63 protein-coding genes (1 of these 63 cut by a window edge) are annotated in these 54,826 nt (G+C 53.8%); 31 read left to right on the forward strand and 32 right to left on the reverse strand.

The genetic code is table 11. The features are described from left to right. A partial coding sequence (locus AB9F29_RS05820; protein ID WP_369754930.1) for an IS30 family transposase occupies window positions 1-743 on the reverse strand: 743 nt, incomplete at its 3' end. A 369-nt stretch (window positions 744-1,112) separates the two neighbouring features. Here AB9F29_RS05820 and AB9F29_RS05825 point away from each other — a divergent pair. Then, window positions 1,113-1,574: a hypothetical protein gene (locus AB9F29_RS05825; RefSeq protein WP_369754931.1), complete on the forward strand. Its 462-nt coding sequence runs from the start codon at window positions 1,113-1,115 to the stop codon at window positions 1,572-1,574. Between the two features lie 298 nt (window positions 1,575-1,872). Here the strand turns inward: AB9F29_RS05825 and AB9F29_RS05830 are convergent, their stop codons facing one another. The 5 genes from AB9F29_RS05830 to AB9F29_RS05850 form a co-directional block, all read right to left on the reverse strand. Beyond that, window positions 1,873-3,405 carry a glutamate synthase-related protein gene (locus AB9F29_RS05830; RefSeq protein WP_369754932.1) on the reverse strand — a complete coding sequence of 511 codons (1,533 nt, stop codon included), beginning with the start codon at window positions 3,403-3,405 and terminating at the stop codon, window positions 1,873-1,875. 122 nt (window positions 3,406-3,527) lie between these two features. Then, window positions 3,528-3,995 (reverse strand): hypothetical protein, encoded by a 468-nt coding sequence (locus AB9F29_RS05835; RefSeq protein WP_369754933.1) that lies wholly within the window; start codon window positions 3,993-3,995, stop codon window positions 3,528-3,530. A 45-nt stretch (window positions 3,996-4,040) separates the two neighbouring features. After that, window positions 4,041-4,583, reverse strand: coding sequence for a luciferase family protein (locus AB9F29_RS05840; protein ID WP_369754934.1), 543 nt, complete (start codon window positions 4,581-4,583; stop codon window positions 4,041-4,043). Window positions 4,584-4,626: 43 nt separating this feature from the next. Beyond that, entirely contained in the window at window positions 4,627-5,103 is a 477-nt protein-coding gene (locus AB9F29_RS05845; protein WP_369754935.1) for a nuclear transport factor 2 family protein, read from the reverse strand. A 45-nt stretch (window positions 5,104-5,148) separates the two neighbouring features. Then, window positions 5,149-5,628 carry an ester cyclase gene (locus tag AB9F29_RS05850; RefSeq protein WP_335586906.1) on the reverse strand — a complete coding sequence of 160 codons (480 nt, stop codon included), beginning with the start codon at window positions 5,626-5,628 and terminating at the stop codon, window positions 5,149-5,151. A 127-nt stretch (window positions 5,629-5,755) separates the two neighbouring features. Here AB9F29_RS05850 and AB9F29_RS05855 point away from each other — a divergent pair, with 127 nt between their 5' ends. Beyond that, on the forward strand, window positions 5,756-6,640 hold the full coding sequence (locus tag AB9F29_RS05855; RefSeq protein ID WP_369754936.1) for a LysR family transcriptional regulator: 885 nt from the start codon (window positions 5,756-5,758) through the stop codon (window positions 6,638-6,640). A gap of 173 nt (window positions 6,641-6,813) precedes the next feature. Here the strand turns inward: AB9F29_RS05855 and AB9F29_RS05860 are convergent, their stop codons facing one another. Further along, window positions 6,814-7,710, reverse strand: coding sequence for a LysR family transcriptional regulator (locus AB9F29_RS05860; protein WP_369754937.1), 897 nt, complete (start codon window positions 7,708-7,710; stop codon window positions 6,814-6,816). 105 nt (window positions 7,711-7,815) lie between these two features. On the opposite strand from AB9F29_RS05860, the gene AB9F29_RS05865 reads away from it, so the two are divergent. The 6 genes from AB9F29_RS05865 (at window position 7,816) to AB9F29_RS05890 (ending at window position 12,521) form a co-directional block, all read left to right on the forward strand. After that, window positions 7,816-9,039: a hypothetical protein gene (locus AB9F29_RS05865; protein WP_369754938.1), complete on the forward strand. Its 1,224-nt coding sequence runs from the start codon at window positions 7,816-7,818 to the stop codon at window positions 9,037-9,039. A 20-nt stretch (window positions 9,040-9,059) separates the two neighbouring features. After that, window positions 9,060-10,124 carry an Ig-like domain-containing protein gene (locus AB9F29_RS05870; protein ID WP_369754939.1) on the forward strand — a complete coding sequence of 355 codons (1,065 nt, stop codon included), beginning with the start codon at window positions 9,060-9,062 and terminating at the stop codon, window positions 10,122-10,124. Window positions 10,125-10,202: 78 nt separating this feature from the next. After that, on the forward strand, window positions 10,203-10,559 hold the full coding sequence (locus AB9F29_RS05875) for a DoxX family protein (RefSeq protein WP_335586901.1): 357 nt from the start codon (window positions 10,203-10,205) through the stop codon (window positions 10,557-10,559). 316 nt (window positions 10,560-10,875) lie between these two features. Further along, window positions 10,876-11,508: a CDGSH iron-sulfur domain-containing protein gene (locus tag AB9F29_RS05880; RefSeq protein WP_335586900.1), complete on the forward strand. Its 633-nt coding sequence runs from the start codon at window positions 10,876-10,878 to the stop codon at window positions 11,506-11,508. Continuing rightward, on the forward strand, window positions 11,508-11,795 hold the full coding sequence (locus tag AB9F29_RS05885) for a GNAT family N-acetyltransferase (protein WP_369754940.1): 288 nt from the start codon (window positions 11,508-11,510) through the stop codon (window positions 11,793-11,795). Before AB9F29_RS05880 ends, AB9F29_RS05885 begins: the two co-directional genes overlap by 1 nt. A 282-nt stretch (window positions 11,796-12,077) precedes the next feature. Beyond that, complete coding sequence (locus tag AB9F29_RS05890) at window positions 12,078-12,521, forward strand: GFA family protein (RefSeq protein ID WP_369754941.1); 444 nt, start codon at window positions 12,078-12,080, stop codon at window positions 12,519-12,521. 204 nt (window positions 12,522-12,725) lie between these two features. Here AB9F29_RS05890 and AB9F29_RS05895 read toward each other — a convergent pair whose 3' ends face one another. After that, complete coding sequence (locus AB9F29_RS05895) at window positions 12,726-12,881, reverse strand: hypothetical protein (RefSeq protein WP_369754942.1); 156 nt, start codon at window positions 12,879-12,881, stop codon at window positions 12,726-12,728. A 72-nt stretch (window positions 12,882-12,953) separates the two neighbouring features. Further along, complete coding sequence (locus AB9F29_RS05900) at window positions 12,954-13,742, reverse strand: alpha/beta fold hydrolase (RefSeq protein ID WP_369754943.1); 789 nt, start codon at window positions 13,740-13,742, stop codon at window positions 12,954-12,956. Window positions 13,743-13,917: 175 nt separating this feature from the next. On the opposite strand from AB9F29_RS05900, the gene AB9F29_RS05905 reads away from it, so the two are divergent. Both AB9F29_RS05905 and AB9F29_RS05910 read left to right on the forward strand, forming a co-directional pair. Next, the gene (locus AB9F29_RS05905) at window positions 13,918-14,484 is read left to right on the forward strand and encodes a TetR/AcrR family transcriptional regulator (RefSeq protein ID WP_369754944.1); all 567 of its coding nucleotides are present in this window, start codon (window positions 13,918-13,920) and stop codon (window positions 14,482-14,484) included. A 183-nt stretch (window positions 14,485-14,667) separates the two neighbouring features. Continuing rightward, window positions 14,668-16,050, forward strand: coding sequence for a transposase (locus AB9F29_RS05910; protein WP_369754945.1), 1,383 nt, complete (start codon window positions 14,668-14,670; stop codon window positions 16,048-16,050). Window positions 16,051-16,278: 228 nt separating this feature from the next. Here AB9F29_RS05910 and AB9F29_RS05915 read toward each other — a convergent pair whose 3' ends face one another. The 3 genes from AB9F29_RS05915 to AB9F29_RS05925 are packed head-to-tail and all read right to left on the reverse strand — an operon-like array spanning window position 16,279 to window position 18,366. Then, entirely contained in the window at window positions 16,279-17,133 is an 855-nt protein-coding gene (locus AB9F29_RS05915) for a branched-chain amino acid aminotransferase (RefSeq protein WP_369754946.1), read from the reverse strand. A gap of 10 nt (window positions 17,134-17,143) precedes the next feature. Next, complete coding sequence (locus AB9F29_RS05920) at window positions 17,144-17,593, reverse strand: DUF2000 family protein (RefSeq protein ID WP_369754947.1); 450 nt, start codon at window positions 17,591-17,593, stop codon at window positions 17,144-17,146. Next, window positions 17,590-18,366 (reverse strand): acetoacetate decarboxylase family protein, encoded by a 777-nt coding sequence (locus AB9F29_RS05925; RefSeq protein WP_369754948.1) that lies wholly within the window; start codon window positions 18,364-18,366, stop codon window positions 17,590-17,592. Before AB9F29_RS05925 ends, AB9F29_RS05920 begins: the two co-directional genes overlap by 4 nt. 67 nt (window positions 18,367-18,433) lie before the next feature. Between AB9F29_RS05925 and AB9F29_RS05930 the strand changes: the two genes are divergently transcribed. From AB9F29_RS05930 to AB9F29_RS05940, 3 genes are all read left to right on the forward strand, one after another. Continuing rightward, window positions 18,434-18,979 carry an Lrp/AsnC family transcriptional regulator gene (locus tag AB9F29_RS05930; protein ID WP_369754949.1) on the forward strand — a complete coding sequence of 182 codons (546 nt, stop codon included), beginning with the start codon at window positions 18,434-18,436 and terminating at the stop codon, window positions 18,977-18,979. 573 nt (window positions 18,980-19,552) lie between these two features. Continuing rightward, complete coding sequence (locus AB9F29_RS05935) at window positions 19,553-19,891, forward strand: DUF952 domain-containing protein (RefSeq protein ID WP_369754950.1); 339 nt, start codon at window positions 19,553-19,555, stop codon at window positions 19,889-19,891. Continuing rightward, a complete protein-coding gene (locus tag AB9F29_RS05940; protein WP_369754951.1) occupies window positions 19,888-20,949 on the forward strand; it encodes a quinone-dependent dihydroorotate dehydrogenase in 1,062 nt (353 codons plus the stop codon). Before AB9F29_RS05935 ends, AB9F29_RS05940 begins: the two co-directional genes overlap by 4 nt. Here the strand turns inward: AB9F29_RS05940 and AB9F29_RS05945 are convergent. The 3 genes from AB9F29_RS05945 to AB9F29_RS05955 are packed head-to-tail and all read right to left on the reverse strand — an operon-like array spanning window position 20,946 to window position 23,204. After that, complete coding sequence (locus AB9F29_RS05945; RefSeq protein ID WP_369754952.1) at window positions 20,946-22,259, reverse strand: MATE family efflux transporter; 1,314 nt, start codon at window positions 22,257-22,259, stop codon at window positions 20,946-20,948. The genes AB9F29_RS05940 and AB9F29_RS05945 overlap by 4 nt on opposite strands. A gap of 1 nt (window position 22,260) precedes the next feature. Beyond that, window positions 22,261-22,770 (reverse strand): PaaI family thioesterase, encoded by a 510-nt coding sequence (locus AB9F29_RS05950; protein WP_335584948.1) that lies wholly within the window; start codon window positions 22,768-22,770, stop codon window positions 22,261-22,263. Then, window positions 22,767-23,204 (reverse strand): PaaI family thioesterase, encoded by a 438-nt coding sequence (locus AB9F29_RS05955; RefSeq protein ID WP_335584949.1) that lies wholly within the window; start codon window positions 23,202-23,204, stop codon window positions 22,767-22,769. Before AB9F29_RS05955 ends, AB9F29_RS05950 begins: the two co-directional genes overlap by 4 nt. Before the next feature lie 137 nt (window positions 23,205-23,341). Here AB9F29_RS05955 and AB9F29_RS05960 point away from each other — a divergent pair, with 137 nt between their 5' ends. From AB9F29_RS05960 to AB9F29_RS05995, 8 genes are all read left to right on the forward strand, one after another. Further along, window positions 23,342-23,701 (forward strand): MerR family DNA-binding transcriptional regulator, encoded by a 360-nt coding sequence (locus AB9F29_RS05960; RefSeq protein WP_369754953.1) that lies wholly within the window; start codon window positions 23,342-23,344, stop codon window positions 23,699-23,701. Window positions 23,702-23,871: 170 nt separating this feature from the next. Beyond that, on the forward strand, window positions 23,872-24,267 hold the full coding sequence (locus AB9F29_RS05965; RefSeq protein ID WP_039002695.1) for a MerR family DNA-binding transcriptional regulator: 396 nt from the start codon (window positions 23,872-23,874) through the stop codon (window positions 24,265-24,267). A 12-nt stretch (window positions 24,268-24,279) separates the two neighbouring features. Further along, window positions 24,280-26,058, forward strand: coding sequence for an acyl-CoA dehydrogenase C-terminal domain-containing protein (locus tag AB9F29_RS05970; protein WP_369754954.1), 1,779 nt, complete (start codon window positions 24,280-24,282; stop codon window positions 26,056-26,058). 19 nt (window positions 26,059-26,077) lie between these two features. Next, the gene (locus AB9F29_RS05975) at window positions 26,078-26,290 is read left to right on the forward strand and encodes a hypothetical protein (protein WP_039002697.1); all 213 of its coding nucleotides are present in this window, start codon (window positions 26,078-26,080) and stop codon (window positions 26,288-26,290) included. A gap of 51 nt (window positions 26,291-26,341) precedes the next feature. Further along, window positions 26,342-26,977 carry a glutathione S-transferase family protein gene (locus AB9F29_RS05980; protein ID WP_335584953.1) on the forward strand — a complete coding sequence of 212 codons (636 nt, stop codon included), beginning with the start codon at window positions 26,342-26,344 and terminating at the stop codon, window positions 26,975-26,977. A gap of 13 nt (window positions 26,978-26,990) precedes the next feature. Then, complete coding sequence (locus AB9F29_RS05985) at window positions 26,991-28,202, forward strand: acetyl-CoA C-acetyltransferase (protein WP_369754955.1); 1,212 nt, start codon at window positions 26,991-26,993, stop codon at window positions 28,200-28,202. A 39-nt stretch (window positions 28,203-28,241) separates the two neighbouring features. Then, on the forward strand, window positions 28,242-28,712 hold the full coding sequence (locus AB9F29_RS05990; protein ID WP_369754956.1) for a cupin domain-containing protein: 471 nt from the start codon (window positions 28,242-28,244) through the stop codon (window positions 28,710-28,712). A gap of 105 nt (window positions 28,713-28,817) precedes the next feature. Continuing rightward, a complete protein-coding gene (locus tag AB9F29_RS05995) occupies window positions 28,818-31,019 on the forward strand; it encodes a 3-hydroxyacyl-CoA dehydrogenase NAD-binding domain-containing protein (protein WP_369754957.1) in 2,202 nt (733 codons plus the stop codon). 76 nt (window positions 31,020-31,095) lie between these two features. On the opposite strand, the gene AB9F29_RS06000 is transcribed toward AB9F29_RS05995, so the two are convergent. Together AB9F29_RS06000 and AB9F29_RS06005 are read right to left on the reverse strand one after the other, a co-directional pair. Further along, on the reverse strand, window positions 31,096-31,752 hold the full coding sequence (locus tag AB9F29_RS06000; RefSeq protein ID WP_369754958.1) for a Hint domain-containing protein: 657 nt from the start codon (window positions 31,750-31,752) through the stop codon (window positions 31,096-31,098). Between the two features lie 169 nt (window positions 31,753-31,921). Then, window positions 31,922-32,554, reverse strand: coding sequence for a sulfotransferase family 2 domain-containing protein (locus AB9F29_RS06005; protein WP_039002702.1), 633 nt, complete (start codon window positions 32,552-32,554; stop codon window positions 31,922-31,924). A 187-nt stretch (window positions 32,555-32,741) separates the two neighbouring features. On the opposite strand from AB9F29_RS06005, the gene AB9F29_RS06010 reads away from it, so the two are divergent. After that, a complete protein-coding gene (locus AB9F29_RS06010; protein ID WP_335584959.1) occupies window positions 32,742-33,755 on the forward strand; it encodes a hypothetical protein in 1,014 nt (337 codons plus the stop codon). A gap of 14 nt (window positions 33,756-33,769) precedes the next feature. On the opposite strand, the gene AB9F29_RS06015 is transcribed toward AB9F29_RS06010, so the two are convergent. The 6 genes from AB9F29_RS06015 to cdd all read right to left on the reverse strand — a co-directional run bounded on the left by AB9F29_RS06015 (window position 33,770) and on the right by cdd (window position 39,256). After that, entirely contained in the window at window positions 33,770-34,681 is a 912-nt protein-coding gene (locus tag AB9F29_RS06015) for an SPOR domain-containing protein (RefSeq protein ID WP_369754959.1), read from the reverse strand. Window positions 34,682-34,750: 69 nt separating this feature from the next. Further along, a complete protein-coding gene (gene upp, locus AB9F29_RS06020; RefSeq protein ID WP_369754960.1) occupies window positions 34,751-35,383 on the reverse strand; it encodes a uracil phosphoribosyltransferase in 633 nt (210 codons plus the stop codon). A gap of 1 nt (window position 35,384) precedes the next feature. Beyond that, window positions 35,385-36,368 (reverse strand): adenosine deaminase, encoded by a 984-nt coding sequence (locus tag AB9F29_RS06025; protein WP_369754961.1) that lies wholly within the window; start codon window positions 36,366-36,368, stop codon window positions 35,385-35,387. Beyond that, window positions 36,365-37,558: a phosphopentomutase gene (locus tag AB9F29_RS06030; RefSeq protein WP_369754962.1), complete on the reverse strand. Its 1,194-nt coding sequence runs from the start codon at window positions 37,556-37,558 to the stop codon at window positions 36,365-36,367. The genes AB9F29_RS06025 and AB9F29_RS06030 overlap by 4 nt, the downstream gene beginning before the upstream one ends. Next, a complete protein-coding gene (locus AB9F29_RS06035; RefSeq protein ID WP_369754963.1) occupies window positions 37,559-38,863 on the reverse strand; it encodes a thymidine phosphorylase in 1,305 nt (434 codons plus the stop codon). Then, window positions 38,864-39,256, reverse strand: a complete 393-nt coding sequence (gene cdd / locus AB9F29_RS06040; RefSeq protein WP_039002709.1) for a cytidine deaminase — start codon at window positions 39,254-39,256, stop codon at window positions 38,864-38,866. 171 nt (window positions 39,257-39,427) lie between these two features. Between cdd and AB9F29_RS06045 the strand changes: the two genes are divergently transcribed. Both AB9F29_RS06045 and prpE read left to right on the forward strand, forming a co-directional pair. Continuing rightward, window positions 39,428-41,713, forward strand: coding sequence for an NADP-dependent malic enzyme (locus AB9F29_RS06045; RefSeq protein ID WP_335584964.1), 2,286 nt, complete (start codon window positions 39,428-39,430; stop codon window positions 41,711-41,713). A 108-nt stretch (window positions 41,714-41,821) separates the two neighbouring features. Further along, window positions 41,822-43,711 (forward strand): propionate-CoA ligase PrpE, encoded by a 1,890-nt coding sequence (gene prpE, locus AB9F29_RS06050; protein WP_369754964.1) that lies wholly within the window; start codon window positions 41,822-41,824, stop codon window positions 43,709-43,711. Between the two features lie 34 nt (window positions 43,712-43,745). Here prpE and AB9F29_RS06055 read toward each other — a convergent pair whose 3' ends face one another. Next, window positions 43,746-44,507: an NAD kinase gene (locus AB9F29_RS06055; protein ID WP_039002712.1), complete on the reverse strand. Its 762-nt coding sequence runs from the start codon at window positions 44,505-44,507 to the stop codon at window positions 43,746-43,748. 185 nt (window positions 44,508-44,692) lie between these two features. On the opposite strand from AB9F29_RS06055, the gene glyA reads away from it, so the two are divergent. Continuing rightward, complete coding sequence (gene glyA / locus AB9F29_RS06060; RefSeq protein WP_369754965.1) at window positions 44,693-45,988, forward strand: serine hydroxymethyltransferase; 1,296 nt, start codon at window positions 44,693-44,695, stop codon at window positions 45,986-45,988. Between the two features lie 56 nt (window positions 45,989-46,044). Here glyA and AB9F29_RS06065 read toward each other — a convergent pair whose 3' ends face one another. Then, on the reverse strand, window positions 46,045-46,416 hold the full coding sequence (locus AB9F29_RS06065; protein ID WP_369754966.1) for a hypothetical protein: 372 nt from the start codon (window positions 46,414-46,416) through the stop codon (window positions 46,045-46,047). An 85-nt stretch (window positions 46,417-46,501) separates the two neighbouring features. On the opposite strand from AB9F29_RS06065, the gene AB9F29_RS06070 reads away from it, so the two are divergent. Then, on the forward strand, window positions 46,502-47,257 hold the full coding sequence (locus AB9F29_RS06070) for an alpha/beta fold hydrolase (RefSeq protein WP_369754967.1): 756 nt from the start codon (window positions 46,502-46,504) through the stop codon (window positions 47,255-47,257). A gap of 3 nt (window positions 47,258-47,260) precedes the next feature. Here the strand turns inward: AB9F29_RS06070 and AB9F29_RS06075 are convergent, their stop codons facing one another. Both AB9F29_RS06075 and AB9F29_RS06080 read right to left on the reverse strand, forming a co-directional pair. Beyond that, window positions 47,261-47,443, reverse strand: a complete 183-nt coding sequence (locus tag AB9F29_RS06075) for a CTP synthetase (RefSeq protein ID WP_335584969.1) — start codon at window positions 47,441-47,443, stop codon at window positions 47,261-47,263. A gap of 71 nt (window positions 47,444-47,514) precedes the next feature. Next, a complete protein-coding gene (locus tag AB9F29_RS06080; protein ID WP_369754968.1) occupies window positions 47,515-48,072 on the reverse strand; it encodes a PhnA domain-containing protein in 558 nt (185 codons plus the stop codon). Window positions 48,073-48,233: 161 nt separating this feature from the next. On the opposite strand from AB9F29_RS06080, the gene AB9F29_RS06085 reads away from it, so the two are divergent. From AB9F29_RS06085 to AB9F29_RS06095, 3 genes are all read left to right on the forward strand, one after another. After that, on the forward strand, window positions 48,234-48,521 hold the full coding sequence (locus AB9F29_RS06085) for a type II toxin-antitoxin system Phd/YefM family antitoxin (RefSeq protein ID WP_369754969.1): 288 nt from the start codon (window positions 48,234-48,236) through the stop codon (window positions 48,519-48,521). 397 nt (window positions 48,522-48,918) lie between these two features. Beyond that, entirely contained in the window at window positions 48,919-49,386 is a 468-nt protein-coding gene (locus tag AB9F29_RS06090; RefSeq protein WP_369754970.1) for a hypothetical protein, read from the forward strand. Beyond that, window positions 49,376-49,606 (forward strand): hypothetical protein, encoded by a 231-nt coding sequence (locus tag AB9F29_RS06095; protein ID WP_369754971.1) that lies wholly within the window; start codon window positions 49,376-49,378, stop codon window positions 49,604-49,606. Before AB9F29_RS06090 ends, AB9F29_RS06095 begins: the two co-directional genes overlap by 11 nt. A 65-nt stretch (window positions 49,607-49,671) precedes the next feature. On the opposite strand, the gene lepA is transcribed toward AB9F29_RS06095, so the two are convergent. After that, the gene (gene lepA / locus AB9F29_RS06100; RefSeq protein ID WP_369754972.1) at window positions 49,672-51,471 is read right to left on the reverse strand and encodes a translation elongation factor 4; all 1,800 of its coding nucleotides are present in this window, start codon (window positions 51,469-51,471) and stop codon (window positions 49,672-49,674) included. A 297-nt stretch (window positions 51,472-51,768) separates the two neighbouring features. On the opposite strand from lepA, the gene AB9F29_RS06105 reads away from it, so the two are divergent. Beyond that, window positions 51,769-52,098, forward strand: coding sequence for a hypothetical protein (locus AB9F29_RS06105; RefSeq protein ID WP_369754973.1), 330 nt, complete (start codon window positions 51,769-51,771; stop codon window positions 52,096-52,098). A 55-nt stretch (window positions 52,099-52,153) separates the two neighbouring features. Here AB9F29_RS06105 and AB9F29_RS06110 read toward each other — a convergent pair whose 3' ends face one another. From AB9F29_RS06110 to meaB, 4 genes are all read right to left on the reverse strand, one after another. Further along, window positions 52,154-52,654 carry a copper chaperone PCu(A)C gene (locus AB9F29_RS06110; RefSeq protein WP_369754974.1) on the reverse strand — a complete coding sequence of 167 codons (501 nt, stop codon included), beginning with the start codon at window positions 52,652-52,654 and terminating at the stop codon, window positions 52,154-52,156. Between the two features lie 53 nt (window positions 52,655-52,707). Further along, window positions 52,708-53,172 carry a DUF2946 family protein gene (locus AB9F29_RS06115; RefSeq protein WP_369754975.1) on the reverse strand — a complete coding sequence of 155 codons (465 nt, stop codon included), beginning with the start codon at window positions 53,170-53,172 and terminating at the stop codon, window positions 52,708-52,710. Window positions 53,173-53,208: 36 nt separating this feature from the next. After that, entirely contained in the window at window positions 53,209-53,499 is a 291-nt protein-coding gene (rpmB, locus tag AB9F29_RS06120; RefSeq protein WP_039002721.1) for a 50S ribosomal protein L28, read from the reverse strand. Between the two features lie 199 nt (window positions 53,500-53,698). Further along, window positions 53,699-54,697, reverse strand: coding sequence for a methylmalonyl Co-A mutase-associated GTPase MeaB (meaB, locus tag AB9F29_RS06125; protein WP_236940015.1), 999 nt, complete (start codon window positions 54,695-54,697; stop codon window positions 53,699-53,701). Between the two features lie 116 nt (window positions 54,698-54,813). Between meaB and AB9F29_RS06130 the strand changes: the two genes are divergently transcribed. Continuing rightward, window positions 54,814-54,826, forward strand: the 5' portion of a protein-coding gene (locus tag AB9F29_RS06130; protein ID WP_369754976.1) for a DUF3108 domain-containing protein. It continues 725 nt past the right edge of the window; 13 of the gene's 738 nt are visible here — the first part of the coding sequence; its start codon is at window positions 54,814-54,816; the stop codon falls past the right edge of the window.

Consider the following 54,826-nt stretch of genomic DNA (forward strand, 5'->3'; position numbering starts at 1 on the left):
CGAGAATGACGTTCGACGAGAGTTGCAATGTAGCTATTTTTGGACCCTCCGATGAGATCGCCCTCCCAGTGGCCTGGAACAGCCCGATCCTCGACCGATGCTGGTCTTTCTGAGATTGATATGGCGTTCTTGATCTGACCAAGACCGTTGCGCTTGAGGCTGGCATGCTTAGACCGCCGAACTGTACGCTTGGCACGCAGATGCTCCAGCAGCTCCTTCTTGAGGACGCCACGTGCTTGTATGTATAGGCTTTTGTATATCGTCTCGTGTGACACTTGTCTCTGCGCCTCTCCCGGAAACGCACGTTTGAGCCAGCCCGCAATCTGCTCGGGCGACCATTTACGTCGTAGCTTTGCTGATACTGCGCGGCTCAAAGATGGATGACAAGCCAGCTTACATGTCTTGGGGCGCAAAGCGCGATCCCATGTTGCTTGGTCTGAAGCCACCGCCCGATATCCAGCAGGCCCACCATTGCGCCTAACCTCGCGGCTGATGGTCGACGGGGAGCGCCCTAATTGGTGCGCTATCATGCGTAGTGAACATTTGATGCTCAGCCCACGCGATATTTCCTCCCGCTCAAAAAGGTTCAAAGCACGGGTGCTACGCTTGCGATCTGGTGGGCGGATGCCACCCGTCGGCGAAATCACCGAAAAGACCGACGAGGAGAGCCTATCAAACACGCGCCCAATCGACCTCATGGACTCCCCACGCTGCCATCCACTGCCGACAGGCGATGCTTGCATCGCTGAGAGGGATCCCAAATCTCCGTGCGCTGCTTAGACGAATAGTAAATTCTGCGACGATACTTCATGTTCAACACTCCATCTCTTCCAAAAGATTAAAGTGTTGCGTCCACCGGTTGAAACCACCGCGGAAAACGGACTTTCGCTGCACACGCAAACTAATTTAGGCAACTTGAGGAAAGCGGACACTCGGGGCTGTGACCCAGTTTTTTTCGATTTGCAAACGCAGCGAAAGTCAGCAAGGAGCCCATAGCAACCATTACTTCTTTGCTTTTTCCTCGCATGCGAAGGCTTGCGACACGATACCCCGCTTTTCATTTGTGTATTTCTGCAAAGAATCTAAAATGAACGGAATTCAGGGAGGCCTTTGTGAAAATCCTAATCTTAGTCTCAATTCTGGCCGCAATTGGTTTTGCTGCCAATGCCGAAGAACAACGCATCGAAATCAATAACGTCTACCCGCTTTCTCAAGAGAATTTTGACCTTGGCGATCATATCTTTCACCTTACGGACAACAAGGGCGGTTTTGAAGTTATTGAAGGTCCTTTGGAAGACGGAGTCACCCGATGCGTTGGTTCAGGCTTCGGATACCAAGATGGAACCAACTCTATAACTGGGATATGCGTTTTCGGTGAGGGTGAAGACACGTTCATAATGCGTTGGAAGGCTGGAGAGAAAGGCGCGGCAAACAACTGGGAAATTGTCACTGGCACGGGGCGCTATAATGGTATGACTGGCAAGGGCATTGCCACAACGGATATTGTTTCGGCGTACCAAGCTCTGCCATTGAGGCGGACTCACATTGTTGGAGTTGTGGAAGTTCCCAACTGAAAAAACATACAATCGAAGATTGTGACGGGTCAGACTTGTTCGCAAGACCATCGGCTCATGGCCATTCTCTCCGAAATGCAGCAGTTTATTTCGGCAAAGCGAGCAGCGAACGGCGGCAAGGTCCGCATAGCCGCCGCTCGCCCTCCGATTTGACGTTGATTTCGTGTGCAAACGCAGCGAAAGTCGGCAACGAGCCCATATTGACAGATGCTGCAACGTGCTTGAATGGCGGCTTCCACGTTCAGTTGGCAACAGCGAGGCGACATTCAAGCACGTCACCTCGCATGATGGCTTATGCCTAACGCTTGATGCCACCAAATCGCACTCCGCTAAGATCGGCCATCTCTTTCTTCCATGTGGTGATGTCACGATGAGCGAAATCAGAAAGATTATTGTGTCCACAGGCGCGCGCCAAAACCTGCATTAACTCCACCGATGCACCGAAATAACGGGCGAGTTTTTTTGCGCCGATTTGCACATCCAGTCGGGCACGCAATTCGGGTTTCTGGGTCGCGACACCGACAGGGCAGTTGTTTGAATTACACATACGTGCTGCGATACAGCCGACCGCCTGCATGGCAGAGTTTGAAACTGCGACAGCATCCGCGCCCAAGGCCATGGCTTTGGCGAAATCCTCAGCCACGCGCAGGCCACCTGTGATGACCAAGGTCACTTCACGACCTGTCTTTGCATCCAGATGCGCACGGGCACGGGCCAATGCTGGGATTGTTGGCACTGAGATATGATCGCGGAAGATCAACGGTGCAGCACCTGTACCGCCGCCGCGACCATCCAGAATGATGTAGTCGGCACTGGCCTCCAGCGCGAAGTCGATGTCGTCCTCAATGTGGTTCGCCGACAGCTTGAACCCGATAGGAATGCCACCAGATCGTTCGCGAACTTCATCGGCGATACGTTTGAAATCTGCTGGCGTTTCAAGGTCTGGGAACGTTGAAGGGGATATCGCGGATTGTCCGGGTTCCAACCCACGCACTTCCGCAATCTTACCTTGCACCTTATCGCCGGGCAGATGCCCGCCCGTGCCGGTTTTGGCACCCTGACCACCTTTGAAATGAAAGGCTTGCACGCGCACGACCAGATCGAGGTCCCAGCCAAACCGTGCGGAGGCCAATTCGTAGAAGTAACGCGCATTCTCGGCTTGTTCTTCAGGCAGCATACCGCCTTCACCGGAGCAAATCCCAGTTCCTGCCATCTGAGCGCCGCGCGATAACGCGATCTTCGCCTCCTCGGACAATGCGCCATAGCTCATGTCCGAAACGAATAATGGGATGTCCAATTGCAACGGTTTGGCCGCACGCGGGCCAATCGTCACGGATGTCGCCACGGGCACGTCATCCAGCAATGGTTTGCGGGCCATCTGCGCCGGTAAAATCTGAATGTCATCCCAGTGCGGAAGGTCTTTGCGTGGAACACCCATTGCACCCATTTCACCGTGGTGGCCCAGTTTGGATAGCCCGTCTTTAGCCAAGGCGTGAATTCGGGCCACGGTTGGCTCTTCTGGCGTGGGTGTCGCAGTCGGGGTGTCAGACTTCGGCTTCGGTGACGGATCACCTGCTTTTAGGTCACCAAGGCTTGCATGGGTTCCATCGCAGAATGGACCGTTCGCTGTCGCCTTGCACTGACATAGCGCTGCGCTGCCTGTGCTATCAGCAGTAAATTTTTGAGGCGTCACATCAGTGCCTTCATGCGACCCATCGCAAAACGGTTGGCTTTTCGACAATCCGCACCGACACCAATAGTAATCCTTGCCCTTTTCCAGATCGACTTTGGCGGGATGTTTGGCGGCGATAATCGGAACGGATTGGGTCATATCTTTGTCCTTATTGATGCTTTGAATTTCATAACTTGATAGGCTGTGAAGTGCCCTTGAGATCAAGGGTACCTTGTTTTGCCTCAAGGCGGTCTATTCTGTGGCCTTGGTGGCAATAATAACTAGTTTTTTGGTTTTGAAAGTTGGAAAAACAGCCCTCGAAATCTGGGCATAAACAGCAAACCAAAGAAGACTACATCTAATACCGTCTGTACGACGGGCGCAGCATAAGGGTTTCCTCCCCCGTTGAATTGTTCAAATGCAATGGGTTCACCGATCAGCGTGAGGTTCGTTAGTGCACCAATGTGATCGACGATAGACAGCGTGAAATAGACAATTGTGAGCGTCCAAACCGTATACCCCCGCCATTTCCAAATTGCGATTGCGAGCGGCACGGCAAGGATTGCAGTAACAACGTCAAGGATCGCGGGATACATCCAACTCGGCGCATCGATGCCGTTTGCGACTCTCGTGATGAGCGGGATCGCGATGAAGCGGATTAACTGCGCGAGAATCCAGACGACGAGAGCAGTTAGGAAAATCTTGCCAGATCGACCTAAACCGATTGAAGGGTTCGTTGTCTCTTGCATGTCGTACCTCTTTGATTAGTTTTTTTGTCGCGTGTTCTGCGCAAACTATGGCGCTGGCAGCCCCGTCACATAGGTGTAGGACCCACGCACCAATTGATGTACGACGTCTAACTCGGCTTTTGTGGTGGGCGTATAGATCATGACGAAGCCCTCCCAACGGGGTCTTTGATCAGCCCAAGGGTGCGGTGTGGCCCAACCGGCGTTCACCGCGGCGCGCGCCAGTTCAGGTTCGAGTGATGCGTGCAAACTGCCGTCTGGGTGGACGTGCGCGAACTCTCGTCCGCCGACGATTGCATCAGGTTCGGCAAGGATGATATCAGTGTTCAATTGAAAGCCAACAGCGCCGGGCAAGGAAACCCGTGTTGAACCGAGTGTCACACCGGAAAGCTCTGCCACTTGTTTCAGCATCACTTCTGTTAACTCAGGGACCGCCTCCAGACCCAACTGGATATGGGGGACGCCATTGGTAGTTTCGGGGCGGGGCCCGTCACGGTTCGGGATTGACACATCCTGCGCAAAGGCAGGTGTGACGCAGGCAAAAAGGGATGCCGCAGCCAAAATGGTAAATCTTTGTGAAAATCTAATCATTCTAATTTCCTCTAATGTTTGGCCACGGCTGTGGATTTGGAAGTCACTTCGCGTGGAAGGCTTGGCTGACTGCGAAACTGTCTTCGAACCAGTTCCAAAGCACAACTTGGCCGTCACGCACTTTGGCACGTAGGGCGAAGGTAAAGTCACCAATTTCTTGGCCGGACTTCGTGGTGATCCCATTCATGTCACCAAAGATCGCGACCGTGTCGCCAGAGGCGAGAACATCGGTATTTTCCCACTTGGTGGTTTGAAAGTTTTCACTAAAGACACCGAGGAAGCCAAAGATCTCTTCTTTGCCATCCCACGGACCGATCCAAGGAAGGGTCGGATCGCCAGCGTTTAACCAAACCATGTCGTCGGCCATAAGATCGGCCATCGCACCCATGTCACCGATGCCCATTGCCCCCATAAGGGCCAAAACAGTGTCGAGGCTTGCCTGACTTTGATCATCATTTGACTGCGCTGTTGCAGCCGAGGCAAATGTTGCGCCGGTGACCGCGGCTACAGAAGCCTTCATTGCTTGTCGTCTATTCGTTTTAAGTACTCCTATTGGGTTCAATTTCTAGCGGCCAGAAAGCTGCTGCAGTGCGCCTGCCCAGTCTTCGACGTGGTATGAGCGAACGATTTTTCCGCCGGCAAGCTCATGGATGTCGATCGTCATGATATCAAAGCTGCGACCTTCACCATCGACACCAAAGAAGGGTGCAACGGGTGTACCTGTCGCGCGGCTACGCACGGTTACGAAATTACCGCTTTCATGCAGATCTTGGATGGCCCAGTTCAGGTCAGGGAGAAGCTTGGCGAAGCCACCAACTTGACCCAAGAAAGCATCGCGGCTTTTGTTTTCACCGGCATAGCCGCCAACGCTTTCCCATGTGTCAGCAGTCGCTTCAACGAAGGCAGCAGTGTGGGATTCAGAACCTGGATTGCTGAGGAGTTCATAGAAAGCCTGAACCGTATCGGCATTGTCAGCGATGGCTGACGAGGCGATTGAAGAGACGGCCAATGTCGCGACCGCAAGTAGGGATTGTGACTTTTTCATGTGAATAATTCCTCTTATGAAAAGTGAAGCCCATGAAGTTGTCGGGCGCTGTTCGAATAAGATGGACATATTTTAATTAGATCATAAGGTACGTTTATCAATTTTAACTGTTCGGATTACTTACCTAATGATTGATCGCCTCAGACAGATGGCCATCTTTGCCAAGACAATCGACCATGGCTCATTTCGCGGCGCGGCGCGTGAGCTGCATCTTTCGCCGTCGGTAGTCAGCCATCATATTTCACAATTGGAAGAACACCTTGGAGTTGCGCTGATTTATCGCTCAACCAGAAAGCTGACGCTCACAAACGAGGGTCAAAGGCTGTTGGCTGCAACACGCAACATGTTGGACGCGGTTGAAGGCGAATTGCTGGACCTTTCTGCGACAGCTGGTGAACCCAGTGGAGAGTTGCGCATCACACTGCCCTCCGTTCTCTCCTTGTCACACATTACGGATCAGATCGCCGCGTTCTCACTGGAATATCCGCGCATCACATTGACTGTAGATTTTTCAGACACACGCCGCGCGTTGATTGACGATGGGTTTGATTTGGCAATTCGAATGGGGCCGAGTTCAAAGAACTCAGCGACCTCACGTACTTTGTTTGAAGTGCGACGTGTGCTGGTTGCGTCCAAAGACTACCTCTCGACGCGTACTGTCGGTAACGACCCCATGGCGCTAACCGATTGGGAATGGCTTGCGCTTGCACCGGTTCAAAACGTTCCTTTGAGTTTTAGGAACAAGGACGGGGAGACCATGAAGATCAAGCCCACCCCACACATGTTTACAAACGATGCCCAAGCTTTGCATCGCCTCGCCCACGCCGGAGCTGGGCTGGCTATCGTACCTGAGTTCCTTGTCGCGCCCGACATTGACAACGGCACGATGGAAATAGTGCTGCCTGAATGGGAATTACGACCAATCAGTGTCTTTGCCGAATGGCCAGCAAACGCGCCAAAACATGGGCTCATTCACCTTGCTTTAAACGTATTGAGCCAAGCAAAATCCTAATCACGGCAGCTTGTGACAATTTCAGGAAATCCCCAAACCAGACATTGGTGCAATTGCAGCGAATTCACACTTAGTCCCGCATAGCCGACCTAGGTGCATTGTGCAGCGAACGGCGGGTCTGAGCCCATTTTGCCAAATGCTGCGCACTGCGCGAACGTCTGCTTTGCATATGGTCAGCGATTTTCATTCAGTACGGTACAGCCCTGTTGGAGCGCATCAATCAACACCCGCATTCGTTTGTTCAGACGCCTGTTGGCACGATAGACGACTTGGACATTGAATGTTTCGAATTCGAAGCCCGGCAAGACAGGGACAAGATCGCCATTGTGAACCGCTGTGGACACCAAGAAGTCAGGCAAGCGGGCTAAGCCCTTGCCCTTCTGCGTCGCGTCCAGCAAAAAAGGCCCGTTATTTGAATTCAGCGCAGGCTGGAATTCGACGTATCGCTTTTTCCCGTCACACAGAAACTCCCAACGGGCGCGCCGCGCGGAGCCATAATGTAGCAACGGGTGTTTGGTTAGGTCGCAGAGCTGTTGCGGCAGGCCGTTCTTGGCGGCGTAGGACGGGCTTGCAAAGAGGCCGTGACGCGTCACGGCAAGGGGATGGTTTACGTGCCCCGCCATATCTCCAGAGGTCATGCGGACGCCCAGATCATAGTTCTCGCTCTCTAGATCAACGATCCGGTCGTCGAAATCGACGGTTAGATCAATCTGCGGGTGCGCCTTCATGAAAGAGAAAAGGGTGGGCTTGAGGAACGAAAGCCCGAACTCTCTTGCGATGGAGATACTGAGTGGTCCGCTTAGGCTTTGCGCGCTGTGGACAAAATCAGCCTTTAGCTCGTCGACATCCGCGACCGTGACACTGGCGCGCTGGTAGAGCTCCTGACCCGCTCTTGTAACCACCCACGTGCGTGGCTGCCGGTCGATCAGATGCACGCCGTAGCGTTCTTCAAGTAGCCCAAGACGGCGGCTGACAGCGGACTTGGCGATGCCCAATACCTCTGCCGCGCGAGCGATCCCGCCATTTTCGACGATGCTCACAAACACACGGAGGTCTTCGATCTGGCCCATTTCAGTGTTCTCCTTTTGTGACCCTTGTGATCACTTTTTTCCATCTTTCGTGAAAACTAGCAACTGTTAGTTTGCACCTCATCAGTTCAAACAAGGGAGACAGAAATGTCCATTTCCAAGTCTATACTCTCTGCAAGCGTGATGGCGCTCGCCACCGCTGGCGGAGTTTCTGCGCAAGAGGTAAACTTGCAGTCCGCCGGCGCACTGGCCTTCGACACCGGCACTGTGCTGTTCGTTGGGGACAGCCAAGCGGGCGTCGTACATGCCTTTGATCTTGGCGAGGCCCTTAAGGATCAATCTGATTACCAATTGGGGCGTGCTCAAACATTTGAAGGGCGCACAATCTTTAACAACCTCGATGTTGAAATTGCTGCCTTGCTGGGCGTGAGCGCTGAGGACGTGGTGATCAATGACATGGTCGTACACAAACCGAGCAAGCAAATCTTCTTGTCCGTGCATCGTGGCCATGGTCCGGACGCCGAGGCGGTTATCGTCTCCGTCAATAATGGTGCCCTTGATATTGTTGATCTAGCCGCCGCTGACCACACCTTACAGAGCGTTGGCCCTGTTCCGACAGACGCAACGTTTGAATTTGGTCAACCGCTCAACACATTGGCAATAACGGATATCGACTACTACGATGGGGAGCTGCTGGTAGCGGGCCTATCGAACGAAGAATTCAGCTCCAAGCTGCGCCGCATGGCATACCCGTTTGACGATGAGGTCAGCACCTCCTCGATCGAAATTTGGCACGCTGTTCATACGCAGTATGAGACCCGCGCGCCAATCATTTCTCAGACCGTGACCGAACTTGACGGTATTCCAACATTAATCGCGATTTACGCCTGCACACCGATTGTGCGCATCCCGCTGGCCGAATTAACCGATGGTGCGGAGGTGCGTGGCACGATGATCGGCGAGATGGGGTTCGGCAACACACCGATTGATATCGTTCCCTACGTGAATGGGTGGGACGGTAGCAGCAATGTGGTGGTGACGAACACCAATCGCTCGGCTGCCTCGTTGAACCTCGCCTCCATCGCATCGGCTGAAGAAATGCCACACGGCGAAGGCGTGCAACCTGTCTTTTCGGTTGCAGGTGTGGACCAGTTCGCACTGCCAATGAGTGGTACAATGCATCTTGATACGTTGGACGATAGTTTTGCCGTGGTCGTGCGCCGCAGCCCAGATGATGGGCGCAACATCCAACTGCACACGCTGGCCTTGCCGTTCTTCTTTGATCGTGCTGATCACATTGTCGAGATGAACTTTGAGGATGGCCCCGATCCATTTGGCTACGGCGCGGCTGGACCGCTTGAGTTTAACTGATGACATCCTTTGGCTCTTTCATGCGGCAGGCTTTGCTTGCCGCATGTATCACCCTTCCGTTGCCAACATTTGCAGCCCCAGATGCGCAGTATGACGCAACATCAGGTGCTGTAATCCTAAGGGGGCTTTCAGAGGCGGAGCAGTCAGAGGCAATGTCGACCGAGGATGCATTGCGCTTGCAAGTTGCCAACCTCAACACAGAGCTCGGGATGCCTGTCACGCTTGATGAACTGGGCGCAGACATCGTGATCATGCCTCGTTTCGCACTCCGGGCAGGGACGGAGTATATCCTAAATCTTGATCTGGCGAAAACGTCGTATGACTTGGGCATCTCTCTGCCCGAGACTGAGGTCACGATACCAAAACTCATTGGTTTTGCGCCATCTCAGGCTGTTATCCCTGCAAATACCCTACGCCTCTATGTACAGTTTTCCGAACCCATGGCGCGCGGTCAGTTGCGCGAGGCCGTCACGCTGACCCAAAGTGACGGTGACGCAGTCCCAAGTCCGTTCTTAAACCTTGAGACCGAGCTTTGGGACCCTTCACAAACCCGTGCCACCTTGCTGTTGGACCCCGGTCGCATCAAGCAAGGAGTCGGACCTAATATGCAGGCAGGCGCTCCATTGCAGTCAGGCGAAAGCTACCAGTTGATCGTGTCTGAGCGCATGCAAAGCGCGGCTGGCGCGCCGTTGGAAACAGACGTTACACTTGCCTTGCGTGTCGGGCCGTCCGAGCGCCGCGCTATTGATCCGATGAACTGGCAAATTCTAACACCGCCTGTCGGCAGCCATGCATCCCTAACAATTGCCTTTGACCGCATCATGGACAGCGGTGCTGTGCTGCGATTGCTGCGTGTGCAGGACAGCGCACGCAATGATCTGCGCGGTCACGTTTCCAGTGATGCGGGTGGTTGGGCCTTTGCCCCTACGGAAGCATGGCAAGCGGGCGAGTATTATCTGATCGTCGATCCTGAACTTGAAGACGTCTCGGGCAACACCATCGCGGCCCCTTTTGACGCGGCCTCTGGCACCATCGGGGCAACAGTTCCGGAGGCATTGATCACAATTCAGATTAGCAAAAACTAGGCGATCCTCCGGCTCCCAATTTAGCTTGAGGCTCGCCACAGCACACACCAGTCGAAGTCAAAGAAAAGAAAGAGAAATATGTTCTCCAACGTACACAAATACGGCCTTCTGACCATCAAGGCCCTGCTTACATTCGCCTTTGTCACTGCCGGAGGCGCGAAGCTTTTGGGCGCAGAGATGATGGTGCAAACCTTCGAAGCGGTCGGTGTCGGACAGTGTTTCCGCTATGTGACCGGCATCATCGAAATTGGCGGGGCCGCCCTGCTGTGGGCGCGCGGCCGTGAGGTTTTCGGTGCGGGTTTGCTACTTTGCACCATGATCGGTGCGGTGCTGTCGCACTTTTTTATCCTCGGTCCTTCAGCCGTCCCGGCTCTAGCGCTCGGGGTTCTGGCCGCCGCGGTGGTTTTCACGCATCGCGATCAGATTTCAGCCTGACGCAACAAATTCTATCGCTGCGCCATGAAAAGGGGCGCGGCCTCGAACTCAGAGGAAAGGCAAAAACTTTTGATTGTTTCAGCAAGGCCTCTGGGTCGATCAGTGGTACACCGCTAAAAAAAGCGAGGGTGTTGGCACGTGACTAGCCGAAGTCTTTGGCAATGCCCTCTTTGTTTGAACTCGCTCGCTTTTCGATAAGACACCTTGGCCTGAGCCAGAAACTCTCTTTGATCAAATCACCCTATTGGAGTCATAAGCGCTGATGTTAGACACTCCCGCCTTATAGCCTACAAACCCAGCAAGAAGGAAAATCATAATGGCCAATGTCAAAGGCAAAAATATCTCTGTCCAGTTCGACGGTAAAAAGTGCATTCATGCGCGGCGCTGCGTCCTCGGGCTTCCAGCGGTGTTTCAACCAGGCGCCAAGGGTGCCTGGATTTTTCCAGAAAATGCAAATGCCGAAGAAATTGCAAGGATCATAGACAGTTGCCCTTCCGGCGCGCTGACCTACGAACGATACGATGACGGAACTGATGAACCGATGCCTAATGTGAACACCTCCCGCATTTGGGAAAATGGTCCAAACGAGCTCCACGGAGATATTCGTATCCCCGGTGAAGAACCGCGCAAACGCGCCGTGCTGTGTCGCTGCGGGCAATCGAAGAACAAGCCATTCTGCGACAACTCCCATATTGAAGCTGGTTTTACCGGGACTGGAGTGGCCGACGCGACTGAAAACACAGATACGCTTGAAGTGCGAGATGGCCCGCTTGAGGTCAAACCGCTCAAAAACGGCCCCGTAATGGTAGTAGGGAATCTGGAGATTATTGCGGCATCTGGCCGGCGTGTCGCTACCGGACAGAGGTTTGCGCTTTGCCGGTGTGGAGCTTCCAAGAACAAGCCGTTCTGTGATGGGAGCCATGGTGAAATTGGGTTCGAGGCGGACTGATGGTGGATCTCAAAATTTCCAAAGAAGAGAGCGATACCCGAGGAAGATACATTACCGTCGTAGATGGGCTCGAAGCTGAACTTACTTTCTCGAAAATGGGGGATACTGGCGTAATTGCAGATCACACGGGTGTCCCCGAAGCGCTGGAAGGTCGAGGTGTTGGTAAGGCGTTGGTCGAGGCATTGATTGCAGACGCACGTGACAATAACTTTAAGATCATGCCGCTTAGCCCGTTTGTCAGGGGCCAATATACACGCCACCCAGAATGGGAAGATGTGATGATGTGACGCCTGCGGATTTCATCCGTGAATTCTGGCTTGCTGCGCAAAAGTCGGTCCAGCCGGAAAAAGCAGCTTGCGGACATTGGAGTGACGGCAGCGAAGGTCTCTTTTGTCCGCATAGCCGCCGCTCGCCCTCCGATTTGACGTTGATTTCGTGTGCAAACGCAGCGAAAGTCGGCTAAGAGCCCATTTTGACCGATGCCGCGTGTTGGACGAATGGCGACTTTGCATGATCCAACACAAAGTTTTTTCTGGACGAGAAAGCTGTCATTATGCCAATTAGAAAATATGAACAATACTCGGAAAATCGTCGGTGGATGTCAGTGTGGAGCGGTGCGATACAGCATCGCCTTCCTTGGTCGTTCTTCCGTGTGCCACTGTCGTATGTGCCAAAGGGCCTTTGGGTCGTTTTACGCGGCCCTTGTGATTGCGAATGAGTTAAGCTGGACACATGGAGAAAGGTGCTTGTTCGCCAGTTCCAATGTTAGCCAGCGTGGCTTTTGCGGTGATTGCGGGACACCGCTAAGTTTGGAAAACTTTGATGATGACCAAGTCGAGATAGCGACCGGCACTCTTGATGATCCCGAACTAGCGCCGCCATCGTTACAGATCAATCATCGTTTTGCCTGCACTTTCTCTGACAGTATCGGGGATTTACCTGTACCAAACGAAGAGACCATTGCAGGAAACGATGAGTGGAATGCCAAGGTGATTTCTCATCAAAAACCGTAATTCCTGTTCGTTTAGGAAGGACGGAGCAGACGTTTGGTCCTGCATTGAAATGGTAACAAAGTCCGCATAGCCGCCGCTCGCCCTCCGATTTGACGTTGATTTCGTGTGTAAACGCAGCGAAAGTCGGCAAAGAGCCCATTGTGCCTGTTTCTGCGGCCAGCCCCAATGTCAGCTTTCCTAGGTTGGAAAAGTAATAAGCGCGCACTATTCGATCTCGAAGGACGCCTTCATGTGTGGGTGGTATACACAGAAATAATCCGTTTCCATTTCAACGTTTACGATGATCTCGTTGCTTTCGTCCTGAGCAATCTCACCAGTATCCCATCCAGCCTTATCGCCTGTCGCGGTATGTGGGGCCAAATCATTGTTGGTCCAACGAATTACATCCCCAATGAGCGGTGTTACGCTTCTAGACCAAAGAACATTTCAACATCAATCAATAATGGCGCGCCAGATATCTGTATTTCGTGCGGAGAAAGCGCCGAAATGTCCGATTTTTTTCAGAGAGAAGTCACTCGGCGCGAATACTTGATCAATGACATCAGCCTTTGGGTAAAGCTCTTTCAGTCGATTCACTGTGCGCGGTGGGATCAATTGATCATCTGTAAATGCGACCGTTTTCAAAGGACATTGAAGACGGGACGGATTCAACAATGACAACCAAGGGATTTCTGAATCATTCCGGAAGAATGTTCTGGTCAAACACCATCTGCGCCACTGCCAGTATACGCCAGCAGGTAAGTCAGCGCCCAGTCCAATCCGCCTTCCGGGCAAGTATCCGGAAAAAACCGTTGCGAGAGGGCCAATAACGAACCAGAAAAGCAGTGCGAGAGGCATATAGCTCAACGGATGCTCCCGCCAATTGACTGGCCCGCTCGCTACGGCAATGAACCTATCAATCTTGCTAGCGTCTTCGTGAAAACCGGTCATAAAGCCGCCAAAAGAGTGCCCAATAACCCAAAGTGGCACGCCCCGCTGATCGGCTTGTCTTATTGCAAACGTGAGAGCGGCGGCCTGATCGAGCGTTCCCCAGTCGGCCATCGTCGCATCTGAGTCTCTCATTGGTTTTTGAGAAGACGCCCCAAAATCACGGTAATCGTAAGTCAGACTAGCGATACCTTCTGCTTCTGCCAGCCAATTGGCAAATTTGGCATAGTAGGTCTGCGGGACACCAACTGCCCCGTGGATCAATACGAACGCGCGCAGTTGATCGCTGGGCACCCGCGACGTACCGACTAGGTTCGCGCCATCGGCAGAGAGGGAGACCGTTTCACTTCGGATAATGCTTTTATCTTGCATAACACAAGCCCTTCACTAGACTATATGGTCTAGTTTGATATCGACGCTAGACCATTTAGTCTAGACCAAAACGTCTAATTCGTGAGGAGTCCGTAACTTGAGCCAACGAAAAGCTTCAAAAACCACCTCTCGTGATCGATTGGTCACTGCCGCAAACGTGGTATTTATGGAACGTGGATACCACGGAGCCACGATAGCTGATATTCTGGACGCAAGTGGTGTCCCAAAAGGATCGCTTTACCACCACTTTCCCAACGGAAAAGCCGACATAGGACTAGCCGCCGCGCAAGATGCCGGAAAACAAATGGCTTCCCTTATCGATGCAACATTTGAAGCATCGCAAACTTGGCATGCCGCAATTGATTTGTTTTGCGAGCGTCTCGCCACCTTGTTTGAGCGGACAGATCAGGGCAGCAGATGTCCTGTGGCCAGCATACTCCTTGACGGGCACCAACCGCCTTCTTCGCGCGAAGAGGCAAATATAATCTACAATAATTGGATCGATGTGACAGCTTCGAATCTTGAACGTCTTGATGCACCTAACCCGCGTGAAACCGCTGAAAAGTTATTAGTGCTCTTGCAGGGCTCATGGGTCATCGCAAGAGCACGTGGGTCTGGTGACAAATTGCGTGACTTGCCCAAACTTGTTTTGGGAAAAATATAGGAAGCGCTTGGTGCCCGGCAAGCCCCTAGACACTCAACCCATCAGTCAAGCCTATTCGGTCGACAGTAGGCATTCGTACACATCCCAGCATTCGGTATTTTGGGCTGATTTTGTTGAAAAACTCTTCCTTGATCTAGCGGTCAGTCACTGATTCAATTCGTGTATTGAACGGGAGGTTTGGCGATGATGGGACCCATGCAGGAAGAGCAAGCGGCGCTGTTTTACGAGTTCTCGCTCGAGGATCATGTCCCGCAAGATCACTTGCTGCGGTCCATTGACCGGTTCGTCGACTTAAGCAGCAGCCGTGGTCATTTAGCTGATTTCTACAGCCACACTGGCCGCCCATCCATCGATCCAGAGTTGCTGATCCGGATGCTGTTGGTGGGATACTGCTTCGGCATTCGCTCTGAACGCCGCCTTTGTGAAGAAGTGCGCCTGAACCTGGCGTATCGGTGGTTCTGCCGTCTCGATCTGACCGGCAGCATTCCGGATCATTCGACCTTTTCCAAGAACCGCCACGGTCGTTTCCGCGAGAGCGGTTTACTACGGCACGTGTTCGAGACGACTGTCGCGCGCTGCATGCAAGAGGGGCTGGTCGGGGGTCAGGGATTTGCTGTTGATGCTAGCTTAATCTCAGCTGATGTTCAGAAGCAGAACTCCAGCAATCCTGACGATTGGGCGGCCCGCAAAACTGACCCCAATGATGCGCCGCGCGCAGTGCGCGAGTATCTCGACACCCTGAATGACGAGGCCCTTGGCGCAGCCAGTGATGTCATGCCCAAGTTTACCGCCCACGCGGACCCGGCCAGCCAGTGGACTGCGGCGCGCAAGGGGCCTGCTTTCTTTGCCTATTCAGACAATTACCTCATCGATACAGATCACGGGATCATCGTGGATGTGGATGCTTCTCGATCAATCCGGCAGGCGGAAGTGGGCGCAATGCGCAAGATGATTGACCGCACCGAAGACCGCTTTGGCCTTAAGCCCGATTGGGTGGCCGCAGACACGGCATACGGGTCTGCTGATAATCTTGTCTGGCTCACGTTGAAGCGGCAAATACTCCCCTTCATCCCTGTATTTGATAACTCCAAACGGAAGGATGGTACGTGGTCACGATCGGACTTCACCTGGGACGAAGACAACGACCTATACATCTGCCCGGAAGGCAAAGAGCTTCGCCAAACCCGACGGAATTATTCCGACGCCAACAGACTCACACCCAAGGCTGGCCGTCGCCAATATCGCAGCCTGAAGCTGGAGTGTCAGGCATGTCCATCGAAGTCCAAATGCTGCCCAAATACTGCGACGCGCAGCATCACCCGTGAGAAATACGAAATTGTCAGAGACTTCGCCCGTCAATGCACAGCATTCGAGTTCAACGCGACGGCCCAGAAACGCCGAAAGAAGGTCGAGATGCGGTTCGCACATCTCAAACGCATCCTCGGCTTGGGCAGGCTCCGATTACGAGGACCATGTGGTGTCCAAGACGAATTTACCCTCGCCGCCACCGCCCAGAACCTCCGGAAGTTAGCAAAACTCAAGCCGTTGGTTCCCACAACAGGTTAACAAGTGGGGCGAGCATCGGACATCCAAGACAATCAATGCAGTAGCTCGCTCCAACGCTCCTAAAACAACGAGTTTTTCAACAAAATCGGCCCTTCCTACGCCTTCGCTGCGCGATCTACGAATGACAGCTCCCAGAAACAGCGCATTTCGGTGCGTCGTGCACGAACTGGTAAGGTGCGGGACTCTTCAGTCATTCGCCTATTTCTTTTCAAGGTCCGGTTTCGAGTGTCATAGTGTCTTGGTAGATTGATGAGCAAAGTCGCGATATTTGGATGCGAGCTTCTTTCCGATTTGTCCCACACCATAGTGGGTCTCTTCGAGACGACTACAGGGATGGATACGTGCGTGGTTTCCTGTCGAGATGACTTCATCAGCGGTAAACAGTTCGTCGGGTAATATCTTGCGTTCTACGATGGATAGGCCCATGTCACGTAGCAGGCCCAATGCGCGGGCGCGCGTAATTCCTGGCAGCAACATATCATTGGGAACCGGGGTATGGATTTCATTGTCCATGACCAACAACAAGTTCTGCATTGTGAACTCAGCAACATCGCCTCGGGCATCCAGCATAACTGCATTGTCGAAGCCACGTTTCCGAGCCTCTCCCCATGCGCGCGTAAGCTGTGGGTAAAGGCAGGATGCCTTTGCTGTCGTGGGCGCGGTTTCGGGAAGAGGTTTTCGAAGAGGCGAAATACAAGCGCTGAAACCCTGCGAAACATCAGGCATCGGCATGACCTGAATAACCAGCGCGAAGCGGGTTGAGGTTGGATCAATCGGCCCCAAGCCGTCTTCGATCCAAAACATCGGCCGGATATACAATGCTGCATCAGATGCAAATTTCTTGGCACCGTCTCTCGCAAGTGCCTCAATGGTCTCGGCATCGCAGGTCGGGATCATGCCCATAATCTCAGCAGAACGGACCACGCGTTGGCAGTGGAGGGCCAGATCGGGAAAGACGCCGTCATAGCGACGCGCACCGTCAAATACTGTATTGCCGAGCCACGCGGCGTTGGTCGTCGCAAACATGAGCGGTGTCGCTCCGGCAAACCAATCATTATTAATGTACGTCCAAGTATCCAACATGATGAAGTCCTTACCTTAGAAGCTTGAGCGATCCAGTTAACGAACGGACCCACTTTGATGGGCCACACAAACCGATCCCATCAAGTTTTTCTGTCATCAAGCGGCGCTCTGGGAAGACGCTCTCGTATTCTTCAAAGGAATGAAGGGACCGTGCAAATGCAGGGAATGCAACAACGGAATGATCGGTGCTTGGCGCATGTGCCTTTTCTAAAAGAGACGCGAGAGCTGCAGCATCAGCCTGCAATATTGGCACAGGCCGATCAGCGCTGTTGAATATAGTAACCCCGTTTGAATCCGTCATTCTGACGTTGCCCGCGCCGTGATGACGTGCGCCCAGGCCGATTGCGATAGTCGCAACGGTGTTTGCGAGCAGTCCTGACGCAAGCTGAGGATCGACGATAATCGCAAATCTCAGATCGCCGGTCCCGCGTAGCGGCACAATGTCGTCATTAACAGTCATAGCTGGACCTCTTGCACGCCAACGACCGTCAGCGCCAATGCACAAAGCGTTGCCTCTGTCGTTCTCAACGGGGCGATGTCGGACAACTCATCGCGCGGAGCGGGCAAGACCCGCAATTCACCCGTCGCCCCATAGACGTCACCTACCAGTTTTTCTGATACGTCCTGTCTGACCAGCCGATGCGACCCCGAATCTGGTCCCCCAATCAATGTTGGGTGCCCCACTAGACCAAGCGTAGGAGTGGCAAGGAAACCGATGGGTTCGCTGATCTCGCCTGTCAACCGCAACTCTGCTTCGGCTAGCCGTCTGTCTTTCACGGCCACCGTTGCTCCCAAGCGGGTATCTTTCTGAATTTTACCCGCTGCAGGATGATCAAGATCATAGGACCTTGCGATCCGGACGGAGGCCATCTTCTTGGGCCAGCCCTGCAATAACCCCCTCACCATCGAGATATCTTGCGTCACGTAGATGAACGGACAGAACAGACGTTTTTGTCCCTCGTGTTCAGCCTCCAAGAGATAAAAGAATTCGTCATAGAGCGCGTAGGCTGGATCAAGCAACTCAGAGCCATCCGTCGTCGCCTGCCACTCACAGAAATGGCCGAATGCGCGGCCAGTCGGTTTACCAAAGCCCTCTGGCAAAAACCGTGCGCTGGCCTCTTTGTCGACATCGACAGCAAAGCTCATGACGCGACCTGCATAATGCCACGGTGGTGCTGTAACGAGTGAGGACTTTCCGGTGTCGCTATAAGGGGGAGTGAAGCCAGTAAACATGATGATCTCCTTTTCGAGGTAAATAATCACATTTATGACGGTCATAATTCATTGATAATTCCGAAAAATGCTCCAATATGGGCAGAATCAATCTATGATTCCCACGATTAAGAAAGAAACTACCATTTTGGAAGACGTAACCTCTGATAACATTGGCGGTTTGGACGACGCGGACCGCCGCATCCTCCAGGCGCTTCAAAAGGATGGTCGCCTGAGCAACGCGGAACTAGCTGTACAAACAGGCATGTCCACATCACCTTGCTGGCGACGAACCCGACGCCTTGAAGAACAAGGGCTCATCATGGGCTACCGTGCAATGCTGGATCGCAAACAATTAGGTATGGGCGTTCTCGTATTTGTTTCCGTCCAGATCGACACACATTCAGAAGAAGAAGCCGGTGCCTTCGAACGCGCGATTGCGACCCTTCCAAAGATTGTGTCCTGTCATTCGGTGGGGGGTGGCGCTGATTTTTTGCTGCAAGTTGTATGCCGAGACTTGGACGATTATGCAGAGTTTTCCATGAATCGCCTAAGGCGGTTGCCTGGCATCAAGGCAATGACCAGCAGCTTTGCGCTGAAAGAAATCAAGTCCGATAATGGTTGGCCGATTTAAGAAACGTAATGCAGCTGTGCTACAAGAATATTTGGCAGTGGTTGATCCATTAATGGAATTCGACGACGCAAAACTGATCGCGCCCTGTGAAATCACAGAAACCCTATCCAGGTCCGAGATACCGCCCTCTGTGTCCGACATCGCTTATACGAGCCCCGAGTTCGCGAAAGCAGACTTTTATACTACCCGCAGCATCGGTCAAAGTGGGCTCGTAGCCGTCATCCGCTGCAAAATGCACCAATGTCCGCTAAAGGCGGCTGTGCTAAGACGGCAGCATAATCTCTAGCTAAGCCCGTGCTATTCCCCAATAATCCCTAATATCCAAAATCCCGAAATTGAACAAACGAAGTACAACCACTACCCATTCTCTACCCACCGACGCCATAAATCATTGAAAAGTAATAGAACTTATAGGGAAATCAATTACTCCCTATTATTGTTCTAGAGCGATAGATTGACCAAATGCAGCTTCAGAGTCAAAGGCTTCTTTCCCAATCTATTTATTGACCCTAGGTAACGTTGAGATGACAAGAAGGACTTGACCAAAGTTTAAGCAAAAGGCATTCCAATACCATGCTTATTTACAAAGTTTTTCAAGAGTCCGAATGGGCTGATTTGGTGCAAAACGGGAAAACCGAGGGCGCACCTGTGGATCTAGCGGATGGGTATATCCATTTTTCCACCGCAGAACAGTTGCGCGAAACAGTCGCGAAACATTTCGCAGGAAGCCCGACGCTTGTCCTTGTCACAATAGACGCGGATACGCTTGGAGAGGCCTTGAAATGGGAAGTCTCGCGGGGTGGAAAAGAGTTCCCGCACTTGTATCGCAAATTAAAACGCAGCGACGCGGTGGCGCACGCCCTCTTGCCAATGGGGGAGAATGGTCATGTCTTTCCCGATGATATTCCATGAGTTTTCTTGAGAAATACGGGCTGAAAGCGCTACACGCGTGTTCCCCAGAAGTAGCGCATAGCCTTTCGATTAAGGCCTTGAATGCGGGTCTTGTCCCGATGCCCGGTGGTCCGGTTGGAGGCGACAGATTGGCGACCAATCTCTGCGGTATTGACTTGCTCAACCCCATTGGGTTGGCGGCGGGCTATGACAAAAATGCCGAGGCCATTGTGCCCCTGACGCAGGCAGGTTTTGGCTTTATAGAAGTTGGGGCCGCGACACCTCATGCCCAACCTGGAAATCCCAAACCACGCCTCTTTCGTCTGACCGAAGATCGCGCCGTAATCAATCGGTTTGGCTTTAACAATCAGGGCGCGGATGCGATTGCGGCACGTCTTTCCACTGCAAAACCTCGCGTGCCTGTGGGCCTCAATTTGGGCGCAAACAAAGACAGCAACGATCGTGCAAATGATTTCGCCCGCGTAATGCGCGTTTGTGGTCCCCACGTGGCCTTCGCAACCGTCAATGTGTCGTCGCCCAATACCGAAAAACTGCGTGATTTACAGGGGGCAGATGCGCTGCGCGGCCTCCTTCAGGGTGTCCTTGATGTCCGCGCTGAAGTCGCGCCCAATACACGCGTTTTCCTCAAAATTGCGCCCGACTTGAATGTTGAGGAGCTTACTCAAATAGCCGAAGTCGCAATCGAAGTCGGCATTGATGCCATCATCGCGACCAATACGACCCTTGATCGTGATGGCCTAAAAAGCAGCCACAGGGACGAAATGGGGGGGCTTTCTGGAGCGCCGCTTTTTGAAAAAAGCACCCGCGTCCTCGCGCAACTGTCAAAAATCACCGATGGAAATCTTCCGCTCATTGGCGTCGGTGGAATTTCCAATGCCGCAGAGGCCTATGCAAAAATTCGGGCCGGTGCAACAGCGGTACAGCTTTATTCCGCCCTTGTTTATCAAGGGATGTCCTTGGTGCGCGACATCGCCCAAGGGCTTGAAGCCCATCTTGAGGCCGACGGGTTTAGCCATGTTTCGCAAGCTGTAGGCACCGCAAGGGACGCGTGGCTTTAGACAGGGTTCGCGTCGCGTTCAAGCGATGGATAGCGTGCGCCAAGCGTAATGGCGCGCGCAACGAAAGAAATTAACAGGGCTATCCACAACCCATGATTTCCGTACGCAGGCACCAAAACCAGCACAGCCCCGCCGTAAACCAATAAGCTTAAAAACATCATATTTCGCATATCGCGACTGCGCGTCGCGCCAATAAAGATGCCATCCAGTATCCAAGACCACATCCCGATGAGTGGTGCAGCGATCATATATCCAAGGTAAATTCGCGCCTCGGCGCGGACGGGTTCGGACTTGGCCATAAGGTCGATGATGCCTTCACCGAACAGCGCAAAAACAACCGTCAAACCGATGCAAACAATGAGCGACCAAAACGTACAGAGCAGCGCGCTTTGGCGCAGATCAAAGCGGGATTTCGACCCCAAGGATTGCGCCACGAGGGCCTCCACCGCGAAGGCAAACCCGTCGAGCGCATAGGCCGTAATCATCAGGAACTGCATGAGGATTTGGTTCGCCGCCAAGGGCACGTCGCCAAAATCCGCACCAAAGAAAAGAAACGATACGAAAATCACCTGAAGCATCACAGAGCGCAGCATAATATCGCTGTTAACCAAGAGCATGCGTTGTAACCGAATACGGTCAAAAACCTGCCCCCAATTTCGCCAATCGGGCGCGTAAAAAGTTGCACGACAGAACCACAGCGCAAGGGCAAAACCACCCCATTCCGCAATGACGGTCGCGATGGCGACGCCGTTCACACCCCAGTCGAAATGAAGAACAAAGAGAAAGTCGAGGCCGACATTCACGCCGTTCATCAATAACTGAATTGCCAAAACCGCGCGGGTGCGTTCCGCCGCGATAAGCCACCCTGTCAGGCCATAAATCCCAATCATTGCCGGAGCCGAATAGACGCGAATTCCCATGTAGGAGCGCGCGAGGCCTTCAACTTCGGGCGATGCGGGCGAAACGAAAAAGGCCCCCGCAAACAGGGGTACTTGCAGCAGGAAAATCCCCAAACCTGCGGTCAATCCAACAAGCAGTGCACGCGTCAAAATGGCGGCCAATTCGGGCTGGTCATTTGCACCCAAAGCCTGTCCCGCAAGGCCCGTCGTTCCCATGCGCAAGAACCCAAAAATCCAGTAAATCGCCGTCAGGATAATCGCCCCGATGCCCACCGCGCCAATCGGCGCCGCGAGGCCAAGTTGACCGACAACTCCAGTATCCACGATCCCTAGAAAGGGGACCGTGGCATTGGAAATAACGATAGGGAGGGCAATTTTTAGAACGCGCCGGTGCGTGACTTTACGTGTCAAATTAATCGCCCTTTTGTGGCATCAAAAAATGCCCCGTCGCTTGCGCGAATAAACGAGTGCGGTTGTCTTGCCATGCTTCAACATGGACGCTGGCGTATCTCCGCCCCGACCGATTGACCCGCGCCCGTGCATAGGCATCACGGGGGAGGCCCGTGCGTAAATAATCAACGCTAAAATCAATGGTTTTCGGGAGACGTGGTAGATTGTTGGGGTCCAAGGTTTCTGCATCAAGCACCCCACTCTCCATATCCTGCCAGAGCATGCCCCACGACAGTTCAATAATCGCCGTCACCTCAAGAAAACTCGCCGTTGCTCCTCCGTGGATCGCGGGTAAAGTCGGATTTCCGATCAGGCTTTCTCTGTAGGGCAAGGTCGCGGTCAATTCGTCTCCGCGCCGATCAAACCGAATATCCAAGAACTGAATGAACGGCACGCCATGGACCAGCGCTGCCAAGGTTGAATCGCGTCGTTGCTTGATGACCTGAACGGGTTCGGGAGGGCGACGGTTCATGCTGTTTTCTCCTGCGCGCGCTCAAGTGTGAAAGCACCCGTCGCGGAGGCTACGGGAATTTCGCCCTCATCGTCCCGCGCGGTTACCCGAATAAAGGCGACGCTGCGGGTGACGTGATAGCATTCGGCCCGTGCGACGATCCGTTGACCCGGGGTAGCGCTGCGCATGTAGTCAATCCTGAGATCGATCGTCGCGGTTGCGATTGGATTGGACGGATGGCTCATGACTGCCGCGCCACTACAGGTGTCCATTAAGGCGGAGACCGCGCCGCCGTGAATCACCCCCGTTTGAGGGTCGCCAACAAAACGCGCGTCATAGGGCATCGAAATCTCTGCGACACCATCGCCAAGTTCATCAAGGGTCATCCCGAGGGCCTGCGAAAACGGAATTGCTTCAATAAATTTTCGGGCGACTTCTGTTCTGTCATGGCTCATGGGACCACCTTTCCTTAAAACGGTTATTGGCCGAACTGATTGACGCATCAAGCGCTAATAATCTGACCCGCCTAAAACCAGCGATTGAATCGCTCGTCATATGACCCTAGGTTTGGTTGTAAGGAGAACCCAAGAACATGACGCAAACACGCCTCAATTTCAAAGACATGTGTGCGAAATTTGATGTGACTCCGCGCACATTGCGGTATTATGAATACATTGAACTACTGCAACCTGAAAAAGAGGGTCGTAGCCGCTTTTACACCGGTCGCGAAGTGGCGCGTATGGTCCTTATTCTGCGTGGACGCCGGTTTGGATTTAGCCTGGAAGAAATCCGCCAATGGTTGATGATCTATGAAGAGGCGGGCACCAAGTCGCAAATGAATGCGTGGGTGGAAATGGCGGATCGCCAACTGATTGCGTTGCGTGCACAAGCCGTTGAGTTGCAAGAATCGATAGACGATTTGCAGAGCCTACGCGACGAGGCCCTCGGCTAGTCTGCGCCTTAAGATATCTCCTTTTTGCACGCAAAAACACCAAAAACCCCCTTACGTGCCGTCAGGAACAAAGTGACGTAGCGTTTCGTTTACGTTAACGTCAAGCTGTATTGTAGAGTTGCAGTGACCCTCCCATGTGTGGGTGCAGAAGCAACCACAAGGAGCGCCCCATGACCGACATGATGACCATCCGACAAATGTGTATTGCCTTTGATGTGACCCCGCGCACATTACGTTTTTACGAAGCAAAAGAGCTGCTATTTCCTGTGCGTGACGGGCAACACCGTCTGTTTACAAAACGGGATCGCGCCCGCCTCAAGCTTATTTTGCAGGGGAAACGTTTTGGCTTTTCCCTCGAAGACATTCGCCAGCTTTTAGATCTCTACGACATGGATGACGCGCAATTCACCCAGTTGAACCGCACCTATCAGCTCGCCCATGAACGCCTAAAAGACATGATCGCCCAGCGCGACGAGCTTACAGGTGCAATCGAAGATTTGCGCCTTCAATTAAAATGGGGCGAACAGCGCCTCGCCGAGATGCAACGCCCCAATGCGGCCGAATAAGGGAACCCCGATATGCCCAGCTATGTAGCCCCCACCCAAGATCTGCAATTCGTTTTGCATGAAGTGCTCAAAGTGTCCGAAAGTGCCATTCCTGGCTATGATGAACTTGAACCTGACTTCACTTTGGCGGTCATTGAGGAAGCGGGAAAAATCGCTTCCAACGTGCTTGCACCGCTCAACTTCTCTGGCGACCGCGAAGGCTGTCGTTTGGAGAATGGCGTCGTTTACACGCCAAAGGGGTTCAAAGAAGCGTTTGAGCAGATGAAGGACGGCGGCTGGACGGCACTGGACTGCGATCCCGAATACGGCGGCCAAGGCATGCCCTACGTTTTGGCTACTTCCGTCGGCGAGATTTTCGTTTCCGCCAACATGGCGTTCAACATGTATCAGGGCCTCACGCACGGGGCCTATTCCGCGATCCACGTACACGGCACCGATGCGCAAAAACAGACATTTCTGCCCAAAATGGTGTCCTGTGAGTGGACCGGCACGATGAATCTGACCGAACCCCACTGTGGCACCGACCTTGGTTTGATGCGCACAAAAGCCGAGCCACAAGACGACGGCTCCTACGCGATCACAGGCCAGAAAATCTTCATTTCGGCTGGCGACCATGACATGTCCAAAAATGTCATTCACCTTGTGCTTGCCAAAATTCCCGGTGGTCCTGAAGGCGTCAAAGGGGTGTCGCTCTTTATTGTGCCCAAGTTCAACGTCAACGAAAACGGCTCGCTTGGCGAACGAAATGGCGTATCTGTTGGAAGCATTGAAGAGAAAATGGGCATCCACGGCAATTCGACCTGTGTGATGAACTATGATTCCGCGCGTGGGTTCCTGCTTGGGGATATGCACAAAGGTATGCGCGCCATGTTCACCATGATGAACGAAGCGCGTCTGGGCGTTGGCCTTCAAGGCTATGCCCAAGCCGAAGCCGCCTATCAAAATGCAGTCATCTATGCCAACGACCGCCTGCAAGGGCGCGCCGTGACTGGGGCGCAAAACCCCAATGGCCCTGCTGATCCCCTGATTGTGCATCCAGATATCCGTCGCAATTTGATGGATCAGAAAAGCTTCGTTGAGGCCGCCCGTACTTTTGTTATGTGGGGCGCCTCAATGATCGACGAAGGGCACAAGCTTGGCAACAAAGACGCCGAAGGCCTTGTTGGATTGCTCACCCCTGTCATCAAGGGCTTCCTGACGGACAAGGGCTTTGAGATGGCGATCAACGCCCAGCAAGTCTATGGCGGACACGGCTATATCGAAGAATGGGGCATGTCCCAATTTGCCCGCGATGCCCGTATTGCGATGATTTATGAAGGCGCGAACGGCGTTCAAGCGCTTGACCTCGTTGGTCGCAAGCTCGGAACGGATGGCGGCAAACACGTGCTGGCTTTCTTTGAAATCATCAAAAACTTCATCAAGGAAAACGCCGATCACCCTGCCCTTAAGGATGATTTCTTGCCACAGCTCAAACAGGCCAGCAAAGACCTGCAAGCGGCGAGTATGTACTTCGTGGAAAACGGTATGAAAGACCCGAACAATGCGCTCGCGGGGTCCTATGACTTCATGCATTTGTTCGGCCACACTTGTCTTGGCCTGATGTGGGCCCGCATGGCAAAAGCCGCTCATGATGCAATCGAGGGTGGCGCTTCGGACAAAGACTTCTACACTACGAAAATCGCAACTGGCCGCTATTACATGGCCCGACAATTGCCCGCAACAAGCCTGCACCTTGCCCGCATTCAAACTGGCGCGGACACGGTTATGGCCCTAGATGCGGGGCAGTTTTAAGGCCCCAAAGGAGCTTCTCATGCCCAAACGTTTTCGTCTGACTCGCCGTTTTCCTGTCGCAATGACCGAGGATGGCTATCGCCGCCTTCGCAAGTTTTCAGCAGAAGCGGGTCTAGACGAAGGCGAGGCGTTGAGCTTCCTTTTTGAGAATTTCAACTCGGTGATCCATGAGGAGAACCTCACCGTCAAGTTGCGCCTTTTCAATTCGGAACTCGAAGCCCGTAAAAAATAGCGCCTTTGAAGCACCAGAGAACAAACTTATTTCGACCGGAGGAACGCAAGAATGACCATCCAACTCTATTGCTTTGGGGAAAGCGGAAATGCCTATAAGGCGGCCCTCGCTTTGGAACTTTCGGGCCTTGAATGGAAGCCCGTATACGTCGACTTTTTCAACGGCGGGGCGCGTTCAGATGTCTATCGTGCGATAAATAATATGGGCGAAGTGCCCTGCCTTATCGACGGCGATTTGCACTTGTCTCAATCGGGCGCCATCCAAGATTACATCAGCGAGAAAACTGGAAAATTCGGTGGTCGCGATTCCGCTGAGCGCCGCGAGATTTTGCGCTGGGTTCTTTGGGACAATAACAAATTGTCCGGCGTCGCGGGCATGACGCGCTTTTTGATCAACTTCCTTCCTGAAGACAAACGTCCCGCAGAAGTGATCGCCTTTAACCAAGGCCGCCTTCTCAACACATACAAAATCCTCAATGATGCCCTCGCGGACAACGACTGGCTTGTTGGAGACAGCATTACCAACGCCGATCTTTCGTGCTGCGGCTATCTCTTTTACCCAGAGCCCTTTGGCTTTGAACGCGCAGACTGGCCCCATATCGATGCATGGCTGTCGCGCATCGAAGCCCTACCCGGCTATAAAACACCCTATGATCTGATGCCCGGCTCCCCTGCCGATCGCGCTTAAGAAGGAATCCGTTATGACCGAAGCCTATATCTATGATGCCGTGCGCAGCCCACGTGGCAAAGGCCGCAAAGACGGCGCGTTGCACGAATTGACCTCCGTGAACCTCTCGGCGCAAATCCTGAATGCCGTCAAAGAGCGCAATAACCTCGACACCAAATCCATCGAAGACGTGATTTGGGGCAACGTCACCCAAGTTGGCGAGCAAGGCGGTTGTTTGGCACGGACCGCCGTTTTGGCCAGCGACTTTGACCAACAAGTACCCGGCCTTGCGATCAACCGTTTCTGTGCATCCGGCATGGAAGCCGTGAACCTCGCGGCGAACCAAATCAGGGGCGGCGCAGGCATGGCCTATGTCGCGGGCGGCGTTGAAATGATGGGCCGCGTGCCCATGGGAAGCGACGGCGCAGCCATCGCGGTTGACCCAACCGTTGCCATGAAAACCTACTTTGTCCCACAAGGTATTTCCGCCGATATTATCGCCACCGAATATGGCTTTACCCGCGATCAAGCCGACGCATTGGCCGTTGAAAGCCAACGTCGCGCGGCACAGTCTTGGGCGGAAAATCGTTTCGCTAAATCCATCATCACGATCAAAGACCAAAACGGTCTAACGATTTTAGACCACGACGAATACATGCGCCCAGGTACCGATATGCAAGCCCTCGGCGCGTTGAATGCCAGCTTCCAAGCGATGGGCGAAGTCATGCCCGGCTTTGATAATGTCGCCATGATGAAATATCCGCACCTTGAGAAAATCAACCACATCCACCACGCGGGGAATTCCTCGGGGATTGTGGATGGCTCCGCTGCTGTCCTGATCGGCAACAAAGAGTTTGGCGAGAAATATGGCCTCAAACCACGCGCTCGTATCCGTGCGACTGCGAAAATTGGGACCGACCCAACCATCATGTTGACCGGCCCTGTGCCCGTGACCGAAAAAATCCTCAAAGACCACGGCATGGATATTTCCGACATTAATTTGTTCGAAGTTAATGAGGCCTTCGCCGCGGTTGTTCTGCGCTTCATGCAGCGGTTTGAAGTTGATCCAGCGATTGTAAACGCGGGTGGTGGCTCGATTGCGATGGGGCATCCCCTCGGCGCGACGGGCGCAATGATTATCGGCACATTGCTCGATGAACTTGAGCGTCAGGACAAAGAGGTTGGCCTTGCTACCCTTTGCATCGCGTCTGGCATGGGCGCCGCAACAATCATCGAACGGGTCTAAAACCCGTTCAAACACCCCAACAGCAAGGAGGAACGCGACATGGCAAAAGTTGATTTGGACAAACGCCAAGCTCGAAGCGGATCTATCTATCCGGGAACCCTTGCTGGCCAAATGGACGGGCGGACGTCCCTTCGGGTCGGTGATGCAGGAGGCCTGACACAATTCGGCGCGAATATTATCATTCTCGCTCCGGGCGCGAAATCTTCCCTTCGCCATTGGCACCTCAATGAAGACGAATTTGTTATGGTCACCCAAGGGCGCGTCATGTTGCACATGGACGCGGGCGAAGAAGAAATGACCGTCGGCGAATGCGCCGCGTTCCCAGCGGGGGTTGCAGATGGTCATTGCTTCATCAACCAAAGCGACGAAGAAGCACGCTTCCTTGTCATCGGCACCCGAGCCCCACATGAGGTGGCAACCTATTCCGACATAGACATGAAAGTGGTTCTGGGCGAAGGAAATCCGGTTTTCACTCGTCACGATGGCACCCCTTTGCCGGACGATATCTAGTGGGAAAGCAGCCTTTCCCAATCACACCCTTATTTTCGAGAAACACGACCTCAAAGCGTCGACATCTCACAAGCGACGGGACTCCGGTCCAAAAGGAGAGAGTAAATGACTGATTTCACAACTCAAATCGACGCGGACGGCGTAGCGGTTATCACATGGGACGTTCCCGAAAAATCAATGAACGTCATGAGCCTCGAGGGCTTTGCAGAACTTGAAGCCGCGGTTGACGCCGCCCTTGCCGATGACGCCGTTAAGGGCATCGTCATCACCTCGGGTAAGGCAGATTTCGCGGGCGGCATGGACCTCAACGTCATTGCAAAGATGAAAGAAGACGCGGGCGACAACCCCGCCAAAGGCCTGTTCGAAGGCACTATGGCTATGCATGGCGTTTTACGTAAAATTGAGCGCGCGGGCATGGACCCCAAAACCAACAAAGGCGGCAAACCTATCGCAGCGGCCCTCCCCGGCACCGCAGTTGGGATCGGCCTTGAGCTGCCCCTTGCCTGTCACCGTATTTTCGCCGCCGACAATCCAAAAGCCAAAATCGGCCTTCCCGAAATCATGGTCGGCATTTTCCCGGGTGCTGGCGGAACAACCCGTCTGGCGCGCAAACTCGGCGCGATGGCGGCAAGCCCCTTCCTGCTTGAGGGTAAGCTCTCTGATCCTAAAAAGGCCAAGATGGCCGGTCTGATCGACGAGGTCGTCCCAGCGGAAGAACTCCTTCCTGCAGCCAAGGCTTGGGTGTTGAGCGCGACAGATGCGGACATCCTCAAACCTTGGGACGCCAAAGGCTATAAAATGCCCGGCGGCGCGCCATACCATCCTGCTGGCTTCATGACCTTTGTTGGCGCTTCCGCCATGGTCCATAGCAAAACCAAAGGCGTCTACCCCGCCGCAAAAGCTCTGCTCTCTGCTGTCTATGAAGGCGCGCTGGTGCCTTTCGATACGGCCCTCAAAATCGAAGCGCGCTGGTTTACCAATGTCTTGATGAACCCAAGCTCCACGGCAATGATCCGCAGCCTTTTCATCAACAAAGAAGCGCTCGACAAGGGCGCAGTTCGTCCCGCAGGTATCCCCGACCAACGCGTTAAAAAGGTCGGCGTCCTCGGCGCAGGCATGATGGGCGCTGGCATTTCGCTGGTCTCTGCAAAAGCGGGCATCGACGTTGTTTTGCTGGACCAGAACCAAGAAGCCGCGGACAAGGGTAAAGCCTATTGCGCGAGTTATATGGACAAAGGCATCGCCCGTAAGAAAGCGACCGCTGAAAGCAAGGAAGCCCTCCTAAGCCGCATTACGACGACAACAGACTATGCACTGCTCGCCGATTGTGACTTGATCATCGAGGCCGTCTTTGAGGACGTAGCGATCAAGGCCGAAGTGACCGCCAAGGTCGAAGCCGTGATCGGTTCGGAGTGCATTTTTGCAACCAACACGTCGACTTTGCCGATCACCGAACTCGCCAAAGCCAGCGAACATGCGGATCAATACATTGGCATCCACTTCTTTAGTCCCGTTGAGAAAATGATGTTGGTCGAGATTATCAAAGGCGCTGCAACGGGCGACCGCGCTGTCGCCAAGGCTTTGGATTACTGCCGCCAAATCCGCAAGACACCCATCGTTGTGAACGACGCGCGTTTCTTTTATGCGAACCGTTGCATCATTCCCTACATCAACGAGGGCATTCGCATGGTCGCCGAAGGTGTTGAACCTGCCCTGATCGAAAACGCAGCGAAACTGGTCGGCATGCCGCTTGGTCCCCTCCAATTAACGGACGAAACCTCCATCGATTTGGGCGTAAAAATCGCTAAGGCCACCAAGGCCGCGATGGGTGACGCCTATCCAAACGAAGCCGTTGATCCGGTGCTGTTCTGGATGGCTGACGAAGGCCGTTTGGGTCGCAAAGCCAATGCAGGCTTCTATGCCTACGACGACAAGGGCAAACGCACGGGGCTTTGGGATGGTTTGGCCGCGCGGTATCCTGTTGCGGACGAACAACCGGACCTCACCGAAGTACAGCACCGTCTCCTCTTTGCTCAAGTGCTTGAGGCCGTACGGGCGCTCGACGAAGGCGTTTTGATGGATATCCGCGAGGGCGATGTTGGCGCGATTTTGGGCTGGGGCTTTGCGCCTTGGTCGGGCGGGCCGTTTAGCTGGCTTGATATCCTTGGAGCTGGTCGTGCGGTTGAGCTTTGTGATGCGCTCACCGAGAAATTCGGACCACGTTTTGAAACGCCTGATCTGCTGCGTGAAATGGCGCGGAATGGAGAAGTGTTTTACACCCGTTTTGCCACTGAAAAAGCCGCCTAATCCGCTCCGCTAAATTGAAAATACGGCGCGCTGCCTCCCAACAGTGCGCCGTATTTTCTTAAACCTTTACCGCCAATTAAGCAGCGACGTACTCTTGAATTGAGGGTTTTGCGATATCTTCCATCGCATAGGCCTCGGCCAATAGGCGCGCTTCGGGCATTGGAAGCACATCATACGTCGGAAGGTCCAGTTCCGCGACTTCAACCATATTGGCCTGCTCGCTGCTCGGACATAAAAACAAAGCACCGATGTTTGCGAAAACCACTTGGTCTTGGGCAAATTCGATCGCTACGACGCGCAATTCTTCTGTTGCCGCCACACGTTGAATTCCGCGCAAACCTTCTAGGGCCAAAGCTGGGATCAATGCAAAAGGATCGCCAAACAGGTCTTCGGCCGCGTCGCTCTCGATCATCACGTCCTGTGTTGCCAAAAGGTAAACGGTTTCGCGGTTCCCAAGTGCCGATGAGGGAACTTCCAATAAGCTGTCCCCTGGAATTTGCGCCACTTGCTCATGGCGAACGGCTTTCACAACCTGCAAACCACCATCGAATGTAAGCACCCGATCTCCCGGAACGATTTTGGTTACATCACGCCATCCAAATTGTGTCGCGACGCGCGTTCCTGAAATCATTCCTGTGCGACGTGGCCGCTTGAAGTGGCCTCCACCATATGAGCCCGATGCTTCTGCAGTACGGTGCGCCCCCCGGCGGATAGGTTTTTTCAGCCCAAACATATCGTATCCCTCATTGAAACTGGGTGGCAGCCCAGCAGAACCAACATGGTTAACGTAGGGTGATTCCTATGCCCGAAAATCGACCAGAAGTTGTCTAAAATGCGGCACTGTTTCCCAACAGAACCCAATTGCGGAATAAGAGCGAAATTGTCTCACATTCAGAGCCACTCTAAGAAAATGAATAGGCAAACTGTTGAACATCTGCGGCCAGAAGAAGGCGGGCGTGCTCCGCATCAGCATCCGTATAATAGCTCCGATAATCTGCTTTACGCTCCGAAGTATTCACCTGCGCAATCGGCGAAAGCGAAAACCCGAGATGTTCCCAAAGGGGCAGCAGGTCTGTTTCCAAATGCTCCAACCGCAGGAAATGTGCATCCTGTGCACCACTCATATAGGACGCATAGTTGTTTAATTTCAGCGACGCCATAATCGAGGGCGCTCGGATAAACGCGGCAAACGGGAGGGTCTGGGCCAAGGTAACCGCCCTATGCGAAAAACTTTGGACACGCAGCCAGTGATAGTAACTCACCAAACGATCCCAAGGATTTCGCACCAACGTGAAGCAATAATAGCTTGGAACATCCTCATCCAGCCTCATAGCCACCGAGTAATTGGCGTGTTTGTTCATCCGTATATGGGGGAATTGAGTACGCTGGCGTTTGTGCCGCGCCTTGGCTTTTGGCGTATCCCCAATCAGAATATCATCCTTCATCGCACGCCCCTCAAGCGCAAGGCTCAGGGCGGTTCCCCCCGTTTTGGGAATATGAACAAAGACAAACTGGCGCCCAGACGAAATAATCATATCGTGTTTTACAAAACTCCCTACAAGGATACTAGCCTCACGCGTGTACGGCGTCTTATGTTTCTGGTAAATCTACCTAAATTACGGGATGTCCCGCCCTGAAATAAAGGAATTGTCGTTTGCGAACTTGTTGATCCCCCCTCCCTAAGTTAGGCTACTTTCATTCAAGAGGCAGCGCAGAGCCCACATGACCGCATTATCAGAATACGATCGGCTCGAAACCACGGGTCTTTGGCGCGAAACGCCCGAAGACCACAAGCGTGAAGTCATTGTGAGCTTTGGAAATGCGACCCTTGTTCTCAAAGATAAAGCCGAGCGCGCCTTGACCCACTGGTCCCTTCCCGCGATATCACGGCGAAATCCCGGAGAGCACCCCGCGATCTATAGTCCAGATGTAGAAGGAGGGGAGACGCTTGAACTTGATGAGACCTTTGCCATCGAAGCCATCGAGAGGGTGCTTAAAGTCATCGATCGGCGGCGTCCACAACCCGGGCGCTTGCGGCTTGTTCTCACGACCAGCATCCTCGCCGCTTTCACGGGGTTGATGGTTTTCTGGCTTCCAAACGCAATGGTCGAATACGCAACCAGCATCACACCCCAAGCCCAGCGCACTAAAATCGGCGATGACCTTTTCCAACAAATTCGGCGCGTTTCAGGGCACCCCTGCACACAGCCTCAAGCCAGCAATGCGCTCTCCAAAATGGCGCAACATTTGGGAGCAGAGCGCAACAAACTTGTGGTCGTGCGCACGGGCGTCGAAACATCCGTGAATTTGCCAGGTGGTTATATCATTTTAAACCGTCGATTGGTTGAGGATTTTGAGGATCCTAATTCGGTATCTGGCTATGTTTTGGCCGAACTCGAGCGCGCAAAAAACAACGACCCGCTTTATGAACTCTTGCAAGATCTCGGTGTGCGCGGCACGTTCCGCTTCCTAACATCGGGCCAGATCAGCATTCCTGCCCTCACCCGACACGCGGAAAAACTGCTGGCACAACCGCTCGCACCGGTCGATCCGGAACCGCTTCTCGCGAGGTTTGAGGCCGCGAATTTGCCCTCGACGCCCTATGCCTATTCGGTTGATATATCTGGGGAAACGACATTGCCCTTGATCGAAGCGGACCCTATTCCACAAGAGGCCTCAGACGCAATCATCACAGATGGCGAATGGGTCGCGCTTCAAGAGATTTGCCAATCTTAGGTTTTGGACAGACCCTACTTAACGAAGGCGTCTTTGAACCCAGCGGAATGCGCGGCATTCAACCCAACCTTAATGTCTGAGTTGCTCGCAAATGGCCCCAAATAGAGAACCTGCAAGCTTTTGCCATTTCGTTTCGTGTTTTGCACAGCCACAGGAAGCCCCATTTTCTGGAACTTTCTGATCGTCGCTTGCGCATTGCTTTCCACGCCAAACGCGCCAACCTGAATCAAACGCCCGCCCGATTTCACGGCTACGGTACGACTTGGCGTCGCTTTTGCGACACGTATGGACTTGGGTACGGTCTTTGTACCCGTCGCTGTTCGCCCTGTCCCGTTTGCGGCCTTATACCGCAAATGCGCCTGTTTTAATTCCACATCTTGGCCATTCTCGGCCACCAGTTTCATCGGTACGGTATCGGTCCACACTTTCAACATTTCCGCCTCGCCACGGGCGGTTCCAATTCCGCGCTTCGGATTCAAACGCCCATCGTCCCACACCGGTTTATATCCAGCCGGAAGCCGAGGGACGGGAGAAGCGGCGGGCGCCTGCGTCACCTGAACACTTCTAACCGCCGGCGCGGCAATCAGAGCCGTGGTCGCCAACGGTTTACCGGGCTTCGCGGAACTGCTCTTTGAGGGTGCGTTCGACACTTGGACTGTGTCTTGGATCGCGCGACCCTGCAGGGAAGGCTTATACCCACAGACCAATTTTCGGCTCTGCGTTACGCGCGGCACCCATGTGATCGAACGTCCCACACCTGCCCTGATAAAGACACACCCGTTGCTGTCCACATATTGCGCGGCCGTATAACTTGCGGGTGGAATTTCAGCAGGCCCATCGGAACTCGAGAGCGTTGCTGCGTTAACAGCAGCCCCAGAAAACAGGGTTGATAAGACGATGGCGACAGAATATTTTAAACGGTGCATTTTGTGCCCCCACACAATATATTGTGCGAGGATGCAGCAAAAGACTAATTTAGTAAAGGAAATGTTCGCCTATTTTGTGCCAAACATCCTATCACCCGCATCTCCTAGTCCCGGAACAATATATCCAGCGTCATTAAGGCGTTCATCCACAGATGCAGTAACGATCTGCACATCAGGATGCGCTTCTTTCATCCGCGCGATCCCTTCTGGGGCTGCCAAAAGACACAAGAAACGGATGTTTTCAGCTCCTGCCCCTTTGAGAAGATCAATCGCCGCAACCGATGAATTTCCAGTGGCTAGCATTGGATCTACCGCGATAACAAGACGGTCATTTAGCTCTGTGGGAACCTTGAAGTAGTATTGAACAGGCTGGAGCGTTTTCTCGTCGCGGTACAACCCAACAAAACCAACGCGCGCCGATGGGATCAACTCCAAAACACCATCAAGCAAGCCATTGCCCGCACGTAAAATAGAGATCAAAGCAAGCTTTTTCCCATCCAAAACGGGGGCCTGCATTTCCTGCATAGGGGTTTCAATCTTTTGGGTAGTCATCGGCAAATCAGCGGTGACCTCATAGGCTAGCAACTGGCTAATTTCCCGCAACAACTGGCGAAATACAGCGGTCGACGTCGTTTTCTCACGCATCAATGTCAGTTTATGTTGCACGAGGGGATGGTTCACAACGGTTAGGTGCTGGCTCATTTTAGGCCTCCAGTTTTTTGAGAATTTGGGCGCGTGTGGCGTCGGTACAGAATGCCGCTTCGGCCGCACCAATATTTAGGGCGCGGAAGGTGTCGTCGTCCCAACCGAATGTGCGGGAAAGCATTTCATATTCGTCTGTCATTGTGGTGTGAAAGAAGGGTGGGTCATCGGTGGAAACCGTAACCTTTACGCCAGCATCACGGAGCTTTTGGATCGGATGACTCGCCCAATCCGCATAGACACCAAGCGCTACATTCGAGCCGGGGCAAACCTCAAGCACGATATCCTTCTCAACGATTTCTCGCACCAATGCCGCATCTTCGATTGCGCGCACACCGTGGCCAATGCGTACGGCTTTGAGGTCTTGAATCGTGGCTCGTATTTCCTCGGGGCCGGACCATTCACCGGCGTGCGACGTGATTTTCAAACCCGCTTCCCGCGCCATATCAAACGCGTATGCGAAATCAGACGGCGTGCCGAATTTCTCGTCCCCGCCCATGCCAAACCCGACGACCCAATCGCCCGCCGTTTCAACGGCGCATTTCGCGGATTTCTTGGCCGCATCAGGGCCAAAGTGGCGGACGACCGTGGGGATACCGCGCAGAATAATTCCAGAGTCTTTTTCGGCTTTGTCAGCAGCCTCTTGCATCGCATGCAAATACTCGCGCCACGCAACAACATCGCCGCCGCCGCAAAAATCGGGTGCTAAAAATGTCTCAGCGTAAACTACACCATGCTCAGCGCAATTTTCAAGAACGGCGGATGTTAAACGCGCATAGTCTTCGGGTGTTTTAAGGCATGCGGTTGCCGCCTCATAGACCTTCAGAAAATCCCAAAAATCCGTGTAGGAATAGGCGCCATTCTCGTCAAAAACACCGTCGATGGACATGTTCTTTTCTTTTGCAAGGCTGCGGATAAATGCAGGAGGCGCGGCCCCCTCAAGGTGCAAATGCAATTCAACTTTTTTCAGCTTCGAAAAGCTCATATTAAGTTCCTTCCGGGCCCGTCCGAGGGCACCCCAAGATGATGCGCAAGCGTGGCTGCAACATCTGTAAATTGGCAAAGTCCGACTTCGCCCATCCCTGCTCCCCAAATCAAAACAGGGACGCGTTCGCGGGTATGATCAGTGCCGCCCCAAGTGGGGTCATTTCCATGGTCCGCGGTGAATATCACCAAATCATCGGAACGCAACCGCGCAATGAAATCTGGGATTTGAGCGTCGAACCATTCAAGGGCGCGCGCATAGCCCGAAACATCCCGACGGTGGCCATACAGACTGTCGAACTCGACGAAATTCGCAAAGGTCAGGCTTGAATCTACGGCGGCGTCCGCATGCTCTAGAAGGCGCTGCATGAGCGTGAGATCATCGCCTTTTACAACCTCGTCAATTCCGCGCATCGAAAAAATATCGCCAATTTTTCCAATAGCATAAACGTGTTTTCCAGCGTCGTGAACCCAGTCACAAAGAGCGGGCGCGGGGGGCATAATCGCGAAGTCTTTGCGATTGGACGTGCGGGTAAACCCGTCTTTGACTGATCCGACAAACGGGCGCGCGATGACGCGACCCACTTTCATTTCATGTAGCATCGGTGCCAATTTTTTGCAAAGATCGAGAAGATTTTGCAGACCAAAACGTTCTTCATGGGCGGCGATTTGAAACACGCTATCCGCAGAGGTATAGCAAATCGGCCAGCCCGTTTCCAAATGACGCGCGCCTTCCCGCTCGATAATTTCGGTGCCTGAGGCGTGGCAGTTTCCAAGCGTTCCCCCCGTCCCCGCCGCTTTACAAACCTCAAACAAAAGGTCATCATCAAAAGAATTCTCTTTGGGGAAATAATGCCAATCCCAAGGGACGGGCAACCCCGCAAGTTCCCAATGGCCCGAAGGCGTATCCTTGCCAATCGAAACTTCGGTGGCCGCCGCCCATTTGCCCGTCACATCCGTGAGTTTATCGGCAAACGTCGCCCCCGACGCGGCCTCGACCGCATGCCAAAGGCCAAGCGAGGCCAGATTTGGCAAGGAAAGCGCGCCGGAGCGCCCTTCCTCGGCATTTCCTGCCGCACATTCAGCGGCAATATGGCCGAGCGTATTTGCCCCTTCGTCACCAAAATCGACCGCATCCGGTGCGCCGCCACACCCAACAGAATCTAGGACAATAAGAAATGCTCGTGCCATCTAGGTCACCTTTTCGAATACAAGTTCATAGGGTTTTGGCGCGTCAGCCCCCAAAGTAATGGCTCGTGCCACGGCCTCGCAAAAGGCCAGCCCTTGCGCCTCGCTCTCGCAGTGGACCATCGCGAGCAATGTCCCCGCCTCAACGAAACTCCCCAGTCTGGCGATTTGTGAAAGGCCAACGGCGGGGTTAATCTTGTCGCTGCCAACAAGCCGCCCTCCACCCATTGCAACGACGAGATTGCCCAAAGCCCGACCGTCAATAGCCTGAACGAACCCGTCCATTTGCGCTTCTACCCCCAGCACACACCGCGCGGCGGGCAAACGATCCCGCCAACATTCGACGAAATCTTTGGGTCCGCCCAAGCGAGCCACTAGGCGTCCAAAACCTTCGGCGGCATGACCTCCATTGATCGCCTGACTTATTTGAAGCGCGCCAGTTATGCTATCACTCGCCTGCCCCGCGGAATGCAACAAGCTCCCGCCCAGCTGCTCCGTCAACTCAATCAAGGGGGCCGCTTTAGGGTTTGTCAGCAACTCCATCACAGAAATGATCTCAAGCGCGTTGCCCATACTCGTTGCTAAGGGTTGATTCATATCGGTCACAAGCGCCGTCGTGGGCGTTCCTGCCCCGTTTGCCGTTTGCACCAAGGTTTGTGCCAAATTACGCGCGTCATCCGGCGTTTGCATGAACGCTCCTGAACCCCATTTCACATCCAAAACCAGCCCCTCAAGGCCTGCCGCCAATTTCTTGGACAAAATCGATGCTGTGATCAGATCGATACTATCGACGGTCGATGTCACATCTCGAATGGCATAAAGGCGGCGATCCGCGGGCGCGATGTTGCTACTGGCACTGGCGATGGCAAAGCCGATGTCGCCGACGATCTGCTGAAAATCTTCAGTCGAAAGCTCCGTCGAGACACCCGGAATGGCTTCCAACTTATCTAACGTCCCGCCGGTATGGCCAAGACCACGCCCTGAAATCATCGGAACGAAGGCCCCACAAGCCGCAAGGGCGGGCGCAAGCAAAAGCGACACGCAATCGCCAACGCCGCCCGTGGAATGCTTGTCTAAAATCGGCCCCGGAAGCGCCCACTCTAGTCGCTCGCCGCTGTTGCACATTGCTTCCGTCAGCGCCACACGGCCCGCGTCCGTTAACCCGTTCAAGCAAACCGCCATGGCAAATGCGCCCGCCTGTGCATCCGAAACGGCACCGCTCGCCAAACCCTGCGCAAACCACTCAATTTCCGCCCCACTCGGAGTAGTCCCCGACCGTAAACAGGCTATGATTGAGCGCGCATCCACTTAGGTATTTTCCATATGAGCTTGCGTAAAGGCTCCGGGTAAAAGCTGCCCCATCGTGAGCGTCTGCGAATTTCCCTCAAGCGTCGTCATGGTGACTTTGGTTTCTGGCTGCGCAAATTCCGCCAACTTCTGGCGGCACCCACCGCATGGGCTTACGGGCAAGGGAGAATCCGCAATCACCAAAACCTCGGTGATCTCGGTTTGGCCTGCCGCAATCATTGCCGCAATCGCGCCTGCTTCGGCACAGGTTCCTTCAGGATAGGCGACGTTCTCGACGTTACATCCAGAAAAAATCTCGCCAGATGCCGCTCGTAGGGCCGCGCCAACTTTGAAGTTTGAATAAGGCGCGTACGCACGAGCTTGAACATCAGTTGCTGCTTTAAGAAGGGGCATTTAGAACCTCATTTTACCTATTGGTCAATATTGCCCCGCCCCCGGAAGGGATGCAAGGGAAACGGTAATTCGTAATTTATTTGCAAGTGGGGCGTATTGACCTAGTGTAAGCCGTTCAGATAGGCAGTATGGCAGGTAGTTTAATGCTAAACTATATATGGGAGGCCCACCATGAGTGACGCAAAAAATGACACAATCCGGCAAGCAGCATTGGATTATCACGAGTTTCCAAAACCCGGAAAACTGGAAATACGCGCGACGAAACCACTGGCCAATGGCCGCGACCTTGCCCGCGCTTATAGTCCAGGCGTGGCCGAGGCCAGCCTCGAGATCAAAAAAGACCCCTCAACGGCGCGCAAGTATACTTCGCGTGGCAATCTGGTGGCCGTCGTAACCAATGGGACCGCCGTTTTGGGCTTGGGCAATATCGGCGCCCTTGCCAGTAAGCCTGTCATGGAAGGCAAGGCTGTCCTCTTTAAGAAATTCGCGAATATCGACTGTTTCGACATCGAAATCAACGAATCTGATCCCGAAAAGCTGGCAGATATTATCTGCTCCCTTGAGCCAACCTTCGGCGCGATCAACCTTGAAGACATCAAAGCGCCCGATTGTTTCATCGTCGAGAAAATCTGTCGCGAGCGCATGGGCATTCCCGTTTTTCACGACGACCAGCACGGAACCGCCATAGTTGTCGGGGCCGCGGCAACCAATGCTTTGCGAGTCACGGGCAAGAAATTCGAAGACATCAAGGTTGTGTCCACGGGTGGCGGCGCCGCAGGGATTGCGTGTCTGAACATGCTATTAAAACTTGGCCTCAAGCGCGAAAATGTTTGGCTTTGTGATATCGCAGGTCTTGTCTACGAGGGCCGCACCGAAGAAATGACCCCACAGAAAGCCGAGTTCGCCCAAGCCAGTGACAGTCGGACGTTGGATGACGTTATTGGCGGTGCGGATCTTTTCCTTGGCCTCTCAGGCCCCGGAGTTTTGAAGCCTGAAATGGTCGCAAAAATGACCAGCCAGCCGATAATTTTCGCACTGGCCAACCCGAACCCAGAAATTTCGCCCGAAGACGTGCGCAAAGTTGCGCCAGACGCGATTATTGCAACCGGGCGTAGCGATTATCCCAACCAAGTGAACAACGTGCTTTGCTTCCCCTTCATCTTCCGTGGTGCACTGGATGCGGGCGCAACTGTGATCAATGACGAAATGCAAATTGCCTGTATCGAAGGTATTGCCGAACTGGCCCGCGCAACCACTAGCGCCGAGGCCGCCGCCGCTTATCAAGGCGAACAAATGACATTTGGGCGCGACTATTTGATCCCAAAACCCTTCGATCCACGTCTCATTGGGGTCGTGGCCAGCGCCGTTGTCAAAGCCGCCGCCGCCAGCGGTGTTGCCGAACGTCCCATCGAAGATTTGGACGCCTATAAACGTGAATTGGATGGTTCCGTCTTTAGATCCGCCCTCATTATGCGCCCCGTTTTCATGGCCGCAGCCACCGCAGAGCGAAAAATCGTTTTTGCCGAGGGCGAAGACGAGCGCGTCTTGCGGGCTGCGAGCGCGATGCTAGAGGACATGACCGACAAGCCCATCCTGATTGGTCGTCCAGATGTGATCGAAAGCCGTTGTGAACGCGCTGGCCTCAACATTAGACCTGGGCGTGACTTTGACCTCGTTAACCCCGAAAATGACTCACGTTATCGCGAATATTGGCAGACATATCATAAGCTTATGGCGCGGCATGGCGTCACTCCGGATATCGCCAAAGCCATTATGCACACCAATAATACCGCCATTGGTGCCATCATGGTTCAACGCGGCGAAGCCGACAGTATGATCTGTGGAACCTTTGGCCAATACCTCTGGCACCTGAAATATGTGCAGGAAATTTTGGGAACGGGGGAAGGCGGCTTGCACCCTGTAGGCGCGCTTTCGATGATGATCCTTGAGGACGGGCCGCTCTTTATTGCCGACACCCATGTCCACCTTGAACCGACGCCCGCACAAATTGCCGAAAGCGTGATTGGCGCTGCGCGACACGTGCAACGCTTCGGTGTCGCTCCCAAAATTGCTATTTGTTCCTACTCTCAATTTGGCAACTTAAACGGCGGCACAGGCGAACGCGCCCGCGCGGCGCTTGATATTCTCGACAGCCAAACCCGCAGTTTTGTCTATGAGGGGGAAATGCACATTGATGCGGCGCTTGACCCCGACGTTCGAGCGCGTATTTTTCCGGATTGCCGCCTTGAAGGGGCCGCGAATGTGTTGGTCTTCACCAATGCCGACGCAGCCAGCGGGGTTCGTAACATCTTGAAAATGAAGGCAAATGGACTTGAGGTCGGCCCCATCCTGATGGGCATGGGCAACAAGGCACATATCGTTACGCCCTCAATCACGGCGCGCGGCTTGCTCAACATGAGTGCGATTTCCGGTACACCGGTTGAATATTACGAATAAAATGTGGGGCGGCAATCGGGCGCAGGTCAAGACACCTGTATCCCCTTGCCGCCCCGTTCCAGCGCCGCTATCAATGCCTAGAGAGCGCGATTCTGAGGAGGATCAACCATGGGTTTCACCCGGGTTTATGAAGCGTGGAAGAACGACCCCGAAACATTTTGGATGCAGGCCGCCGAAGGTATTGATTGGGTTAAAAAGCCAAGCAAAGCGCTCTTTGACGACAATGCTCCCCTGTATGAATGGTTCAAAGACGGACAAGTAAACGCGTGCTACAACGCCGTTGACCGTCATGTTGAGAATGGCCGCGCGGATCAAACCGCCATCATTTACGACAGCCCCATCACCCATACCAAACGCGAAATCACGTTCCTAGAGTTACGGGATCGCGTGGCCAGCTTGGCGGGGGCTTTGCGGGCCAAAGGTGTCGAAAAAGGCGACCGCGTCCTTATCTATATGCCTATGGTTCCAGAGGCGCTCGAAGCCATGCTTGCCTGCGCGCGCCTTGGGGCGATCCACTCGGTGGTCTTTGGCGGATTTGCAGCGAATGAACTTGCCGTGCGGATTGACGACGCAAAACCAAAAGCAATCATCGCCGCCTCCTGCGGGGTCGAGCCCGGACGGGTCGTCCATTATAAACCCTTGCTGGATGGCGCGATCGACCTTGCCACACACAAGCCTGATTTTTGCATTGTTCTTCAACGAGAACAAGAGGTTGCAAAACTCATCGAGGGACGTGACTTTAATTGGCACGGATTTCAGCATGGCATTGCCCCGGCAGAATGCGTTCCCGTTTCGGGCGATCATCCCGCCTATATCCTCTATACTTCCGGCACAACAGGCGCGCCAAAGGGCGTCGTTCGCTCCACCGGCGGACACCTTGTTGCGCTAAACTGGACCATGAAAAACGTCTACAACGTCGACCCAGGTGAAGTCTTTTGGGCCGCATCGGATGTTGGTTGGGTGGTTGGACACAGCTATATTTGCTATGGTCCGCTTGTGCATGGGAACACCACAATTGTGTTCGAGGGCAAACCAATTGGCACCCCCGATGCGGGAACGTTTTGGCGAGTTATTTCCGAGCACAAAGTCGCAAGTTTCTTCACAGCACCAACGGCTTTTCGTGCTGTAAAACGCGAAGACCCGACAGGGGAGTTTATCAAAAAATACGACCTCTCCTGCCTCAAAACCGTTTATTTGGCGGGCGAGCGGGCAGACCCAGACACCATCACATGGGCGCAGGAAAAGCTGAACGTTCCGGTGATTGACCATTGGTGGCAGACCGAAACAGGCTGGGCGATCGCTGCGAACCCTATGGGAATTGAGGAGCTACCGGTAAAACTCGGCTCTCCTTCGGTTGCGATGCCCGGCTATGACGTTCAGATTTTGGACGAAGGCGGTCACCCAATGCCGACGGGTGGATTTGGGGCAATTGCCATCAAGCTCCCCCTGCCGCCGGGGACCCTTCCAACGCTTTGGAATGCCGAAAAGCGGTTTATGTCCAGCTACTTAGAACACTTCCCCGGCTATTACGAAACCGGCGACGCGGGTTATATCGATGACGACGGCTATCTCTATATTATGGCGCGCACCGATGACGTCATCAACGTCGCGGGCCACCGACTTTCGACGGGGGCGATGGAAGAGGTCTTGGCCAGCCATCAAGATGTTGCAGAATGTGCGGTTATTGGTGTCGCCGACGCGCTGAAAGGTCAAATGCCGCTGGGCTTGTTGTGTCTCAATTCAGGTGTGACACGGCCAAACAGTGAAATTACCGCCGAAATCGTAAAGCTTGTACGCGAAAAAATCGGGCCTGTTGCGGCCTTCAAAACGGCAATTGTGGTTGAAAGATTGCCAAAGACCCGTTCGGGGAAAATCCTTCGGGCGACCATGGTTAAAATCGCCGACAGCGAAGATTTCAAAATGCCCGCAACCATTGACGATCCGGTCGTGCTCGATGAAATTCGAGTCGCTTTGCAAACCGTCGGTCTGGCACAATAGGATTGGGCGGCCCGAAAGGGCCGTCCGCACCCCGCTAAACGAATTGCTCTCGGAGAAGACGCTCTTTTAGCCCATGCCCCTCATCAAAGAGAATGCGATGCTCAATGGTTGGATCGCTATAGATTTCAACCGACAAGACGTCCTGCTCGGAGCGACTGTCGGCGGCAACCATCACGGGGCGTTTTTCGGGTTCTAACACATCAAAGCGAACTTTGGCCGCCTTTGGAAGCAAGGCACCACGCCAACGCCGTGGACGGAACGCGGCCATCGGTGTCAAAGCCAAAACATCGGACCCAATCGGCAAAATCGGTCCGTGCGCCGAATAGTTATAGGCCGTTGACCCCGCCGGCGTCGACACCAAGGCCCCATCGCAAATCAGTTCCGAAAGCCGCACATGCCCGTCGACAGTAATGCGCAACTTGGCGGCCTGTGGCCCCGCGCGCAAAAGCGAAACCTCGTTGATTGCCAGCTGGTCGTGCTCCACACCTTCGGTAGAAACAGAGTGCATGCGCAACGGATTCAGAATTTCTTCCTCGACCTGCCGCAGCCGCTCCTCAAGGTTGTCATCACTGTATTTATTCGTCAGAAAACCAACGGTGCCACAGTTCATCCCGAAAACGGGCGTGTTCAAGTGCTGTGTGGAATGCAGAGTTTGCAACATCATTCCGTCCCCACCAAACACCACGATCACATCGCAGTCTTCCTCAGGGGCGTCGCCAAACTGGGCCTGAAAACGGGCAAGTGCCGCCTGTGAAATGTCGGTACCGTTTGCCTTGAAGTGTATTCTAGCGCTCATGTCATTCCCATTTTCGCCCACGTTTGCCTGTGCAGATCGGAAACACAAGACCAGATAGGAAATATTTGATCACACGAATTGATGTATATGGCGCAAAATATCATACAAATGCCGCGAAACAGGCTTTTGTGAAAGGCGCGAGACCGCTACAAGGCCTAAACATTTCACGCGCCATGGAGCCCACGATGACCGTAAACAGCAACGACACAGGTTTTTTCACCGAAAGCCTTGAGACCCGTGATCCTGAAATTTTCGCCGTAACGCGCCAAGAACTTGGCCGCCAACGCGACGAGATCGAATTGATCGCCAGCGAAAACATCGTTTCCGCAGCCGTGATGGAAGCACAAGGCACCGTCCTGACCAACAAATATGCCGAAGGTTATCCCGGCAAACGTTATTACGGCGGCTGTCAGTATGTTGATATTGCGGAACAATTGGCAATCGATCGCGCGAAACAACTTTTTGGCTGTGAATTCGCCAACGTCCAACCAAACTCGGGTTCGCAAGCCAACCAAGGCGCCTTCACGGCCCTCATCAAGCCCGGCGACACCATCCTTGGGATGAACCTTGCCTCCGGCGGGCACCTGACCCACGGTGCAGCTCCAAACCAATCCGGCAAATGGTTCAACGCCATTCAATACGGTGTGCGCCTGCAGGACAACTTGATCGACTACGATCAAATCCAAGCCCTCGCCACCGAGCACCAACCAAAACTCATCATTGCGGGCGGGTCCGCGATTCCCCGTCAGATCGACTTCGTGAAGTTCCGCGATATTGCTGACAGCGTAGGCGCCTATTTGATGGTTGATATGGCCCACTTTGCCGGCCTCGTTGCCGCAGGTGAGCACCCTTCCCCGTTCCCATACGCAGATGTCGTGACAACCACCACGCACAAAACCCTGCGCGGCCCACGCGGCGGGATGATCCTGACCAACGACGCGGATATTGCGAAAAAAATCAATTCTGCAATCTTCCCCGGCATTCAAGGCGGCCCCTTGATGCATGTGATTGCAGGCAAGGCCGTCGCCTTTGGCGAAGCGCTGCGCCCCGAGTTCAAAGCCTACCAAAAGCGCGTGCGTGCGAACGCGGTTGCCCTTGCAGACCAGCTTATGAAAGGCGGCTTGGACATCGTAACAGGCGGCACAGACACCCATGTTATGCTGGTTGATTTGCGCCCCAAAAATGTCAAAGGCAATGCCACAGAGAAAGCGCTGCAACGCGCAAACATCACAACGAACAAGAACGGTATCCCGTTTGACCCTGAGAAACCCTTCGTAACATCGGGCATTCGTTTGGGAACACCCGCAGGCACTACACGCGGATTCGACGAAGCTGAATTCCGTGAAATTGCCGATATGATCGTCGAAGTTGTGGACGGCCTCGCGGCAAATGGCGAAGACGGAAACCACGATACCGAAGCGGCTGTAAAAATCAAAGTCGCCGCACTCTGTGCGCGCTTCCCAATTTACGACAACCTCTAAGAAATTGAAAAACGGTGAAGCCTTGCCTCTGCGCTAGGCTTCACTGACATGCCTATTTACAGATACCCACGCCAGACGAGCACTGTCGTAAAAAGCGCCGCTGGAATGAGAATTCCCAACGCTACCCCACTCAAAACACTTAGAAAAACATCTGTGCGGCGTTTGCTTTTGTCGATCCCTTTAAGGTGTTTGAGGCAATTTTCATACGACTTTTCAACCCGTCCAGAATCTACAAAACGCTGCAACTTCGGATTTTGCGAGGCTGCGGCCGCGCTCGCCAGAAATTCCGCGTCCTTGCGCACATGTCGCGGCAAAAGTCGCCCACCACGCCGCAGTTTTCCGTCAAGCCCTGTGCCGCCAACGGACAGTTGTTTTTTCAAAAGGGTCGCAACCTCATCGGCGCAGTCTCGGGGGGGTCTTGAATTCATAAATACCTCGTCGCAAGACCATACAGGCCAAAGGGATTCAGCTCAAGCCACTGGCCTAAAGGAATTTTTCGAGGTACAGAAAGATATGTTGAAAACCTATACACAGGGTCATTCAAGCGCCCTCCCGCCCCTCTTAATCGTGCACGGCCTGTTTGGATCGGCGCGCAATTGGAGTGTTATCGCAAAACGCCTCACTGAGGACCGCGTTGTCCATACTGTCGATATGCGCAACCACGGCGAGAGTCCGCGATATTCATCACAAAGCTATATGGATATGGCCAATGACCTTGCGCATGTCATCAACGACCTCGGCGCGCCCATGGATGTTTTGGGACATTCGATGGGGGGAAAAGCCGCGATGGTTCTGGCGGTTCAATCACCTGATATTGTGAATCGGTTGCTCGTCGCGGATATTGCGCCGGTTGCGTATTCTCATACACAAATGCCCCTCATTGAGGCCATGCGGTCGCTGGATCTTGCGCAGGTTGAGAAGCGTTCAGACGCGGACCGCCTGCTTCAAGACGCTATTCCTGACGACGGTGTGCGCGCGTTTTTGCTCCAGTCCCTTGACGTTAACGATCAGCAATGGCGTCTCAATCTCGACGTCCTCGCAGATCAAATGGATAAGATCCTCGGCTTTCCTGCCCTGACGGGGCAATTTGATAAGCCAGCTTTGTTTTTGTCAGGCGGAGCATCAGACTATGTTTTGCCCGCGCATCGCCCCCTCATCAAAGCCCTGTTTTCAAACGCTTATTTTGCTAAAATGCCGGATGTTGGGCATTGGCTCCATGCGGAAAAACCGCGTGATTTCGAAGCCAGCATTCGTGCCTTTTTCAGCTAACGCCTAAAGATCTGCAATTTTCTTGGAAACAAAATAAGAAACCGGAAAACCCGCGACAAACCCAAGGGCGGCCGCGATCAAAATCGGGGACAGTGTATCGTTGCCTGTGACCAGCGCGATGATGACGCCGAGGCCTGCCATACTGGGGGCAATTATGGTAAACATCAGCAGTGTTAAACGGTTCATATCAGGCTCCTTTTGCGCGTTCTGCGGCGATCATTACGGGTTTTCTCGGAGCTTACCTTGATCTATGTCATCTAGCTCTTTTTTACAAATTCCGTCAGGATAACAATACGTTGCCCTTCTACGCGGCCTTCGATGTGACCTGCGTTGTCGGACACGAGAGAGATGTTTCGCACGGCAGTGCCTTGCTTGGCGGTGAAGCCTGCGCCTTTTACGGGGAGGGCTTTGACGAGGGTGACTGAATCCCCGGCGGAGAGCACGTTTCCGTTGCAATCTTTGTGGATCAAGGTGGGGGTTTCGGCGCCGGCTTTGGCCCATTCTAGGGTGGCTTCGTCAAGGTAGAGCATGTCAAAAAGGTCGTGCGCCCATGCTTCGGCTTTGAGGCGATCGAGTAAGCGCCAGACGAGGACTTTTACGGGTTCGTGCTCGCTCCACATGGCAGAAGTCAAGCAACGCCAATGACTTGGGTCGAGTTCACCGTCAATCTGCGCGCGGCATTTCTGGCAAATATGAGCCGACATGTGCACGGTGTTGTCGGAATTCGGGCCCACATCATGGACCCCCAAGGCGTCGCTTGAGCCGCATAATTCACATTGATCGCCGGAACGAGCTGAGAGGGCATTAAGGGGCATTGGGGGATCTCCAAGGGAACATTTTCACCCTCTACCTGTAGCAGAGCGACACTTGGTTTGCCAAGGGCACTCGTTAACGCGCCGCGCGTTGAAACAGGCGAAAGTTTAAAGTTTTTAAATACTCTGAGGGTCGGTTTTTAAACTTTTTAAAGAGGGTAACGATGGTTTTTGAGGTGAATGCGACGGAGTTGCGGTGGGAAATGTCGCGGATTTTGGGGCAGGTTCAGCATGGCAAGAAAATTGCGGTGATCGCGATGCATGGCAAACCTATCGGGGCGATTGTGCCGATGGAGGACCTGCACCGGATTTGGGAGAAACAGGACGACGAGACCCACGGGGAGCGCGACCCTGAGACGGGGAAACGGCCGAGCGTGTTGATGACGAAATACGGGATTTGGTCGGATGCGCTGGCGGCGCGGATTCGGCGGGTGAAGGAGATGGGGGAATGACGTTTTGGTTTTTTGGGGGGCGCGGTTTGGTTTTGGTGAGGGGATTTTGGGGGTGGATGGTTTGAGGGGGGTGCAACGGGTGTGGGATGCGGCGCACGATCCGAGGGGTGGAAGCGAAGCGCCCGCCCCGTGGGGGCGGATCGGGCGCTGCCTGATTTGAAAAATCAGGCAGCTGGACTATCTGTGATAACAACTACGTTGCTTAGAAAACCAATTGCGCCCAGAACTCTGAGGGCCTACCACTATGCGATAGACATTTCACAAGGGGTCTATTTTGCCAAACGAAGTTTCAGACAATCAGATTTATTATTAAATTTTACGTACCGAAGCACGTCAACGAACGTTAAACTCTGTAAACGTGCGCGCACGGAATGACCCTCGCTGGGCAAACACAACCATGTGCTCCATTACTAATGCTGATTTCGGTGACGCGCTTGAGTTTGCGAAGAATGAGTGGCCCAAGTTCTACGGAAAAGACACTCATCTAGGTTTTAAAGAGAGTTGGGAGACGCTTTTCCATAGGTACTCAAAACGGTCGGATTTTTTTGACTTGGCAATTTGGCAACTGATTGACGGCCGGCAGACTCTGGTAGCGTTAGCAATTGGAAACCCATCGAACGCAAAGACTCACCTCACAATTAAGTGGATTGAAAGGTTCTTCGGTAATAACTATCTGTCAGGTAGAGCTTTGTTGCCGATTTTGACATGCGCCGAAGAGTATGCCAAACTTCTAGGCTCTAAACGTGTGCTAATTAAAGACCCCGTTGACTCGGCTGTCTACGAGCGTTACGGCTACACCGCTTACCATCATCCGGATATCGCGAATGGTGGTAATTACTTTGGAAAGGACCTTTATGATGAATGATGATTCTATGAATATGCAATTGCTGCCTGAAGGGCTGCAAGTAAGTGTTCAGGCAGCAATCCTCCGCATCAAAGCAGTGCCTGCCACTACGACTCTCATTGAGGCACTCTCAGATGACGAGTGGAATCACGACAGCCTTGCTGATTGCAACATTACGGCTGGCGGGCCGAATGCTGACGAACTTGATGATTGCGACAAGGTTGCAATGAAAGTCGCTTAAAGCATTTTACTTCTGACTCAGTACCAATGAAAACGTTTCGATAGCCGCCCCAAGGGGCGGCTTTTTTAATCGTCCATTTTCAGCGCGTTGATAAAGGCTTGCTGCGGGATTTCTACTTTCCCGAATTGGCGCATTTTCTTTTTGCCTTTTTTCTGCTTCTCGAGCAGCTTTTTCTTGCGGGTCATGTCGCCACCGTAGCATTTCGCGGTCACGTCTTTGCGCATGGCAGAGAGGGTTTCGCGGGCGACGACGCGGCCACCGATGGCGGCTTGGATCGGGATTTTAAACATGTGACGCGGGATCAGGTCTTTGAGTTTTTCAACCATGGCGCGGCCCCGTTGTTCGGCGCGATCACGGTGGACCATGGTGGAGAGCGCGTCGACGGGTTCTTCATTGACGAGGACGGTCATTTTCACGAGGAAATCTTCTTGGTAGCCGATCATTTGATAGTCAAAAGACGCATAGCCTTTGGTGACCGATTTTAGACGGTCGTAGAAATCGAAGACGACTTCATTGAGGGGCAAATCATAGACGACCATGGCGCGGGAGCCCGCATAGGTGAGGTCGAGTTGCACGCCGCGACGGTCTTGGCAAAGTTTGAGGACGTCGCCGAGATACTCGTCGGGCACAAGGATTGTGGCCTTGATGCGCGGCTCTTTGATGTGCTCGACATAGGTGAGATCGGGCATGTCGGCGGGGTTGTGCAGCTCCTGATCGGTGCCGTCTTTCATCAAGATATGATAGATAACCGAGGGCGCGGTGGTGATCAGGTCGATGTCATATTCGCGCTCGATACGGTCGCGGATCACCTCAAGGTGGAGGAGGCCAAGGAAACCACAGCGGAAGCCGAAGCCCAGAGCGGCGGAGGTTTCCATCTCGTAGCTGAAGGAGGCGTCGTTGAGGGCGAGTTTCTCGATGGAATCGCGCAGGTCTTCGAATTCGGCGGCATCGACAGGGAAGAGGCCACAGAAAACAACGGGTTGCGCGGGTTTGAAGCCGGGGAGCGCTTGGGTACAGCCGCCTTTTTCATGGGTGATCGTATCGCCAACACGGGTGTCGCGGACCTGTTTGATCGAGGCGGTGAGGAAGCCGATTTCGCCGGGACCAAGCTCGTCGATCATGATCATACCGGGTTTGAAAACGCCAATGCGATCAACGGGATGGACAGAACCGTTTTGCATCATTTTAATTTTGTCGCCCTTTTTCAGGACGCCATCAATGATGCGCACAAGGACGATCACGCCGAGGTAGGCGTCGTACCAACTGTCGACCAGCATAGCCTTGAGCGGCGCGGAACGGTCGCCTTTTGGGGCGGGAAGGCGGGTGACGATGGCCTCGAGGGTTTCGTGGATGCCTTGGCCGGTTTTGGCGGAAACTTGGATAGCGCCAGAGGCGTCGATTCCGATGACGTCTTCGATTTGCTCGGCGACGCGATCACAATCCGCGGCAGGCAGGTCGATTTTATTCAGGATGGGGACAATTTCGTGGTCGGCATCCAGAGCGTGGTAGACGTTGGCGAGGGTTTGGGCCTCAACGCCTTGGCTGGCGTCCACGACCAGAAGCGAGCCCTCGACGGCACGCATGCTGCGGGACACTTCGTAGGCGAAATCCACGTGGCCGGGGGTGTCGATCAGATTGAGAACGTAATCGAACCCGTCGTCCGCCTTGTAATTGATGCGCACGGTGTTGGCCTTGATGGTAATGCCGCGCTCACGCTCGATATCCATGCTGTCGAGCATCTGGGCTTGCATATCGCGCAGGGCCACAGTGCCGGTCTCTTGGATGAGCCGGTCAGCGAGGGTGGATTTACCGTGGTCAATATGCGCCACGATTGAGAAATTGCGGATTTTATCAAGATCAGTCATAGCGTTTGATATGCGGTGGAATTGTGGTTTGGTCAAGCGGGGTTGATCGTTTGGAGGGGCGGTTCAGCGTTATTTTGAACGAATTCTGGTGGGGGCGGTTCATTGCCTGCGATTCTAGCGATTTTGGGGCTTGGGCAATCAGGCGTAAAACCCAAATCCTGTGGCTTTTGGGCATATGGACCGCAATATATATGGAATTGATTTGCGATGAAAAATTTGCAATATTGTCAGGGTAGCAGGCCCAGTGATGATCCCGAAGCGGGCGGACTGAGCGAAATCAAACTATAGGCAATTCTTATGAAACCTTTTAAAATGGCCGTTCTAGCCCTTTGCATGGCCCCATTGGCGACAGTTTCCCTCCCCGTTTCAGAAGTTCACGCTGCAAAGACAATTGAGCGTGCATGTGTGAAATCGGAGCGCAAAGCCGCATCGAAACCCTTGTGCGGGTGTATTCAGGATGTTGCGGATATGATGCTTTCCCGCAGCGACCAAAAAACCGCAGCGAAGTTTTTTGATGACCCCCACAGGGCGCAAGAAATCCGCCAGTCGAACAATCGCAGCCACGAGAAATTCTGGCTTCGGTACAAAGAGTTCGGCCAAACGGCGGCAACATTCTGCAGGGGTTAAGCGGCTGATTTTAGGTGAATAAGGGCGCGTTTTGCCACGCCCCTATCCCTGCCGTTTATTGCGAGACTTCGGGTGTTTCGTGATCCATTGAAGAGTGGTCGGCCTCGTCTTCTGGCGTGCGATCATTGTCTACAGGAATTTCAACCGCGACATCGCCCGCGTTTTCAAAATGCAGGACGATTGAAACAGTCTCGCCATTTGCCAACCCCTTGTCCAATCCCATCATCATGACGTGATCCCCGCCGCGCTTAAGCTGGTGCATCCCATCGGCCGGAATCGCGAATCCCTCCTCGACATGCATCATTTTCATAATGCCATTGCCCATGTCCTTGTGGGTATGCAACTCAACACGCGGAGCGATATCGGACGACACGCCAATAAGTTGGTCGGCCTCGCCCGTGTTCATAACTTCAAAAAACGCCGCACCGGTTTTGGCCACGGGTGTCGCGGAGCGCGCATAGGCGCCGTGGATCAGGATTTCGGCACTTGCGGGCAAGGCAAAAGCGGCGATAAACGCGGCGGCGAGCGGCGCGCGTAGGGATAAAGTGAAAGACATAGGATGCCCTTTCGTAATGATTTTGGGGTGTTAGAGTGTTTTGACGCGGGATGTCAGGCCAAAGGTGGCGCGCGCGGACTGTGGGCCTTGCTGCGCGCGGGACGTGTGGGGAATGCCACCGAAACCCGCCGCAAATCCGCAGATGTAAACACCATATCCGTTGTGAACGTCGACGCGGAAGCCTCAAGGAGAACGGCGGAAAGGAGGCAATCGGGACAGGTTGTGCGCGCCTCGACGGGCTGCCCCTGTGCATCAATTTGAACGACGCGCGGACCGTATCCCGTGCAAAGAACCATCTCGCCGACGGCTGCGCCCCGCATTTGCCCCATTGCGGTTGCCATGCTGGTCAAAACCATAACCAGCGCCAAAACAGCGGCGAGCATTGATGTGGATTTTGAACGGGGGACAAACATGCGCCAACTATAGGCCTCCCACTGGGGGAGGCAAAGCGACAAAACGGCGCGTAAGTGAAAAGCAAAAAGCCCCACCAAAAAGGTGAGGCTTTTAAAACTGATCATCCAGACACTCACCTATTGGCAAGTGATTGAGCGATATTAGGCTGCTGTAGCTTGCGCTTTAGCGATGTCTTTTTTGACTTTCTGAGCGGAGATAGAAAGCTCAGTGTCTTTTGCTTTGGCAAGATATGCGTCCAGACCACCACGGTGATCAACGGAGCGAAGAGCCGCAGCAGAGATTCTGAATTTGAACGTGCGACCGAGCATTTCGGACTGCAACGAAACGTCGTTCAAGTTCGGCAAGAACCGACGACGCGTACGGTTTTTAGCATGGCTGACATTGTTGCCAGACATAGGGCCTTTTCCAGTCAATTCGCAACGACGTGACATGATGTATTCCTCAGATCGTGGCCGATCACGGGCGTATCCCGATCTGTGGCCGATAACATAAAATGGGCATCCGAAAAGGGATACCCTGAATTCCGTCTGGGGCTGATACGCGGAATCACTGGGGGCGTCAAGCGGCTGGCGGGTTTGATTGCCCAGAATTCGTGCAAAAAGCGCCTTGGGGCGAATTATCTCCGAATTGTCAGTCTTTCAAGGCCCCAAGCACCGTGGCGGCGGCAGCGGATGGGGTGGACTCACCGCGCTGAACGGCGTCCATTTCGCGCTCAAAAGCGGATTTCAGGGTAAAATCCTCGGTGAGTCGGGCCAAAAGGCCAGCTTCGACTTCTTCGCGAAACCACGCTGCCGCTTGAGCTGTGCGATTCTTCTGCCAGATCCCTGCCGATTTGCGCCATGCAATCAACGCTTGGACTTCGGCCCAAATTGCGTCCAGCCCGTTTTCCTCAATGGCGGAGGCGAGCATGGCCTTGGGAAAGCCCTCGGGGTCTTGCTCGCGCTTACGCAACAACATCAAGGCCCCCGCGTAATCGGCACAGGTGCGGGTCGCGGCGGGCTTAAGGTCGCCGTCGGCCTTGTTGACCACAATCATGTCGGCGATTTCCATGATGCCGCGCTTCACGCCCTGCAGCTCGTCGCCACCTGCGGGGGCCATTAGGAGGAGGAAGACGTCGGAAATGCCCGCGACCATGGTTTCGCTTTGGCCCACGCCGACGGTTTCGATGAGGATGATGTCAAACCCAGCGGCCTCGCAGAGGATGGTCGCTTCGCGTGTGCGGCGGGCAACACCGCCCAGACGGTTGCTGCTGGGGGTGGGGCGGATATAGGCGTTGGCTTCGCGCGCCAACAGGTTCATGCGGGTTTTATCGCCCAGAATAGATCCACCAGAGCGCGTCGAGCTTGGATCCACAGCGAGGACCGCCACGCGCAACCCCTGCCCCACCAGCATCATGCCAAAGCTCTCGATGAAGGTGGATTTGCCGACCCCTGGCGTGCCGGACAAGCCAATCCGAAGAGCTTGTCGGGCGGGTTGGGGTCCGGCGGCGCGCAGTGCATCGAGCAAGGCAAGCGCCTCTACACGGTGGCTGGGCTTGGCGCTTTCAATCAAGGTGATCGCCCGCGCAAGGGCGCGGCGATTCCCGTTAAGCACCGATTGTGCGCGTTCTGTAATAGTCTGTGCGCTCAATTGGCAGCCTTTCGCCGGTTTTCGTAACGCGATATAGTCATGATATTGGATAACAATTCCTTTTACCCCATCTTTTTGACATACCTTGAGTAAAGACAAGAAGGAACACTCATTTCATGCGGACATTCA

This window comes from Falsihalocynthiibacter sp. S25ZX9 (assembly GCF_041205405.1).
Classification (GTDB): Bacteria; Pseudomonadota; Alphaproteobacteria; order Rhodobacterales; family Rhodobacteraceae; genus Falsihalocynthiibacter; species Falsihalocynthiibacter arcticus.

Bases quoted from the DNA above. Each gene is read 5' to 3' on its own strand.
- AB9F29_RS06105 (WP_369754973.1), top strand. From the start codon at position 51,769: ATGAAACCTTTTAAAATGGCCGTTCTAGCCCTTTGCATGGCCCCATTG.
- AB9F29_RS06075 (WP_335584969.1), bottom strand. From the start codon at position 47,443: ATGAACCGTTTAACACTGCTGATGTTTACCATAATTGCCCCCAGTATG.
- AB9F29_RS05955 (WP_335584949.1), bottom strand. From the start codon at position 23,204: ATGAGCCATGACAGAACAGAAGTCGCCCGAAAATTTATTGAAGCAATT.
- AB9F29_RS05990 (WP_369754956.1), top strand. From the start codon at position 28,242: ATGGCAAAAGTTGATTTGGACAAACGCCAAGCTCGAAGCGGATCTATC.
- AB9F29_RS05880 (WP_335586900.1), top strand. From the start codon at position 10,876: ATGGCCAATGTCAAAGGCAAAAATATCTCTGTCCAGTTCGACGGTAAA.
- AB9F29_RS05845 (WP_369754935.1), bottom strand. From the start codon at position 5,103: ATGAAGGCTTCTGTAGCCGCGGTCACCGGCGCAACATTTGCCTCGGCT.
- rpmB (WP_039002721.1), bottom strand. From the start codon at position 53,499: ATGTCACGTCGTTGCGAATTGACTGGAAAAGGCCCTATGTCTGGCAAC.
- AB9F29_RS05975 (WP_039002697.1), top strand. From the start codon at position 26,078: ATGCCCAAACGTTTTCGTCTGACTCGCCGTTTTCCTGTCGCAATGACC.
- AB9F29_RS06110 (WP_369754974.1), bottom strand. From the start codon at position 52,654: ATGTCTTTCACTTTATCCCTACGCGCGCCGCTCGCCGCCGCGTTTATC.
- prpE (WP_369754964.1), top strand. From the start codon at position 41,822: ATGGGTTTCACCCGGGTTTATGAAGCGTGGAAGAACGACCCCGAAACA.
- AB9F29_RS05980 (WP_335584953.1), top strand. From the start codon at position 26,342: ATGACCATCCAACTCTATTGCTTTGGGGAAAGCGGAAATGCCTATAAG.
- AB9F29_RS05925 (WP_369754948.1), bottom strand. From the start codon at position 18,366: ATGTTTACTGGCTTCACTCCCCCTTATAGCGACACCGGAAAGTCCTCA.
- AB9F29_RS05940 (WP_369754951.1), top strand. From the start codon at position 19,888: ATGAGTTTTCTTGAGAAATACGGGCTGAAAGCGCTACACGCGTGTTCC.
- lepA (WP_369754972.1), bottom strand. From the start codon at position 51,471: ATGACTGATCTTGATAAAATCCGCAATTTCTCAATCGTGGCGCATATT.
- AB9F29_RS05915 (WP_369754946.1), bottom strand. From the start codon at position 17,133: ATGTTGGATACTTGGACGTACATTAATAATGATTGGTTTGCCGGAGCG.
- glyA (WP_369754965.1), top strand. From the start codon at position 44,693: ATGACCGTAAACAGCAACGACACAGGTTTTTTCACCGAAAGCCTTGAG.
- AB9F29_RS06030 (WP_369754962.1), bottom strand. From the start codon at position 37,558: ATGGCACGAGCATTTCTTATTGTCCTAGATTCTGTTGGGTGTGGCGGC.
- AB9F29_RS05830 (WP_369754932.1), bottom strand. From the start codon at position 3,405: ATGACCCAATCCGTTCCGATTATCGCCGCCAAACATCCCGCCAAAGTC.
- AB9F29_RS05890 (WP_369754941.1), top strand. From the start codon at position 12,078: ATGAACAATACTCGGAAAATCGTCGGTGGATGTCAGTGTGGAGCGGTG.
- AB9F29_RS05995 (WP_369754957.1), top strand. From the start codon at position 28,818: ATGACTGATTTCACAACTCAAATCGACGCGGACGGCGTAGCGGTTATC.
- AB9F29_RS05910 (WP_369754945.1), top strand. From the start codon at position 14,668: ATGATGGGACCCATGCAGGAAGAGCAAGCGGCGCTGTTTTACGAGTTC.
- AB9F29_RS06115 (WP_369754975.1), bottom strand. From the start codon at position 53,172: ATGATCAGTTTTAAAAGCCTCACCTTTTTGGTGGGGCTTTTTGCTTTT.
- AB9F29_RS05870 (WP_369754939.1), top strand. From the start codon at position 9,060: ATGCGGCAGGCTTTGCTTGCCGCATGTATCACCCTTCCGTTGCCAACA.
- AB9F29_RS05920 (WP_369754947.1), bottom strand. From the start codon at position 17,593: ATGACTGTTAATGACGACATTGTGCCGCTACGCGGGACCGGCGATCTG.
- AB9F29_RS06065 (WP_369754966.1), bottom strand. From the start codon at position 46,416: ATGAATTCAAGACCCCCCCGAGACTGCGCCGATGAGGTTGCGACCCTT.
- AB9F29_RS06085 (WP_369754969.1), top strand. From the start codon at position 48,234: ATGGTTTTTGAGGTGAATGCGACGGAGTTGCGGTGGGAAATGTCGCGG.
- AB9F29_RS05965 (WP_039002695.1), top strand. From the start codon at position 23,872: ATGACCGACATGATGACCATCCGACAAATGTGTATTGCCTTTGATGTG.
- AB9F29_RS05865 (WP_369754938.1), top strand. From the start codon at position 7,816: ATGTCCATTTCCAAGTCTATACTCTCTGCAAGCGTGATGGCGCTCGCC.
- AB9F29_RS05885 (WP_369754940.1), top strand. From the start codon at position 11,508: ATGGTGGATCTCAAAATTTCCAAAGAAGAGAGCGATACCCGAGGAAGA.
- AB9F29_RS05960 (WP_369754953.1), top strand. From the start codon at position 23,342: ATGACGCAAACACGCCTCAATTTCAAAGACATGTGTGCGAAATTTGAT.
- AB9F29_RS05970 (WP_369754954.1), top strand. From the start codon at position 24,280: ATGCCCAGCTATGTAGCCCCCACCCAAGATCTGCAATTCGTTTTGCAT.
- AB9F29_RS05875 (WP_335586901.1), top strand. From the start codon at position 10,203: ATGTTCTCCAACGTACACAAATACGGCCTTCTGACCATCAAGGCCCTG.
- AB9F29_RS06005 (WP_039002702.1), bottom strand. From the start codon at position 32,554: ATGATTATTTCGTCTGGGCGCCAGTTTGTCTTTGTTCATATTCCCAAA.
- upp (WP_369754960.1), bottom strand. From the start codon at position 35,383: ATGAGCCAGCACCTAACCGTTGTGAACCATCCCCTCGTGCAACATAAA.
- AB9F29_RS05985 (WP_369754955.1), top strand. From the start codon at position 26,991: ATGACCGAAGCCTATATCTATGATGCCGTGCGCAGCCCACGTGGCAAA.
- AB9F29_RS06080 (WP_369754968.1), bottom strand. From the start codon at position 48,072: ATGCCCCTTAATGCCCTCTCAGCTCGTTCCGGCGATCAATGTGAATTA.
- AB9F29_RS05850 (WP_335586906.1), bottom strand. From the start codon at position 5,628: ATGAAAAAGTCACAATCCCTACTTGCGGTCGCGACATTGGCCGTCTCT.
- AB9F29_RS06090 (WP_369754970.1), top strand. From the start codon at position 48,919: ATGTGCTCCATTACTAATGCTGATTTCGGTGACGCGCTTGAGTTTGCG.
- AB9F29_RS06055 (WP_039002712.1), bottom strand. From the start codon at position 44,507: ATGAGCGCTAGAATACACTTCAAGGCAAACGGTACCGACATTTCACAG.
- AB9F29_RS05860 (WP_369754937.1), bottom strand. From the start codon at position 7,710: ATGGGCCAGATCGAAGACCTCCGTGTGTTTGTGAGCATCGTCGAAAAT.
- AB9F29_RS06045 (WP_335584964.1), top strand. From the start codon at position 39,428: ATGAGTGACGCAAAAAATGACACAATCCGGCAAGCAGCATTGGATTAT.
- cdd (WP_039002709.1), bottom strand. From the start codon at position 39,256: ATGCCCCTTCTTAAAGCAGCAACTGATGTTCAAGCTCGTGCGTACGCG.
- AB9F29_RS06015 (WP_369754959.1), bottom strand. From the start codon at position 34,681: ATGCACCGTTTAAAATATTCTGTCGCCATCGTCTTATCAACCCTGTTT.
- AB9F29_RS06070 (WP_369754967.1), top strand. From the start codon at position 46,502: ATGTTGAAAACCTATACACAGGGTCATTCAAGCGCCCTCCCGCCCCTC.
- AB9F29_RS05855 (WP_369754936.1), top strand. From the start codon at position 5,756: ATGATTGATCGCCTCAGACAGATGGCCATCTTTGCCAAGACAATCGAC.
- AB9F29_RS06025 (WP_369754961.1), bottom strand. From the start codon at position 36,368: ATGAGCTTTTCGAAGCTGAAAAAAGTTGAATTGCATTTGCACCTTGAG.
- AB9F29_RS06010 (WP_335584959.1), top strand. From the start codon at position 32,742: ATGACCGCATTATCAGAATACGATCGGCTCGAAACCACGGGTCTTTGG.
- AB9F29_RS06000 (WP_369754958.1), bottom strand. From the start codon at position 31,752: ATGTTTGGGCTGAAAAAACCTATCCGCCGGGGGGCGCACCGTACTGCA.
- AB9F29_RS05935 (WP_369754950.1), top strand. From the start codon at position 19,553: ATGCTTATTTACAAAGTTTTTCAAGAGTCCGAATGGGCTGATTTGGTG.
- AB9F29_RS05840 (WP_369754934.1), bottom strand. From the start codon at position 4,583: ATGATTAGATTTTCACAAAGATTTACCATTTTGGCTGCGGCATCCCTT.
- AB9F29_RS05950 (WP_335584948.1), bottom strand. From the start codon at position 22,770: ATGAACCGTCGCCCTCCCGAACCCGTTCAGGTCATCAAGCAACGACGC.
- AB9F29_RS05930 (WP_369754949.1), top strand. From the start codon at position 18,434: ATGCTCCAATATGGGCAGAATCAATCTATGATTCCCACGATTAAGAAA.
- AB9F29_RS06095 (WP_369754971.1), top strand. From the start codon at position 49,376: ATGATGAATGATGATTCTATGAATATGCAATTGCTGCCTGAAGGGCTG.
- AB9F29_RS05835 (WP_369754933.1), bottom strand. From the start codon at position 3,995: ATGCAAGAGACAACGAACCCTTCAATCGGTTTAGGTCGATCTGGCAAG.